Source organism: Micrococcaceae bacterium Sec5.1 (genome assembly GCA_039636795.1).
Taxonomy (GTDB): domain Bacteria; phylum Actinomycetota; class Actinomycetes; order Actinomycetales; family Micrococcaceae; genus Arthrobacter.
In genome coordinates, this window is record CP143430.1 from 4829654 (window position 1) to 4886572 (window position 56919).

At 62.2% G+C, this 56919-nt stretch carries 55 protein-coding genes and 2 riboswitches (2 of these 57 only partly in view); of the genes, 30 read left to right on the forward strand and 25 right to left on the reverse strand.

Translation table 11 applies throughout. From position 1 onward, the window contains the following. A protein-coding gene (locus VUN82_22090) for a prephenate dehydratase (protein XAS71740.1) crosses the window boundary here: on the forward strand, positions 1-845 show its 3' portion. 13 nt of this gene lie to the left of the window's left edge; 845 of the gene's 858 nt are visible here — the last part of the coding sequence; the start codon falls outside the window, past its left edge; it ends in the stop codon at positions 843-845. A 3-nt stretch (positions 846-848) separates the two neighbouring features. Here the strand turns inward: VUN82_22090 and VUN82_22095 are convergent, their stop codons facing one another. From VUN82_22095 to arsB, 4 genes are read right to left on the reverse strand one after another with little or no spacing between them, the layout of a single operon-like run. Continuing rightward, on the reverse strand, positions 849-2231 hold the full coding sequence (locus VUN82_22095; GenBank protein ID XAS74767.1) for an FAD-dependent oxidoreductase: 1383 nt from the start codon (positions 2229-2231) through the stop codon (positions 849-851). A 45-nt stretch (positions 2232-2276) separates the two neighbouring features. Continuing rightward, positions 2277-3266 (reverse strand): thioredoxin-disulfide reductase, encoded by a 990-nt coding sequence (gene trxB, locus VUN82_22100; protein XAS71741.1) that lies wholly within the window; start codon positions 3264-3266, stop codon positions 2277-2279. Between the two features lie 28 nt (positions 3267-3294). Next, entirely contained in the window at positions 3295-3717 is a 423-nt protein-coding gene (locus VUN82_22105; protein ID XAS71742.1) for an arsenate reductase ArsC, read from the reverse strand. Next, positions 3707-4762 carry an ACR3 family arsenite efflux transporter gene (arsB, locus tag VUN82_22110; GenBank protein XAS71743.1) on the reverse strand — a complete coding sequence of 352 codons (1056 nt, stop codon included), beginning with the start codon at positions 4760-4762 and terminating at the stop codon, positions 3707-3709. The genes VUN82_22105 and arsB overlap by 11 nt, the downstream gene beginning before the upstream one ends. A 181-nt stretch (positions 4763-4943) precedes the next feature. Here arsB and VUN82_22115 point away from each other — a divergent pair, with 181 nt between their 5' ends. From VUN82_22115 to VUN82_22125, 3 genes are all read left to right on the forward strand, one after another. Continuing rightward, complete coding sequence (locus VUN82_22115) at positions 4944-5336, forward strand: metalloregulator ArsR/SmtB family transcription factor (GenBank protein ID XAS71744.1); 393 nt, start codon at positions 4944-4946, stop codon at positions 5334-5336. A 77-nt stretch (positions 5337-5413) separates the two neighbouring features. Continuing rightward, a complete protein-coding gene (locus VUN82_22120) occupies positions 5414-5896 on the forward strand; it encodes an N-acetyltransferase family protein (protein ID XAS74768.1) in 483 nt (160 codons plus the stop codon). A 46-nt stretch (positions 5897-5942) separates the two neighbouring features. Next, the gene (locus VUN82_22125; protein XAS71745.1) at positions 5943-8201 is read left to right on the forward strand and encodes a PEP/pyruvate-binding domain-containing protein; all 2259 of its coding nucleotides are present in this window, start codon (positions 5943-5945) and stop codon (positions 8199-8201) included. 20 nt (positions 8202-8221) lie between these two features. On the opposite strand, the gene VUN82_22130 is transcribed toward VUN82_22125, so the two are convergent. Further along, entirely contained in the window at positions 8222-10393 is a 2172-nt protein-coding gene (locus VUN82_22130; protein XAS71746.1) for an MMPL family transporter, read from the reverse strand. A 164-nt stretch (positions 10394-10557) separates the two neighbouring features. Between VUN82_22130 and VUN82_22135 the strand changes: the two genes are divergently transcribed. The 6 genes from VUN82_22135 (at position 10558) to VUN82_22160 (ending at position 15750) form a co-directional block, all read left to right on the forward strand. Then, entirely contained in the window at positions 10558-11067 is a 510-nt protein-coding gene (locus tag VUN82_22135) for a MarR family transcriptional regulator (protein ID XAS71747.1), read from the forward strand. A gap of 44 nt (positions 11068-11111) precedes the next feature. Continuing rightward, positions 11112-11927 carry a methyltransferase domain-containing protein gene (locus tag VUN82_22140; protein ID XAS71748.1) on the forward strand — a complete coding sequence of 272 codons (816 nt, stop codon included), beginning with the start codon at positions 11112-11114 and terminating at the stop codon, positions 11925-11927. A 117-nt stretch (positions 11928-12044) separates the two neighbouring features. Further along, positions 12045-12404 (forward strand): YciI family protein, encoded by a 360-nt coding sequence (locus VUN82_22145; GenBank protein XAS71749.1) that lies wholly within the window; start codon positions 12045-12047, stop codon positions 12402-12404. A 1-nt stretch (position 12405) separates the two neighbouring features. After that, positions 12406-13650 (forward strand): DUF6596 domain-containing protein, encoded by a 1245-nt coding sequence (locus VUN82_22150; protein XAS71750.1) that lies wholly within the window; start codon positions 12406-12408, stop codon positions 13648-13650. Between the two features lie 191 nt (positions 13651-13841). Continuing rightward, positions 13842-14696, forward strand: a complete 855-nt coding sequence (locus tag VUN82_22155; GenBank protein XAS71751.1) for a hypothetical protein — start codon at positions 13842-13844, stop codon at positions 14694-14696. A 70-nt stretch (positions 14697-14766) separates the two neighbouring features. Continuing rightward, on the forward strand, positions 14767-15750 hold the full coding sequence (locus VUN82_22160) for an aldo/keto reductase (GenBank protein XAS71752.1): 984 nt from the start codon (positions 14767-14769) through the stop codon (positions 15748-15750). A gap of 40 nt (positions 15751-15790) precedes the next feature. On the opposite strand, the gene VUN82_22165 is transcribed toward VUN82_22160, so the two are convergent. Beyond that, positions 15791-16864, reverse strand: a complete 1074-nt coding sequence (locus VUN82_22165) for a DNA polymerase IV (GenBank protein ID XAS71753.1) — start codon at positions 16862-16864, stop codon at positions 15791-15793. A 186-nt stretch (positions 16865-17050) separates the two neighbouring features. On the opposite strand from VUN82_22165, the gene VUN82_22170 reads away from it, so the two are divergent. Further along, positions 17051-17566, forward strand: a complete 516-nt coding sequence (locus tag VUN82_22170) for a hypothetical protein (GenBank protein ID XAS71754.1) — start codon at positions 17051-17053, stop codon at positions 17564-17566. A gap of 94 nt (positions 17567-17660) precedes the next feature. Then, on the forward strand, positions 17661-18287 hold the full coding sequence (locus VUN82_22175; GenBank protein XAS71755.1) for a LysE family transporter: 627 nt from the start codon (positions 17661-17663) through the stop codon (positions 18285-18287). A gap of 17 nt (positions 18288-18304) precedes the next feature. On the opposite strand, the gene VUN82_22180 is transcribed toward VUN82_22175, so the two are convergent. Next, positions 18305-19339 (reverse strand): LacI family DNA-binding transcriptional regulator, encoded by a 1035-nt coding sequence (locus tag VUN82_22180; protein ID XAS71756.1) that lies wholly within the window; start codon positions 19337-19339, stop codon positions 18305-18307. Positions 19340-19529: 190 nt separating this feature from the next. On the opposite strand from VUN82_22180, the gene VUN82_22185 reads away from it, so the two are divergent. Genes VUN82_22185 through VUN82_22195 form a run of 3 tightly spaced genes read left to right on the forward strand, consistent with a single transcriptional unit; the run spans position 19530 to position 22962 of the window. Continuing rightward, on the forward strand, positions 19530-20537 hold the full coding sequence (locus VUN82_22185; protein XAS74769.1) for a nucleoside hydrolase: 1008 nt from the start codon (positions 19530-19532) through the stop codon (positions 20535-20537). Then, entirely contained in the window at positions 20537-21994 is a 1458-nt protein-coding gene (locus VUN82_22190; protein ID XAS71757.1) for an MFS transporter, read from the forward strand. The genes VUN82_22185 and VUN82_22190 overlap by 1 nt, the downstream gene beginning before the upstream one ends. Further along, positions 21991-22962 carry a ribokinase gene (locus VUN82_22195; GenBank protein ID XAS71758.1) on the forward strand — a complete coding sequence of 324 codons (972 nt, stop codon included), beginning with the start codon at positions 21991-21993 and terminating at the stop codon, positions 22960-22962. Before VUN82_22190 ends, VUN82_22195 begins: the two co-directional genes overlap by 4 nt. Before the next feature lie 82 nt (positions 22963-23044). On the opposite strand, the gene VUN82_22200 is transcribed toward VUN82_22195, so the two are convergent. After that, positions 23045-23365: a hypothetical protein gene (locus VUN82_22200; GenBank protein ID XAS71759.1), complete on the reverse strand. Its 321-nt coding sequence runs from the start codon at positions 23363-23365 to the stop codon at positions 23045-23047. A gap of 100 nt (positions 23366-23465) precedes the next feature. Between VUN82_22200 and VUN82_22205 the strand changes: the two genes are divergently transcribed. The 3 genes from VUN82_22205 to pabB all read left to right on the forward strand — a co-directional run bounded on the left by VUN82_22205 (position 23466) and on the right by pabB (position 26805). Continuing rightward, positions 23466-24104, forward strand: a complete 639-nt coding sequence (locus VUN82_22205; protein XAS71760.1) for a TetR/AcrR family transcriptional regulator — start codon at positions 23466-23468, stop codon at positions 24102-24104. 77 nt (positions 24105-24181) lie between these two features. Continuing rightward, positions 24182-24775, forward strand: coding sequence for a low molecular weight protein-tyrosine-phosphatase (locus VUN82_22210; GenBank protein ID XAS71761.1), 594 nt, complete (start codon positions 24182-24184; stop codon positions 24773-24775). Then, entirely contained in the window at positions 24772-26805 is a 2034-nt protein-coding gene (gene pabB / locus VUN82_22215) for an aminodeoxychorismate synthase component I (protein XAS71762.1), read from the forward strand. The genes VUN82_22210 and pabB overlap by 4 nt, the downstream gene beginning before the upstream one ends. Before the next feature lie 5 nt (positions 26806-26810). Here pabB and cls read toward each other — a convergent pair whose 3' ends face one another. After that, positions 26811-28283, reverse strand: a complete 1473-nt coding sequence (gene cls / locus VUN82_22220) for a cardiolipin synthase (GenBank protein ID XAS71763.1) — start codon at positions 28281-28283, stop codon at positions 26811-26813. Between the two features lie 83 nt (positions 28284-28366). Between cls and VUN82_22225 the strand changes: the two genes are divergently transcribed. Together VUN82_22225 and VUN82_22230 are read left to right on the forward strand one after the other, a co-directional pair. Continuing rightward, positions 28367-29308, forward strand: a complete 942-nt coding sequence (locus VUN82_22225; GenBank protein ID XAS71764.1) for an aminodeoxychorismate lyase — start codon at positions 28367-28369, stop codon at positions 29306-29308. 251 nt (positions 29309-29559) lie between these two features. Continuing rightward, complete coding sequence (locus tag VUN82_22230) at positions 29560-31014, forward strand: amino acid permease (GenBank protein ID XAS71765.1); 1455 nt, start codon at positions 29560-29562, stop codon at positions 31012-31014. A gap of 117 nt (positions 31015-31131) precedes the next feature. On the opposite strand, the gene VUN82_22235 is transcribed toward VUN82_22230, so the two are convergent. The 4 genes from VUN82_22235 to VUN82_22250 form a co-directional block, all read right to left on the reverse strand. After that, positions 31132-31620 (reverse strand): carboxymuconolactone decarboxylase family protein, encoded by a 489-nt coding sequence (locus VUN82_22235; protein XAS71766.1) that lies wholly within the window; start codon positions 31618-31620, stop codon positions 31132-31134. A 198-nt stretch (positions 31621-31818) separates the two neighbouring features. After that, positions 31819-32871, reverse strand: coding sequence for a cysteine synthase family protein (locus VUN82_22240; GenBank protein XAS71767.1), 1053 nt, complete (start codon positions 32869-32871; stop codon positions 31819-31821). Further along, complete coding sequence (locus tag VUN82_22245) at positions 32868-34496, reverse strand: aromatic amino acid ammonia-lyase (GenBank protein ID XAS71768.1); 1629 nt, start codon at positions 34494-34496, stop codon at positions 32868-32870. Before VUN82_22245 ends, VUN82_22240 begins: the two co-directional genes overlap by 4 nt. A 2-nt stretch (positions 34497-34498) precedes the next feature. Further along, positions 34499-35827, reverse strand: a complete 1329-nt coding sequence (locus tag VUN82_22250) for an NtaA/DmoA family FMN-dependent monooxygenase (GenBank protein XAS71769.1) — start codon at positions 35825-35827, stop codon at positions 34499-34501. Between the two features lie 166 nt (positions 35828-35993). Next, a riboswitch (SAM riboswitch) is annotated at positions 35994-36105 on the forward strand. A gap of 14 nt (positions 36106-36119) precedes the next feature. Here VUN82_22250 and VUN82_22255 point away from each other — a divergent pair. Genes VUN82_22255 through VUN82_22270 form a run of 4 tightly spaced genes read left to right on the forward strand, consistent with a single transcriptional unit; the run spans position 36120 to position 38609 of the window. Further along, a complete protein-coding gene (locus VUN82_22255; protein XAS71770.1) occupies positions 36120-36386 on the forward strand; it encodes a DUF1737 domain-containing protein in 267 nt (88 codons plus the stop codon). Then, positions 36383-36793 (forward strand): rhodanese-like domain-containing protein, encoded by a 411-nt coding sequence (locus VUN82_22260; GenBank protein ID XAS71771.1) that lies wholly within the window; start codon positions 36383-36385, stop codon positions 36791-36793. Before VUN82_22255 ends, VUN82_22260 begins: the two co-directional genes overlap by 4 nt. Continuing rightward, on the forward strand, positions 36794-38002 hold the full coding sequence (locus VUN82_22265; GenBank protein ID XAS71772.1) for an O-succinylhomoserine sulfhydrylase: 1209 nt from the start codon (positions 36794-36796) through the stop codon (positions 38000-38002). It abuts the gene before it with no gap. 10 nt (positions 38003-38012) lie between these two features. Then, the gene (locus VUN82_22270) at positions 38013-38609 is read left to right on the forward strand and encodes a hypothetical protein (protein XAS71773.1); all 597 of its coding nucleotides are present in this window, start codon (positions 38013-38015) and stop codon (positions 38607-38609) included. Here VUN82_22270 and VUN82_22275 read toward each other — a convergent pair. From VUN82_22275 to VUN82_22295, 5 genes are all read right to left on the reverse strand, one after another. Then, the gene (locus tag VUN82_22275) at positions 38606-39805 is read right to left on the reverse strand and encodes a glutamate--cysteine ligase (GenBank protein XAS74770.1); all 1200 of its coding nucleotides are present in this window, start codon (positions 39803-39805) and stop codon (positions 38606-38608) included. The genes VUN82_22270 and VUN82_22275 overlap by 4 nt on opposite strands. 126 nt (positions 39806-39931) lie before the next feature. Continuing rightward, the gene (locus tag VUN82_22280) at positions 39932-41455 is read right to left on the reverse strand and encodes a UDP-N-acetylglucosamine 1-carboxyvinyltransferase (GenBank protein XAS71774.1); all 1524 of its coding nucleotides are present in this window, start codon (positions 41453-41455) and stop codon (positions 39932-39934) included. 105 nt (positions 41456-41560) lie between these two features. Then, a complete protein-coding gene (locus tag VUN82_22285) occupies positions 41561-42355 on the reverse strand; it encodes an energy-coupling factor transporter transmembrane component T (protein ID XAS71775.1) in 795 nt (264 codons plus the stop codon). Continuing rightward, positions 42352-43965, reverse strand: a complete 1614-nt coding sequence (locus VUN82_22290) for an ABC transporter ATP-binding protein (protein XAS71776.1) — start codon at positions 43963-43965, stop codon at positions 42352-42354. The genes VUN82_22285 and VUN82_22290 overlap by 4 nt, the downstream gene beginning before the upstream one ends. Continuing rightward, entirely contained in the window at positions 43965-44585 is a 621-nt protein-coding gene (locus VUN82_22295) for an ECF transporter S component (protein ID XAS71777.1), read from the reverse strand. Before VUN82_22295 ends, VUN82_22290 begins: the two co-directional genes overlap by 1 nt. 77 nt (positions 44586-44662) lie before the next feature. Further along, positions 44663-44799: riboswitch (TPP riboswitch) on the reverse strand. A gap of 131 nt (positions 44800-44930) precedes the next feature. Here VUN82_22295 and VUN82_22300 point away from each other — a divergent pair. After that, positions 44931-45608, forward strand: a complete 678-nt coding sequence (locus tag VUN82_22300) for an NUDIX hydrolase (GenBank protein XAS71778.1) — start codon at positions 44931-44933, stop codon at positions 45606-45608. Positions 45609-45644: 36 nt separating this feature from the next. Continuing rightward, complete coding sequence (locus tag VUN82_22305) at positions 45645-45905, forward strand: DUF4235 domain-containing protein (GenBank protein XAS71779.1); 261 nt, start codon at positions 45645-45647, stop codon at positions 45903-45905. Positions 45906-45987: 82 nt separating this feature from the next. On the opposite strand, the gene mnhG is transcribed toward VUN82_22305, so the two are convergent. From mnhG to VUN82_22335, 6 genes are read right to left on the reverse strand one after another with little or no spacing between them, the layout of a single operon-like run. Beyond that, positions 45988-46377 carry a monovalent cation/H(+) antiporter subunit G gene (gene mnhG, locus VUN82_22310; GenBank protein XAS71780.1) on the reverse strand — a complete coding sequence of 130 codons (390 nt, stop codon included), beginning with the start codon at positions 46375-46377 and terminating at the stop codon, positions 45988-45990. Next, complete coding sequence (locus tag VUN82_22315) at positions 46367-46645, reverse strand: monovalent cation/H+ antiporter complex subunit F (GenBank protein XAS71781.1); 279 nt, start codon at positions 46643-46645, stop codon at positions 46367-46369. Before VUN82_22315 ends, mnhG begins: the two co-directional genes overlap by 11 nt. Beyond that, positions 46642-47208 (reverse strand): Na+/H+ antiporter subunit E, encoded by a 567-nt coding sequence (locus VUN82_22320; GenBank protein ID XAS71782.1) that lies wholly within the window; start codon positions 47206-47208, stop codon positions 46642-46644. The genes VUN82_22315 and VUN82_22320 overlap by 4 nt, the downstream gene beginning before the upstream one ends. After that, positions 47205-48773 (reverse strand): Na+/H+ antiporter subunit D, encoded by a 1569-nt coding sequence (locus VUN82_22325; GenBank protein ID XAS71783.1) that lies wholly within the window; start codon positions 48771-48773, stop codon positions 47205-47207. The genes VUN82_22320 and VUN82_22325 overlap by 4 nt, the downstream gene beginning before the upstream one ends. Beyond that, positions 48770-49270: a Na(+)/H(+) antiporter subunit C gene (locus VUN82_22330; protein ID XAS71784.1), complete on the reverse strand. Its 501-nt coding sequence runs from the start codon at positions 49268-49270 to the stop codon at positions 48770-48772. The genes VUN82_22325 and VUN82_22330 overlap by 4 nt, the downstream gene beginning before the upstream one ends. Then, complete coding sequence (locus VUN82_22335) at positions 49267-52269, reverse strand: Na+/H+ antiporter subunit A (GenBank protein XAS71785.1); 3003 nt, start codon at positions 52267-52269, stop codon at positions 49267-49269. The genes VUN82_22330 and VUN82_22335 overlap by 4 nt, the downstream gene beginning before the upstream one ends. A 203-nt stretch (positions 52270-52472) precedes the next feature. On the opposite strand from VUN82_22335, the gene VUN82_22340 reads away from it, so the two are divergent. The 3 genes from VUN82_22340 to VUN82_22350 all read left to right on the forward strand — a co-directional run bounded on the left by VUN82_22340 (position 52473) and on the right by VUN82_22350 (position 55628). Continuing rightward, a complete protein-coding gene (locus VUN82_22340; GenBank protein ID XAS71786.1) occupies positions 52473-53876 on the forward strand; it encodes an MFS transporter in 1404 nt (467 codons plus the stop codon). 63 nt (positions 53877-53939) lie between these two features. After that, entirely contained in the window at positions 53940-54422 is a 483-nt protein-coding gene (locus VUN82_22345; protein XAS71787.1) for a cation:proton antiporter regulatory subunit, read from the forward strand. A 6-nt stretch (positions 54423-54428) separates the two neighbouring features. After that, a complete protein-coding gene (locus VUN82_22350) occupies positions 54429-55628 on the forward strand; it encodes a cation:proton antiporter (GenBank protein ID XAS71788.1) in 1200 nt (399 codons plus the stop codon). An 88-nt stretch (positions 55629-55716) separates the two neighbouring features. Here VUN82_22350 and dcd read toward each other — a convergent pair whose 3' ends face one another. Next, positions 55717-56292: a dCTP deaminase gene (gene dcd / locus VUN82_22355; protein XAS74771.1), complete on the reverse strand. Its 576-nt coding sequence runs from the start codon at positions 56290-56292 to the stop codon at positions 55717-55719. A gap of 134 nt (positions 56293-56426) precedes the next feature. On the opposite strand from dcd, the gene VUN82_22360 reads away from it, so the two are divergent. Next, positions 56427-56919 carry the 5' end (the start) of a CAP domain-containing protein gene (locus VUN82_22360; protein ID XAS71789.1) on the forward strand. 1478 nt of this gene lie beyond the right edge of the window, so only the first 493 of its 1971 coding nucleotides appear in the window; the start codon lies at positions 56427-56429; its stop codon lies off the right edge, out of view.

A 56919-nucleotide genomic window follows, 5' to 3' on the forward strand; every position in this document is an offset into this window, starting at 1 on the left:
TTGCGTATCAAGGTGAACCGGGAGCCAACTCGGATCTCGCGTGCAAGGAAATGTTCCCCGAACTCGAAAGCGTGCCGTGCGCCAGCTTTGAGGACGCGTTTGAACTGGTTTCCACGGGCGAAGTCGAGCTGGCAATGATCCCGATTGAGAATTCCATCGCCGGACGTGTGGCTGACATCCACGTGCTGCTCCCGCAGTCCAAGCTGCAAATCGTGGGCGAGTACTTCCTGCCGATCCGATTCGACCTCTTGGGCATTCCAGGCAGCACGATTGAAGGCGCAACAGAGGTTCACAGCCATATCCATGCTTTGGGTCAGTGCCGCAAGATCATCCGTGAAGCCGGCCTCAAGCCAGTCATCGCCGGAGACACTGCCGGATCAGCCAGGGAAGTGCGCGACTGGAACGATCCCCGCAAGCTTTCCCTCGCTCCTCCACTGGCCGCAGGCTTGTACGGTCTGGATGTTCTGGCCTCCGGCGTCGAGGATGACCCCACCAACACCACCCGCTTTGTGGTTCTGGCGAGGGAACGCGAAATCCCCACCAAGGAGGAGCTCCCCGGTCCCGCGATCACAAGCTTCGTGTTCCGTGTGCGCAACGTCCCCTCAGCGCTCTACAAAGCGCTGGGTGGTTTTGCGACCAACGGCCTGAACATGACCCGGCTTGAGAGCTACATGGTGGGCAACGAGTTCGCGGCCACCATGTTCATCTCTGACGTCGAAGGCCACCCTGCGGATGCACGTCTCCGCCGGGCGCTGGAGGAGCTGGAATTCTTCACCACGGAGGTGCGGATTCTGGGCGTCTATGCCGCCGATGGTTATCGCGAACGGAACACCGTCAACGCCTAGCTGCTAATTCCCGGAGCGGCCGTGCGCGAGTCCAGTCGGGAAGCCGAGGAAAGCTGGTTCGGGTGCTGCGCAGCAGCCCGACTGCACTTCTATGGTTACAGCCGTGGCGGCCGTGGCGGGAACATCGCAGCTGGTCCCGGCGTCGGTTGAGCAGACTCCAGTTTCGGGCAATTCCAGATGCACCGTGTCCGCCGCTTGGTGGTCACCAGCCAGTGCAGCGGCGACTGAACGGACCTGCTCATAGCCCGTGGCCAGCAGGAAGGTCGGGGCACGGCCATAAGACTTCATTCCCACGATGTAGAAGTCTTTCTCTGGATGTGCCAGCACCTTGGCACCGTGTGGAGGGACAGTGCCGCAGGAGTGGAATTCGGGGTCAATCAGTGGGCCGAGCTCGGTGGGTGCCTCAACGGCAGGATCGAGGTTGAGACGGAGTTCGCGCAGGATCTCCAGATCCGGGCGGAAGCCGGTGCACGGAACGATGACATCGACATCCAGCGTGCGTCCGTCAACAGATTCAACGCTCACACCGGAATCGAGCGTTTTCAGGCCAGCTATGCCGAAACGTGTGTGCAGTTCTATGCTTCCGGCCTCGACGAGCCGACGAAGCCTGGCGCCGAGCTGACCCCGGGCGGGCAATCCGTCCGCGGCTCCGCCACCGTAGACCTTATCTGCAGATCCGCCTCGCACGGCCCACAAGATCCGGGTATTGGGTTCGTCCTTGGAGAGGTCGGCCAAATTGATCAGGGTGTTCGCAGCCGAGTGTCCAGCGCCCACCACGAGGACACGGCGGCCGGCAAAGCTGCTCCGGTCCCGCCCTGTGACGTCAGGAAGGGGCGTGGATATGCGGTCCGCCGCAGTCTCTTCGCCAATGGCGGGCAGGCCTGAGGTGCCCAGTGGATTGCGGATTGACCATGTTCCTGAGGCGTCGATGACGGCAGCGACAACATGATCACGGGTTTCGCCGCCTTCGTGCTCCACCCTGACCAGGAAAGGAGTGCTGTCCCGGTCACGGACGTGGGTCTTGTCCAGCCCTAGGCGGGTAACTGCGATAACGCGGGCGCCAGTCTGCAACCGGGACGCCATGACGGGCATAGCTGCCAGCGGGGTGAGGTAGTTGTCGATGAGTTCCCGGCCATAAGGCAGTGCCGTGGGGCGGGGAGATTCCCAGCCTGATTGTTCCAAGAGGCGGACGGCGGCGGCATCGATGTTGAACCGCCAGGGTGAAAAGAGCCGGATGTGGCGCCATTGTTCGATGGCGGCACCTGCAGCGGGTCCAGATTCGAAGATGACTGGTTCGAGGCCACGTTCGAGCAAGTGCGCTGCTGCGGCCAAACCGACCGGGCCGGCACCGATCACCGCGACCGGAAGCTTCTTCGCTGGCTCCATGGTGTCCTCTTTCATCGTTGAAAATGCTCAGGCGCTTAAGGATCCTCAGGCGTGGGTGGGTTCTTCCACGAGTGCCGTAGCTATGCTGTCTGCGTCCTCAAGTGCCGCCAGAAATCGTTCGGCATCCAGCGCTGCAGCACACCCCGTTCCGGCGGCGGTGATCGCCTGGCGGTACCGGTGATCCACGGCATCTCCGCATGCGAAGACCCCGGAGAGATTGGTGCAGGTGGTGGGCGAATCGACTTTGATGTAACCCTCAGCGTCGAGGTCCACCTGCCCGGCAACAAGCTCGGTGCGGGGCAAATGACCGATGGCAACGAAGATCCCTGTGGCAGCCTGTTCCCGGGTTTCTCCAGTGCGGGTATCAGTGAGAGTCACTCCGGTGACTTTGGTGTCGCCGTGGATCTTGGTGACGGCGGAGTTCCAGGCGAAGCTGATCTTGGGATTGTCCTTGGCGCGCTGGGCCATGATGCGCGAAGCACGGAGCTCACCCTTGCGGACCACGACAGTGACGGACTTGCCGAAACGTGTCAGGAACGTGGCTTCTTCCATGGCAGAGTCTCCACCGCCGACCACGATGATGTCCTGTTCTCGGAAGAAGAAGCCGTCGCAGGTGGCGCACCAAGAGACGCCGTGCCCGCTGAGCTTTTTCTCTTCCGGCAGTCCAAGTTCCTTATAGGCAGAGCCGGTAGCAAGGATGACGGCGGGCGCTTCGTGCGTCTCGCCCGCACCGGTGACCACGCGCTTAAGGTGAGCTTTCAGATCAACTTCCGTGACGTCGTCGAACACGATGCGGGCGCCGAACTTCTCGGCCTGCTCCTGGAGTCCGTCCATCAACTCCGGGCCCTGGATACCGCCCGGGAAGCCGGGGAAGTTTTCCACCTCGGTGGTATTCATCAAAGCGCCACCCGCCGTGACCGAACCGGCCAGGACGAGCGGTTTGAGCCCTGCCCGGGCGGCATAGATGGCCGCGGTGTAGCCGGCAGGGCCCGAGCCGATGATAATCAGTTGTTCAGCGCTGACGTCATTACTCACGAGAATCTCTCCTATACGGGAAGCCGGATCACTTGGACGCAGGGATGAGGGAGTCGATCAGGCCCTCGATGCGCGTCTTTATTTCATCCCTAATAGGCCGGACCGCGTCAACACCCTGGCCAGCGGGGTCTTCCAGGACCCAGTCTTCATACCGCTTGCCGGGGAAGTACGGGCATTCATCACCGCAGCCCATGGTGATGACGACGTCGGATTCCTTGACGGCTTTGGTGGTGAGTACCTTGGGGATTTCGGCGGACATGTCGATGCCCAGTTCGGCCATGGCCTCGACGGCGGCCGGGTTGACCTTGTCGGCTGGCTGGGAACCGGCGGAACGGACCTCGATCTCCCCCTTGGCGAGGGTGGTCAGGAACGCGGCGGCCATCTGGGATCGGCCGGCATTGTGGACGCAGACGAACAGGACGGAGGGCTTCTTGTTGGTTTCAGTGGTCATGCTTCTCCTCCAAGGGTGGGGCAGCGATCATTGCGGGAGTGAAATAGCGCTTGCGTGCCCAGAGGGCTACATAGACAAGTGCAACAAGTACGGGTACTTCAATCAAGGGCCCAACGACGCCGGCAAGCGCCTGGCCGGACGCGACGCCGAAGGTACCAATGGCCACGGCGATGGCCAATTCAAAGTTGTTGCCAGCCGCAGTGAAGGCGAGTGTGACGGTTTTGGCGTAACCGAGGTTCAGCCATTTGCCCAACGCGATCCCGGCCCCGAATACCACGAGGAAGTAAACCAGCAGTGGCAGCGCGATCCGGAGGACATCCAACGGTCGCGTCATGATATTTCCACCCTGCAAGGCGAAAAGCAGCGTGATGGTGAACAACAACCCGTACAGCGCCCAGGGCCCGATCCTTGGAAGCAAGTGGGCCTCATACCAGTCGCGGCCCTTCGCCAGTTCGCCCAGCCTTCGGGTGAGGAAGCCGGCTAGCAGTGGAATGCCCAGGAAGACCAGTACTGATGCCGTGATGGCCCAGAAGGAGAAGTCCGCGCTGGTGGTGGGCAGGCCCAGGAGGGCTGGCAGCCACTGGAGGTAGAACCAGCCAAGGCCTCCGAATGCGATCACTTGGAATACCGAATTAATAAATACCAGCACGGCAGCTGATTCTCGATCTCCGCAAGCGAGGTCGTTCCAGATCATCACCATGGCGATACAGCGGGCCAAGCCGACGATGATGAGTCCTGTGCGGTATTCGGGCAGGTCAGGAAGGAAAATCCACGCCAACCCGAACATGAACGCTGGAGCTAAAAACCAGTTGATCACCAAGGAGGTAACCATCAGCCGACGATCCGTCAGCGCTTTGCCCGCTTGGTCGTATCGCACTTTCGCCAGGACCGGATACATCATGACCAATAACCCGACGGCAATTGGCAAGGACACCTCGCCAACTTTCACGGCTTCCAGCCACGAATTGAGGCCCGGGACGAGACCTCCCAAAATCAGGCCCAGCGCCATGGCGGCGATGATCCATACCGGCAGCAAACGGTCCACTGCCGAAAGCCGTCCTACGACGGCGGCACCGCCTTCAGGCTTACGGGCTGTGGTCTGCTCGGCGTGCTCACTAGGCTCCTGGAATTCTGCCCGGCAACAGCCAAGGCATTAGATTGATGAAGTTCGATATAAGTATCAGCATCTATATCGATGATTGTCAATCTATGTGCATAATGGATGTATGGACTCCCCGCAAACCCTTCAACGGCTACACGCGGACGAGCTCCCAGCTGTGGATGGGCCGGCAAGTGCTGGCGATGAAGCTTGCTGCGAGCCTTCAGCCCAGCCGTCCCTCGATGCCTATGAGGCCCAGGTCCGCGCCTCCGTGTTTAAGGCACTGGCCGATCCCAACCGGCTCCGCCTGTTGTCCATCGTCAAAAGCGCGGACGGCGGCGAAGCGTGCGTCTGCGATCTCACCGAGCCCCTGGACCTCGGCCAGCCGACGGTCTCACACCACCTGAAGATCCTGGTGGATGCCGGTCTCCTGCACCGCGAAAAGCGGGGCACATGGGCGTACTACTCCTTGGTCCCGGGTGCCATTGAGCGGACTTCCGGCCTGCTGGAGACCCTGTGAGAAGCGAGACAACAGGGACAAGGGAGACGACACCCAACACCCCGTCAATGCGCAACAGCGAGGTCCGGATCCGCAAAATGACCCCGCCCGATTGGCCGGTGGTCCGGGAGATCTTCGCTGAAGGCATCGAGTCCGGGAACGCCACGTTCGAGCCCGCTGCTCCTGAGTGGGAGCAATTCGACGCTACAAGGCTCAAGAATCACCGACTGGTCGCGGAAGCAGAAGGCCAGATCCTCGGTTGGGCAGCCGTATCCGCCATCTCCTCGCGTGCAGCGTATGCGGGCGTCGTGGAGCATTCCATTTACGTGGCCGGGGAAGCCCGTGGTTTGGGTGTAGGCAAGACCCTTCTCCGCGCGCTGATCACCTCCACTGAAGAAGCAGGAATCTGGACGATCCAGGCCAGCGTATTTCCCGAGAATGAAGCGAGCATCCGGCTGCATGTCGCGGAGGGCTTTACAGTTGTCGGCCGACGGAATCGGATCGCCCGGATGCCTCTTGGCCCACTCGCGGGGCAATGGCGCGACACCATAATGATCGAAAGACGCTCCGCGACTATCTAAAACCGCCACTGTCTGAAACCGGAAGTGTCTGCGAAGAGGGAGAGCCATGGCTATAAGCGAGTTTCCGCAGCTTGGCTCTGCGAGCGCAGACCGGGCGGTGTTGGGCAGCAAAGCAGCCACTCTTTCAGAGCTCACGGCAGAGGGTTTCGAGGTGCCAGCGGGGTTCGTCGTCACGTCGGAGGTGGTCGGGCAACTCGGCAACAACCTCGCGGGCGCTCTGAAAGTTGCTGCCGGCAGGATAGGTCCGGGACCGTACGCTGTCAGGTCCTCTTCCGCCGCCGAGGACCTCGCCGGCGCTTCCTATGCTGGTCTCTACGAAACCTTCCTGAACGTTGAGCGGGATGACCTTGAGCAGGCTGTCAGGCAATGCTTGGCTTCGGCTGCGGAGAATAGAGTTGCAGCGTATGAGACTGCTCTCGGAGCAGCGGCCCGCGGCGATGCGGCAAGCCCTTCCATGGCGGTACTCGTTCAACAGATGGTCCAGCCCCATGCCGCCGGCGTTGCCTTTACTGCCAACCCACTGACCGGCGACCTCGACGAAACCATTGTCACTGCCGTCGCGGGTCTTGGGGAGTCGCTCGTGTCCGGTGAAGCAGTCGGAGAGCAATGGACAGTCCGCGCCAGCGACGCCACGTGCAACAGGGACGGCACCATCCTCACCTCGGACCAAGCACGGCAAGTAGCGGCGCTGGCCCGTCGGATCCACGAACGAGCGGGAGTGCCGCAAGACATCGAGTGGGCGCTGGACCACGACGGTGCCCTATTCCTTCTTCAGGCCCGCCCGATGACGGCGCTTCCCACGCCAGCAGCTTGGACGGCTCCGGGCGAAGGCCTGTGGGCACGGAACTTCAGGCTCGGTGAATGGCTTCCAGATCCCATGACGCCGCTGTTCGAGGACTGGCTTCTGCCCCGGATCGAGGCCGGGTATCTCGACGGCATGGAGGACGATATTCAGGTGCGGGTGCCGTTTCGTTACGGCTCCGTCAACGGCTGGTACTACAACGCCCCGCCGATTCCGTCCCCAAGGATTGTGGCGCCTTTGATAGTTCGAAGCCGTGGTCGCCTGCCATGGTTCCTTTTCAACGTCCTTCTCCGGGTCTCCCGCAATCCGGCTGCGGCGCACCGCGCTGTTCTCCATGGGCTGGAACTTAAATGGCGACACCAACTGCTGCCCGACTATCGGGAACTCGTGCGCAGTGCCGAGCAGGAAGTGGACACCGCATCCCCGGCAAGGCTCATCGAGCTTGTGAACGCCATCGCCCAGCAGGCGGGAATCTACCTCTGGTCACTGGCCGTGGTCGGCGGATCTGCTTGGAAAATCGAAGCGGCCCTGGCCAGGTTCTGGCAAAAGCACCTAGCCGCTCCCTTGAGCGACAAACCCGCAGGGCTGCTCGGCCATCAGGCACTCCTCCGCGGCCTCACCGGCAGCAGCGGCCTTAGCGGCAGCACTGCGACACCATCGGAATCGGCCGTCTACTCCCTCGACTGGTACCACCCGACCTACGGCGAGGCCGGCATCCGTAGCCAAGAAGCGGATTCAACCACCGCAGGCAAGGATGCGCTTGACGCACAACGAAAGGCAGCCGAAGCCGCGGCCAGGGCAGTGCTGCTTGATAGTCCCAGGGCCCTCACCCGCTTTGATTCCCTCCTAACGATGGCCCAGTACTACGCCGCCATACGGGAAGAACAGTCCCTTTACCTCACCCTGGGATGGCCGGTCCTGCGCCGTTGCGCCAAACGGCTGGGAGAAAACCTCGCTGCCGCAGGAGCCATCGAAGACCCGCAGGACATCCATTTCCTCCACCTGAGTGAGGTGATGAACGCCTCGGCGGACCAAAGGGAGCTCGTAGGAAACCGCCGTGCAACGTGGCAGATGCAACGGCGTCTGGACGCACCACTCATCATTGGCGAACCCGGCAGGTTTGGAGCTGATCCCGTGGCGAGCGCAGTTGAGGCAGCCAGGACAACCCACGAGGTTCCCGCAGGTGCAATTGTCGGCCACCCAGCCAGCACTGGACGCGCCACGGGCAGAGTGCGGGTGATGTCAGGCCTGGAGGAATTCGACAGCTTCCTCGACAGCGAGATACTCGTAGCGCGATCCACCGCACCAGCCTGGACGCCCCTTTTCGCTCGGGCCGCCGCGGTGGTCACCGATGGCGGAACCCTCGCCGCCCACGCGTCGCTGGTTGCCCGGGAGTACGGCATACCGGCGGTCGTGGGAACCGGCAACGCAACCCGGCTGCTCAAGACGGGCCAACGAGTGACCGTTGATGGAGGCGCGGGCTACGTCGTCGCGGCCGAATAAGGAACTGGCCGAATGACGAACTACCGCCCCACCGCCGTCCGTTCCTCCTCACGGGGCCGAGTCCCCGCATGAGGCTGGCGGCCAAGCTTTCCTGGCCACCAAATCCGGTGTCCGATGTCGTACGCGAGTGCGGGCACCAACAGTGAGCGGACCAGAATCGTATCCAGCAGCACCCCGAAGGCAACGATGAACGCCAACTGCACGAGGAACATGATGGGAATGACTCCGAGGGCGGCAAAGGTAGCGGCCAACACAACTCCCGCGGACGTAATTACTCCACCTGTAACGCCCAAGCCCCGCAGGATTCCAGGTCGTGTCCCGTGCTTCAGCGATTCCTCGCGCACCCTGCTCATCAGGAAGATGTTGTAGTCCACACCTAATGCCACGAGGAACACGAATCCGAAGAGGGGAACTGTGGCATCGGCACCTGAGAAACCGAAGACCCTGTTGAAGACCCACGCTGAAACACCCATGGCTGCCGCATAGGACAGGACCACGGACAACACCAGCAGCACGGGCGCCACAACGGAGCGCAGCAGGAGCATCAGGATGAAGAGGATGACCACCAGGACGATGGGTATGATGACCATCAAGTCACGCTGCGCGGTGGTGTTGGTATCCAGTGCAGTGGCAGTGACCCCGCCGACCAAGGCATCGGCGTCGACCTCTTTGACGACCATCCGCAAGGACTTCACTGTTTCTTCGGCTTGAATCGAGTCGGCGGCAGAGTCGAGCGTCGCATTGATCAGCACCTTGCCCTCATGAACGGCAGGATCGGCGGGAGTTCCCGGAGCGCCGGTGATGGGCACATTTCCGTCGGCCAGGAGATAGGCGTCTCCCACGCCGTCGGCAGCTTTGACCTTGTCCAGCACTTCCTGCGCGGCATCTTTGGAAGCGACCACGACGGCGGGGCTGCCGCTGCCGGCGTCGAAATGCCGCGCCAGCGCGTCCTGGCCGTCCACGGCGTCGGAGGCCGTGAGGATGACGTCCGTTTGAGGGACGCCGTTGGCCTTCAATTGCAGGACGCCAGCCGAGGCCACCAAGAGCAGCAGGACCGAAGCCACCCATACAGTCCGTGGCCGCCGGGAAACCAGGGAAGCAGTTGCGCGCCACAGACCCTTTTGCCCTTCAAGTCCAATAACCAGCTCAGGTTCGCGTTCGTCGTCGGGCAGGAGCTTGGGACGGAAAGGCCAGAAGGCGGCGCGGCCCAGAAGGGCCATGAGCGCCGGGAGGAGAGTAAGCGCGGCGAAGAGCGAGCAAAGGATTCCGGCAGCTGCCACAGGGCCCAGCGCCTTGTTGGAGTTCAGGTCGGAGAAGAGCAGGCAAAGCAGGGCGATGATGACGGTCGCGCCCGACGCGAGGATCGGCTCGAAGGAGGCCTTCCACGCCGCGACCACGGCCCTCGTACGGTTGGTGGTGTGGGTCAGGGCCTCGCGGAATCGGGCCACATACAGCAGCGCATAGTCGGTGGCCGCACCAATCACCAGGATGGAGAGGATGCCTTGGCTCTGGCCGTTCAGCTGGATCCAGCCCAGTTTGGCCATTGCAAACACCAGGAGAATCGCTGCGCAAAGCGCAAAAACCGATGTTAGGAGGACCGCCAGAGGCAGCACGAGTGAGCGGTACACGAGCAGCAGAATGATAAACACGGCGCCGAGCGCGACGAGCAGGAGGATTCCGTCGATGCCGCCGAACGCGTTTACCAGATCAGCGGTCAGGCCCGCGGGACCCGTGACAAAGGCCCGCGTTCCCTCCGGGGCACCCGGCTGAACGACCTCTCGGAGCTCCTGGATCTTGTCGCGCAGCTCATCCGAAGACGCTATTGGCACAATGAACTGGACCGCTTTGCCGTCCTCCGAGGGAAGAGGCCCGACGACGGCGTCCCCCAGTTTGAGCGCCTGAATGTCAGCTTTCAGTTGGGCTGCTTCGCCAAGCTGGGCCGCGGTGAAGGCCGTCCCGTTCTCAACGATGACCACCGCAGGGATCTCTTTGGAGTCCCGGAACTTCGCCTGCCAGTTGCCTGCTTCCGTCGCTTCGGCGCCTGCTGGGAGGAACGACGCCTGGTCATTGGAAGAGACCTCGTCCAACCGCCCGAACGTTGGGCCGCCAACGCCGGCAATACCAAGCCAGATGATGACAAGCACCACCGGCACGAGCCATCGAAGCCAGAACGGTACCTTCTGCGGGTTCATGAGTCCTTCTTCCGAGACGTGACGAAGTCTTTATTCCACCACAGAATATCTCTATCATGGAACTATTCCAAGAGTGAACCATCTACTGATGTCGGGTTCCTGTTGGGCTGGGAGTAATATCCGACAGGGCACTAATCACGGTCGAACGCAGGTGGGAGGGCAAGATGGCTGAACTTTCAGGCCCGCACCCCGGTGGCGAACGCCCGGAAACAGCGGCGCCCCAGGACTTGGTGCGGCTCCTTCAGGACTTCACCCTCGAAGCCAACCACTATGTCGACGCAGCAGGCGGCCGGAACGATATGCACCGGACGGATCTCAATGCCCTTGCCGTGATCATGCGCCATTCTGCCGCAGGTCGGGTCGTCACGCCTGGCGTCCTGCGCAACGAACTACGCCTGAGTTCGCCCGCCACTACCGCGTTGGTGGACCGGCTTCACGCGTCGGGACACGTAGTGCGCGAACGTGTCGGCACGGACCGGCGCCAGATCCAGCTGGTTATGACTCCAAAGGCCTACAAGGATGGAAGTGCCATGTTCATGCCGCTGGCCATCCGTATGGGCCAAGCCATGGGCGCGTACAACGCTGACGAACTGGACGTTGTCCGACGCTTCATGACAGACATGATCGAGGCCACCATAGCGGCCCGCACGGGAACCGCGGAGAACGGCAACTAACCGCATTCCGCCGAAATCCCCTGGCGAAGTTGTAGCGTTTCCCTATGAACGCGCAGCAGCCTGAAGATGTTTACACCCACGGGCACCACGAGTCGGTTGTCCGGGCCCATGCCTCGCGGACGGCCGAGAATTCGGCCGCGTTTGTCATTCCGCATCTCACCCCGGGGACGTCGGTCCTCGACGTCGGGTGCGGACCAGGCAGCATCACGTGCGATTTCGCGGGGCTGGTTGCACCCGCGCAGGTCATCGGCTTGGATCGCTCGGCGGACATCGTCGCCCAGGCAACGGAACTGGCAAAGGACCGCGGCGTAGACAACGTGGAGTTCCGAACCGGCAACATCTACGATCTCGAGTTTGAGGACGAGACCTTCGACCTCGTCCACGCCCATCAAGTCCTCCAGCACCTCACCGATCCCGTCGCCGCGCTGCGTGAGATGCGCCGCGTGGCAAAACCGGGCGCGATCGTGGCCGTCCGCGACGCCGATTTCCACGGCATGAGCTGGTACCCGGAAGTCCCCGAGCTCGATGACTGGATGGAGCTCTACCAGAAGATCGCACGGCGAAACGGTGCCGAACCGGATGCCGGCCGTCGATTGGTCTCGTGGGCACAGCAGGCAGGCTTTGCCCAGGTGGCGCCCAGCAGCAGCAACTGGCTCTACGCCACAGCCCAACAACGGGCATGGCAGTCCCGCGTGTGGAGCGAACGTGTCCTCCACTCCGCTTTTGCCGAGCAAGCCCTCGAATACGGGTTCGCCAATGAGGCCGACCTCGCCCGGATCGCTGCGGGCTGGCACCGCTGGGGAGCCACGGACGATGGCTACTTCCTCATTCCCAACGGCGAGGTGATCGCGCGGGCCTAGGTTGGGCGTGAAGGAACTTTCCCAAAAAACTTTGCGAACCATGTAGAAAAGCGCCCCGCAGTTCCGACCCATGAGTGAAAGCACCCAAACAGGGTGCCACTTCATAAGGAGTTTGAGATGAAATACATGATCATGATGTTCGGGTCCGCCGAGGGCATGATGGAAACCGCCGATCCGGAGTGGGTCAAGGAAATGATCGGGTTCATGATCCAGATCGACAAGGACCTCCGCGATTCCGGTGAACTCGTCTTTAACGCAGGGCTGGCTGATGGCAGCACCGCGAAGCTCGTCAAGCAGACCCCGGACGGCGTCATCACCACGGACGGCCCATACGCCGAGTCGAAGGAGTCGCTGATCGGGTACTGGGTGGTGGATGTGGCCAGCGAGGAACGCGCTGTGGAAATCTGCTCGAGCATCGTCAAGTACTCGCAAGTGGTTGAGCTCCGCCCTATCCCGGACGGTCCCCCGGAGGTCTAGTTTGGCCGTTGCACCACGCGAGGTTCCCCCACGCGACATTGAGGACCTGCTGCGCACCTTGGCGCCGCAGGTCCTCTCCGTGCTTGCACGCAACCACGGACAGTTCGACGCCTGCGAGGATGCAGTGCAAGAAGCCCTCATTGAGGCCGCCCTGCAATGGCCATCCGGGCTGCCAACAAATCCGAAGGGATGGCTGCTGGCTGTCGCATCGCGCCGGCTGGTTGATGTGTGGCGCAGTGAAAGCGCGCGCCGCGCCCGGGAGGAACGCGTCGCCGCAATGGAGGTCAATTTCCAGGACGGCGCGGCGTCTGAAGCCGACGACACCCTGACCCTGATGTTCCTGTGTTGCCACCCCTCGATCAGCGCACCATCGCAACTCGCCTTGACGCTACGGGCCGTAGGAGGACTCACGACGGCGGAAATCGCCTCTGCTTTCCTCGTCCCCGAGGCGACCATGGGCCAGCGCATCAGCCGTGCGAAACAAGGGATCCAGAAGGCAGGCGCCCGGTTCGACATGCCGCCGGAGTCCGAGCGGAAGGCGAGGCTCGGCGTCGTTCTTCACGTCCTGTACCTGATCTTCAACGAAGGCTACGCCGCAAGCTCGGGCGACTCGCTGCAACGCGAAGACCTCACCACCGAAGCGATCCGGTTGGCACGCCTGCTGGTGAGCGCCGCGCCGGCAGAGCTCGAGGCCACCGGTTTGCTCGCTCTGATGCTGCTGACGGACTCCCGTCGTGCCGCGCGCACCCTGGCTGACGGGATGCCCGTGCCGCTGTCCGAACAGGACCGGACTCTATGGAACCGCGGGCAGATAGAGGAAGGCATCGCACTCCTGTCTTCCGTGCTTGGACGTGGCGCGGCTGGGCCGTACCAACTCCAGGCCGCGATCGCTGCTGTGCATGCGGAGGCGCCGTCTGATGCCGAGACGGACTGGCCGCAGATTCTCGCCTTGTACACAGTCCTTGAAGCCGTAGCGCCCAGTCCCGTGGTGACGCTGAATCGTGCTGTAGCCGTGGCCATGGTGAATGGGCCAGCCGCTGGGCTTGAGCTGCTGGCCCGGCTGGATTCGGCAATTGGTCGGTCGCATCGCCTGGATGCGGTACGAGGCCATCTGTATGAAATGGCAGGCTCGTATGGGGAAGCGCGTGCCGCCTACCTCGCCGCCGCCAAGAAAACGGGCAGCCTGCAGGAGCGACGGTACTTGATGGGGAAAGTGGCGCGAATGGACTCGTCAGGGGGTTCCTGACCCTCTTTGGTCCAATAGGTAACCTATACCAACCGATAGGGGTTTCATTCGATCCCGGACGCTTCCAAAGAGGGTCACGACGCAACTCCCGCGCCATAATGTCGGCGCCTCGTCTTAGGTTTGCCTCGAATAGACAACCAAAGATGTCCCCAGACAAAGACATCTACGAACCAATACCGAAGGAGCGATCATTGTCTTCCCTCGAGTCTCAAATCCTCTGGGCAATCGCCACGATCTTGGTCGCCTTGTCCGCGACGGCTGGACTGCTCGGATTTACGGTGCTATTCGTCCGGAACGTCTTCCTCCGTGCCGCATCCACGAGCGATCCCTGGCGGTTCTACCCAAGGTTGAAGTTGCGATGGGCAAAACGTACAGCAGGATGCTTGCCAAGAATCGTTCGTGATCAGCGGGAGCTGATCCTGGATCTGAAGGCAAACACGTCTACAGCCGCGGGACTATGCGCTTGGGGATTTGGGACTCTTGCCTTTTTCGTCCCAGCGCTCATGCTCTTTCGGAAACTCGAACTGCTTCAGACCTGGATCGGTTTCAGCTATTGTGTTGGGTTTGCTGTTGGTTTTGGGGCTCTTTGTACTCTTATTGCTTTTCTTGCACCACAACGGTCTCCGAAACGGCGCCTCTTGCAAGCCGGGCTGCGCCTGGCCAGCCAAGCTCGCGTTTACGCCCCTCATTCATCAGCCCAAGACAGGAGGAACATCTCATCATCAGGACGTGTTTTCCTCGAATCAGCCCGACATGTGGGGATTACGGAGGACAACCGCGCCATTCGGATGATATCCGACCGCTTTTCGGGCCGGAGACGCCGAAACTACAAGAAGATCAATGAGCAGGTTGTAGAGGGTGTCGAGAGAATTATTCGGCAGGTCTATGAAGGAGAGTTCGAGCATATATCCAGTTCGAAGGCGGCCGCTTTCCTCTCAACAGATTTTCGGCGCAAGATGGCAGCTGTGTCCTCTCTTCCCTTGGTAGTCGTGACCGTTGGCGCCGTGGTGGGCTGGATCTTGAGCAACCTCCGGTTGCACCCTTAGCTCCCCGGCCGGTCGCCCCACGACTATAGAACCAGCCCCGCATCTGCATCGGGGCCATATAGTCGAACCCATGGAACAGCGCATACTTGGTAAGACCGGCCGGTCAGTGTCCACCGTCGGACTAGGCACGTGGCAACTCGGAGCGGACTGGGGCGACGTCACCGAGGAAGACGCACTTGCCGTCCTGGAGGCCTCGGTTGACGGCGGCGTCACTTTCTTCGACACAGCCGATGTCTACGGCGATGGCCGAAGTGAGCAGCTGATCGGACGCTTCCTCCGCGCCAATCCCGGGCTGGACCTAATGGTTGCCACCAAGATGGGCCGGCGCGTGGACCAAGTGCCCGAAAACTACACCCTCGCCAACTTCCGCGCGTGGACTGACCGTTCGCGGCTGAATCTGCAGCAGGACACCCTGGACCTCGTCCAATTGCACTGCCCGCCCACCGCTGTCTACACGCGGGATGAGGTGTACGACGCACTGGACACCCTCGTCAGCGAAGGTGTTATCCGCAACTACGGCGTCAGTGTCGAGCGGACTGAAGAGGCCCTTGAAGCCATCAACCGCGGGAATACGGCGTCCGTTCAGATCATCCTGAACGCGTTCCGGCTCAAGCCGCTCGATGAAGTCCTCCCGGCAGCAAAGCAGGCCGGAGTCGGCATCATCGCCAGAGTGCCGCTGGCCTCCGGTCTGCTGTCCGGAAAGTACACCCCGGAAACTGAGTTCGCGGAGAACGACCACCGCAACTACAACCGCGACGGATCCTCGTTCGACGTCGGCGAGACCTTCTCGGGCGTCGATTTCGCCACCGGTGTCAAGGCCGCCCAAGAGTTCAGCGCATTAGTGCCCGACGGCGTCAGCACCGCCCAGGCGGCCCTCGCCTGGGCGATCGCCCAGGACGGTGTCAGCACGGTCATTCCCGGTGCCCGTTCGTCGGTACAGGCACATGCAAACGCTGAGGCCGGATCGATGCAGTCCGTAGGTTCAGGGCTCACAGCTGGGGTCCAGGACATCTATGACCGTTACTTCCGCGAAGCGATCCACCCGCGCTGGTAGCCGGCCTACCGCCGTCGTGCCTTGCCCAAGCGCTGTGCTGTCACCATCCGCTGCGGGTGGGGGTGTGTCCTTTTCGGGCGTCGTCGGGCATCGACATTTCGGCGCGTAGTCCCAGGAGCCGGATGGGACGATCGGGCTCGATCCGCGCAGTGACGTCCAATGCCTGTGCGAGGACTTCGTCGCGGTCGAAAGTCTCTGGAATCTTCCTTGCGTAGGTCTTGGTGAAGAACGGGGCGTACCGAACCTTGAGGGTCAGCCCCACCACCGGCCGCCCCTCGGCCGCCACGTCTTCGAGGACTCGCGCCGTCAGTTCCTTGATGGCGTCGCTGATCTGGGAGGGTTCCGTGAGGTCCTTCTGAAAAGTGGTCTCGCGGCCATGTGCCCGGGCAACCCAGGGGGTGTCATCCACTTCATTGGCGCCTTCGCCTCGTCCGAGCTGCGCATACCAAGGGCCCATCTTGGGGCCGAACTCCGGGACCAAGTCCTGGGGATCGGACGCGGCCAGTTCGGCGACTGTGGTGATGTGGTGTTTCGCCAGGCGCTGCGACACTTTGGGCCCTACACCCCACAGCTCCTTGGTGGGTTTGCTGCCCATGACGTCGAGCCAGTTCTCCTTGGTCAGCCGAAAGATGCCCGCTGGTTTGCCAAAATCTGTCGCATTCTTTGCACGGACCAACGTGTCGCCGATGCCCACGCTGCAGTGCAACCGGGTTTGCTCCAGGACGGCAGCTTGGATCTGCCGGGCATATGCTTCCGGATCCTCGGTCTCGATGCCAACAAACGCCTCATCCCAACCGAGCACCTGAACCTTGGCGCCCGGCTGTGCGCGCAGAGTGGCCATCACTACGTCCGAGGCCGCCAGGTAAGCCTCCTGGTCTACGGGCAGAATGATGGCATGCGGTACTTTGCGTGCTGCGATCCGCAGTGGCATTCCAGAACCTACGCCGAACGCCCTGGCTTCGTACGAGGCCGTGGACACCACAGCACGTTCCGTGGGGTCTCCCCGGCCACCCACAATGATGGGTTTGCCTGCGAGCTCGGGGCGCCGGAGGACCTCGACAGCCGCAATGAACTGGTCGAGGTCAACGTGCAGTACCCACGGGATTCCGCTCACGGCACCAGTTTGCCCTAAGGCGTGGCCTCCTGACCCTCTTTGGGCTCACGGTGCCCGGAAATCAACCCATTTAGGCTTCGATCTGAAGTCTGGGCGGCCGAACAAGATCAGGACCCAACGCCGGGATTGTCCACATAGGCCAAGAGCATTATTTTCTGCCTGCTAGTCAGGCCATAGCGTCAAATCATGATTATTCAAGCTGGCTTCGACATCCAGGTACTCGCGCGTCCATACATAGTTCCCAACGAGAAACCGCTCAGCAGGCTTGTTGTCATCGGCCTCGATTCCGACATGTGTTTCACCAGCATTGGCATCGCCAGTTATCAGTTTCATGGTTCTTTGGAGCCGCTCTTCGACGACATCTTCGAGGTTCTTACGACGGAAGGGACCAAGTACTTTGCCATCGCCTACGGCGGTTGTTGGCAAGAATTCGATTTTGAAAGCGCTGAGCCTTCGCCTGCTGAGATAGGGAAGCTTCGGAGACTTGCAATAGCACGTGGGCTACTCATGATCGGGAACTACGGCATCGATGAGTCGCGGGATACCGTCGAGCTTCACTCCTACTTTGACCAACACGGAAGGGATCTGCCTGAAACCATGCTCCACTGGCGCCATTCGAGCCTGTCCAAGTATCCCGAATGCCACTGGTGGCAGGATTTCGTGAAGAGGTACGGACACCTATTGAACCCAAACGCCAACTGAGTCAACGCCCTGGGGTCATTTGCGATGTCCCGAGCGCCAGACCATGTCAGGACCCAACGCGTCCCGGGCACCCATCTCATCCGCATAAGCTGAGATGGTGCAGTTTTCTCTTTGGCTGGCCCTGGTTGGCGCCGGCACCCTGATCAGTTTCACTCCCGGCGCCGGTGCCATTTTCACCATGAGCAACTCGCTCAATTCCGGATTCCGGCGCTCCATTTGGGGAATCCTCGGACAACAGCTGGCCTTGGTCATCCATATCGTGATCGTCGCTTTGGGCGTCGGCGTACTCGTCTCAAATTCGCCGGTGATCTTCAACATCGTCCGCTACGCAGGCGCCGCGTATCTGGTGTACCTCGGGATCCGGCAGTTCCTGCGCAAGCCGGACCTGGACGAGGAAAAGGTGGACAGCCGCAAGAACGAGTCCGGCCTTTCCATGTTCCAACGCGGCATCTGGGTGAACCTGCTGAATCCCAAGGCAATCGTGTTCTTCCTTGCTTTCATGCCTCAGTTCATCAGGCCGGACCAACCCCTGCTTCAGCAATATGCCGTGCTGACGGCCACGGTTCTGGCTATCGACATCATCGTCATGTGGTTCTTCTTCGCTTTGGCCGCGCGTTCATTCCAGCGCTTCACCCACGACGAGCGCGGCCAGAAGGTACTTAACCGTGTGTTCGGCTGCCTGTTTGTCCTCGTGGGCATCCTGCTAGCGACCATCCACTAACCGAGCCAAAAACCGCGCTAACCCAGCGACGTAGAACCCCGCACCACCAGCGAGCTCTCCAGCGTCACATGCGGTTCCTCCAAAGCGAGCCCTTCCATGAGCCCGCGGAGTTGCTCCCCCGCCCTTCGTCCAAGCGGGGTCGCCGGCAGGTGCACGCTCGTGAGGCTGGGATTGCTGGTGGCCGAGTACGGGAGATCGTCGAAGCCCGCAACGGCCAGTTCGGCAGGAATCAGGACGCCCGCCACCCGCGCTTCCTGCAGCACGCCATACGCATGGGTGTCGGTACCGCAGACGACGGCGGTCACCCCCTCACGTTGCCAGGTGGGCCAAGCGTCGGCGAACGCGGCGGCGGCAGCACCGACGTCGATCGCGGTACTGATGACATGCCCATCGGCAACCAAGAGCCCGCACGCTGCGGCCTCCTCAAGGAAGGCTTCCCTGCGCAGGTGGAAAGTGGTGGTGCCGGTAATGCCGTCCACGTAGGCGGCCTGGGTATGTCCGGACGCTGCAAGGTGCCGGGCCAACTCACGCGCGCCTTGGGCGACGTCGAGGTTTACGGACGGCGCGTAGGACTCAAGTCCCGGCGCATCAAGGAGCACAAGCGGTCCAGCTGCGGACAGGTCCTGAAGAAACTCAGCACTGGGAGCGCCCACGAGCAATCCGGCCGGACGGAGTGCCAACAATTTGCGGACATCCTCCGCCTGCGGCGACTCCCCGGCGTCGGTCACCGAGAGCAGCAGTTGGTAAGCCGGGCCCAGTGATTCCCGGACGCCTGCGATGACGTTGGCGAAGAACGGGTTGGACACGTCCGGCGTCACGAGGATGACGATGGAGCTGACTCCGCGAGCCAGCGAACTCCCAATGCCGTCAACCACATAGCCAAGTTCGGCGATCGCTGATCGGACGCGTGAAATGTTGTCCTCGGATACTCGTCCTTGCGTCTTACCGTTGGCCACCAATGAGACGGTGGCAGTGGAAACCCCGGCCCGGGCAGCCACCATCGCAGCCGTCACACGGGGCGAGCGGGCGTTCCGCCGATCCAAGGTATCCATGCATCGATCGTAGCGTTGTTGCAACGCGAACAAGGGGCTCAAGGCATCAAGCGTTTAACTCGGTTCACGTTAAGCGTTTGACGTACCACCTGAAGCAGTGTCAGAATTCCCCTGAATGCTTACCGCCCTGCTTTGGGTAAGAACCTGGCAGGCCCCAAAGACGTGGAGACGAAACGTGGACCCCAACCCCATGACAACACGCAAGAAGATCATTCTTGACTGCGACCCCGGCCATGACGACGCTGTGGCATTGCTGCTGGCCCACGGCAATCCGGACATCGAGCTGCTCGCAGTGACAACGGTGGTGGGCAACCAGACCCTCGAAAAAGTCACGCGCAACGCCCTCTCGGTAGCCACCATCGCTGGCATCACCGGCGTTCCGTTCGCCGCAGGTTGTGACCGGCCCTTGGTCCGCACCATCAAAACTGCCCCCACCATCCACGGCGATTCCGGCATGGATGGTCCGGAACAGCCCGAGCCCACCATCGAACTGGACCCGCGCCACGCCGTCGACCTCATCATTGAAACCGTCATGGCACACGAGCCGGGCACCATCACTCTGGTGCCTACCGCGGGCCTGACCAACATCGCCATGGCTGCCCGCAAGGAGCCGCGCATCGTGGAGCGCGTGAAGGAAGTTGTCCTCATGGGTGGCGGCTACCACGTGGGCAACTGGAGCGCCGTGGCAGAGTTCAACATCATCATCGATCCCGAGGCCGCCCACATCGTCTTCAATGAAAAGTGGCCCGTGGTGATGGTCGGCCTTGACCTCACGCACCAGGCACTGGCCACGGACGAGGTAGTGAACAGGATCGCGTCAATCGGCACCAAGCCGGCCAAATTCGTGCTGGAACTGATGGAGTTCTTCAAGAAGACCTACAAGGATGCCCAGGGCTTCGATTTCCCGCCGGTCCACGACCCCTGTGCCGTCGCCTACGTCATCGACCCCACCGTGATGACCACACGCAAGGTGCCCGTGGACATCGAACTGCAGGGCAAGCTCACCCTCGGCATGACCGTGGCGGACTTCCGGGCACCCGCCCCGGAGGACTGCCACACATCCGTGGCCATGGATCTGGATCACCAGAAGTTCTGGGATCTTGTCACCGATGCGATCGAACGGATCGGCGAACCAACGTACGACGCCGGCGCCACGGCCAGCGCCGCGGTTGACGGCGCAGCAGGAGACGCAAAGTAATGTCAATCCTGGTACCCGAAACCAAGTCCACCGGGCGTAACGTCACTGCACTCACTGTCGCCCTTCTGGCAGCCTGTGTTGCCTTCCAGCTCAACGCCTCTATGCTCAGCCCGGCCTTGGTCACCATGGGCAATGAGCTCCAGACCAATCAAGCCACCATCGGCCTGTCCCAGACCTGGTTCTTCACGGCCGCAGCCCTGTTCTCCCTCTTCCTCCCCCGCCTCAGCGACATCGTGGGCCGCAAGAAGATCCTTGTGGGCATGATGCTCCTCATGGCAGCTGGTTCGGTCATCGCGGCACTCGCACCGGATGTCACCTGGCTCTTCGTAGGCCGCATCATCCAGGGCGTCAGCGGTCCGACCGTCCCGCTCTGCCTCATCATGCTCCGCTCGGCAGTGAGCAATCCGCGCAAATACGGCACCCTCATGGGCCTCATCACGGCCGTCAACGGTGGCGTGGCTGGTGTCGACTCGTTCGTGGGCGGCTACTTCGCCGAGAACTTCGGATTCCGCAGCATTTTCTGGCTCATGCTTGGCCTGGCCTTGGTGGCGACGGTCCTGATCGCCGTCCTCGCGGGAGAGAGCAAACCTGCTGCCGGAACCGCCATGGACTGGCTGGGCGTGTTCTTCATCGTGATCGCGGTGGGCGCCCTCCTGACGGCCTTGAACGAAGGCTCCAAATTGGCCACGGCCTTCGACGCGGAGACGTTAACGTTGGCCATTGGCCTGATCCTGGTTGCCGCCGTCGCGTTCTTCGCGTTCTGGACTGTGGAGAAGCGTGCCAAGCAGCCCATGGTGGAAACAGTTCACCTTCGCCACCGCTCCACGTGGGCACCGCTTTTGACCACCACTCTGACTATGACCGGTATCTTCGCGGTCATCAATGGGATCGTCCCGGCGTTCGTTCAGGCGGCCGAGCCCGGCTTCGGCGTGGGCCCTACCGAGATGTCGCTCATGATCCTCACACCGTACGCACTGCTGGGTTGGCTCTTCGGCCCGATCAGCGGCAGGCTCGCCCCGGTTCTCGGCTACACGAAGGTCCTTCGCATCGGCCTGCTGGGCAGCCTCGCGGCTCTGGCCATCATCGCGTTCTTCGGCCTGAACAACCTGCCGATGATGATCGTGGGCACGGCCTTGCTGGGCATCATGTACGCCGGTACCGTCAACATCATGCTGAACGGACTGGGCGTGGTCCTCTCGCCCCAAGGCAACCCGGGCTTCCTCCCCGGAATGAACGCGGGCGCCTTCAACCTCGGCGCCGGCCTGAGCTTCCTGGTCCTGCCTGCGGTCCTCGTCGCGACGTCGGCACTTGGTGACGCCAAGGCGTCGTACCTCACCGTTGTGGTGGTGGGTCTCGCCATCACGCTTGCCGCCTTCGCCGCTTCACTGTTGATCCCGAAACCTCTAGATGCAGAGGTTGCAGAGGCAGAAGCGGCCGAATTGGAGTCAAGTAAATGAGCGCCGACACCAGCACGCCCACGGCGGGGATCGTCGTTGTCGGCTCCCTGAACGCTGATCTGACCATCTACTGCGACCGCCTTCCCAAGCCCGGCGAGACGGTCCACGGCAACGGTTTTGCCGTGAACCCCGGTGGCAAGAGCGCCAATCAGGCGGTGGCGGCCAGCAAGCTCGGCGGCCAGGTCAGCCTGGTGGGTGCAGTGGGCGATGATGCCAACGGCAGCATGCTCCTGGGCTCCACCGCCAACGCCGGGGTGGACGTCACCCGCGTCCGACGCTCGGACGCGGCAACGGGCGTCGCGGTCATCTCGGTGGATGCCAGCGGCGAGAACAGCATCATCATCTCGGCCGGGGCAAATGGGACGCTGACCCCGGCAGACGTGCGCGCGGCAGCGGACGCCATCAACAATGCTGCGGTGGTCTGCCTCTGCCTTGAAGTCGCGATCGATACTGTGATCACCGCTGCACAAGCAGGGCACGACGCCGGAGCTACCGTCATCTTGAACCTCTCGCCTTACGCGGAGGTACCGGAGGTTCTGGCCGGGTTGAGCGACGTGCTGCTGGTCAATGCGCACGAGGCCTCACTGTTCCTTGGCCGCGAAGCCGACATTCCTGACGCCGACGCGGAGGCCGAAGCATGGGAAGCTGTTCGCAGCCAGTTTGCCGACAGGGGTTTGCAGCGCGTGCTGGTAACGCTGGGCGCTCACGGCTCTGTTGTGCTGGATTCGTTGGCCCGGGGTACCCAGGACCAGATCACACGCATTGCCCCTACCCGCGTTTCGGCCGTCGACACCACCGGTGCGGGTGACGCATTCACGGGAGCTGTCGCTGCACGCCTGGCTGCTGGCGATTCCCTCGCGGACGCGGCCTCCTTCGCCTCGGTAGCCGCAGCGTTGGCCGCCACGAAGAAGGGCACCCAGGCCGCTTACCCGACCATTGCCCAGGTAGAGCAGCTGCGGGGCGTTTAGTCCCAGCGCTCCCACCCAACTGACTGGCAGTTGTGGTTGTTCCCAGCGCTGAGAACAACCACAAATGCCAGTCAGTTGGTCTTTAAGCAGACTTGCGGGCGGCGCGCTCCACTGCCCTGCGCGTCAGGGCGCCGTGGCCGGCAAACAGCTTGGGGACCACGAAATAGACGGCAGCCGGGACCACCAGGGCTGTCAGCAAGAGTGCTCGAAGAATCGGGTGCCACGGCTCCATGATCGGCCCGAGCAACAGCATGCCGATGGAAACCAAGGGGAAGATCGCCATCCAGGTGATGAGGGCCCGCATGTGGACGGACGGCGCTTGCGAGAGTCCTGGTGCCCGGACAGGGGCAGCGGTGGCAGCGCCCTCACCAGGGTGAATTTCGTCAGTAGCTTGAGCGTTCATGGCATTCTCCAACCAGATAGTTGCAATTGACTTGGTCTCACAATAACCACACTCGCCAACAATTACAACTACTTAGTTGGGAAATGGTAATCTGGTCCTTATGGCATGGGACACAGAGCGCACCAAGTCACTGCTGCTCGAGGCAGCGACCTCGGAGTTTTGCACCCGAGGACTTGCCGGGGCGCGGATCGATCGAATCGCCGCAGAGGCCGGCGTCAACAAAGAACGCATCTACCAGTACTTCGGCAACAAGAACGGCCTTTTTGACGCGGTTATCGTCGCTGCGCTCAGCTCCCTCATGGATGAAGTACCCATCCAAGGCGAGGGCCCAGCGGCCATGGCGGACTACGCCGGCCGCCTGTTCGATCATCATCAAGAGGACGCCACCGCGCCACGCCTCCTCTTCTGGGAAGGCCTGGAACGGGGCACGGAAGTTGTGGGCCTGCCCAAACGAATGGCCAACTGCGCCTCCAAGGTCAACAGCACCATTGCAGCCCTCCCCGGAATCTCAAGGGAAGACGCCGGCGATCTCCTCATCACCATCGTGAGTCTTTGCGATACGGCCCCTGTGCTGCCCGCACTCGATGGACTCATGGCCGGGAACGACCCCGGCCGCCTCGAAAGGCGACGCGCCGCCGTCGTACGCACCGTCTATCTGGCCGCCTCCGCGCTGGTTGCCGAAGCAGCGTCGGACGGGTCAGCAACCACAGAAACGGTGCCCACCCCCTACACCCTGTGACAGCTTTGACAGGAAAAGTGACTCCGTTGTGAAGTGGCCCCTAGCCAAGAAGGGGTGCCATCAACCATGCTTGCTGCATGTACTCAACGACGAGCCCATACCGCATCATCACGGTCTGCACCGGAAACATCTGCCGCTCGCCCATGGCAGCGCTCATGCTTACCGAAGCCTTCGAAGCGGAAGGGCTCGGCAAGCTGATAGTGGTCGACTCAGCGGGCACCACCGGGTACGAGGTGGGGCACCCAATCGATCCCAGGGCAGCCCGCAAACTGGCCGCCCACCACATCGCTTCGGAGGACCACGTCGCACGCCACTGGAGGCGCGAGTGGTTCGCTGAGCGGGATCTCATCCTGGCATTGGACGTGGATCATTTCGGCTGGCTTCAGGAGGGCGCCCCAGATCGCGAATCCTTGGCCAAAGTCCGGATGCTGCGCAGCTTCGATCCCGTGATGGTTGGGCGCAGCTCCCTGGATCAGGGCATCGAGGATCCCTGGTACGGCGGTCATACTGACTTCGACAACACCTGGACCCTTATCAAAGCCGCTATTCCAGGCATCGTGCGCTACGTGAGCGCCGCAATTACAGAACAGGCAACAGGAGACTCCGGACGTAGCGCCGGCGATGCCCGAAACGAAGCCAGCGAGCACCAGCAGGTAACCTCTATGTCATGACCCCTGCACCCGTGATCATCGCCGTGGACGGGCGGTCCGGCGCGGGCAAGACGACGCTGGCCGTTGAACTGGCGGCCCGCCTTCGGGAGCACCACAAGGTTTCCCTTTTCCATCTGGAAGACATCTATCCCGGATGGAACGGCCTTGCCACAGGCATCGAAAGATACGTCGCGACGGTCCTGACGCCTTTGAGCCAAGGGGAAGCGGCAGAGTGGGTCAGCTGGGATTGGGAACGGCATTACGACGGCGCGCTGCACGTAACGTTGCCAGCCGAAATCGTGATTGTGGAGGGCGTTGGCGCCGCAGCGAATGCGGCACGCCCCATGCTGGACGCCATCGTGTGGGTCGAGTCCCCCGGTGACGATCGCCGTCGTCGGGCTTTGGCTCGTGACGGAAATACCTACGAACCTTATTGGGACAGCTGGGCTGCCCAAGAGGATATTTGGCTGGAAGCTGACGAGGTAATCGGCGCAGCAGACATCCGGGTCCAGAACCTCGCGGATGGCAACGCCCCGGACGACGTCCTGCAGGCAATGCGGTACTTGCCGTCGTTGTCAGCGATCCTCTCGCCGGAACTCAGCGCGCGTCGAGGACTGCAGCTCCGGTCCGAAAAGATCAGCGCCGTTCCTGACGCCGAGGCGCTCTTTCAGAACCTCTACGGTTCCTCGACCAATGCCGTCTGGCTGGATTCCTCCAACGCTTCCGCAGTTTCAGGGACGTCCCAGGCTGCTGCCCGCAGCCGCTTCAGCATCTTGGCTGACGACGGCGGCACGTTCGGCCAGTCCGTCCAACACCGTGCGGGAATCACCCAAGTAACCGCCGGAACAGCCACCGTGGAAACCTCCGGACCGTTCTTCCGATGGCTCGATTCCGTCTGGGGACGGCGCGCCGTGCGGGCACCCCGCGGCTACGATGGCCAGTTCACGCTCGGCTGGTTGGGCTACCTGGGCTACGAGCTCAAACGGGAAACCGGGGGCAATGACGTCCAACCCGACACTCCCGACGCCGCCCTGCTCTTCGCTGGGCGGGCCGTGGTGCTGGATCATCGCGAGCACACTGTGTGGCTGCTCGCCCTGGAAGCGCCCGACGCCGATGAGTGGTTGCGCCAGGCTCGAACCGCTGTCGGGGCTGCTTCAGCCGCCCCGGCTTCCGCCGTCGAGCCTGTTTCCGAGGCGGCTCCGGAATTCACGTGCCGTGACAGCGCAACGGACTATAAGCGCAAAATCGCCGACGCCCAGCATGAAATCAGCGAAGGCAACTCGTACGAGGTCTGCCTGACCACCATGTTGGAAGCCCCTGCCGGCGGGCTGGACCCATGGCAGAGCTACAGGGCGTTGCGACGCCGCAATCCGGCACCATTTGCCAGTTACCTTCGGTTCGGCGAGCTGGTTGTTGCCAGCACCTCGCCCGAGCGCTTCCTGCGGATTCTCTCCGACGGCGGCATGCGGGCCGAGCCGATCAAGGGCACGCGTGGGCGTTCCGCCGATCCCAGGGAGGACGCCGAATTGCGCCGCGATCTGGAGACGTCGCTGAAGGACCGCGCGGAAAACATCATGATCGTGGACTTGCTCCGCAACGACCTGAGTCACTTCGCCATTCCGGGCTCGGTGACGGTCAGCCGGCTGTGCGCGATCGAAAGCTATGCCACAGTGCATCAGATGGTGAGCACGGTGGACGCGCACCTACGCCCTGGCGCTCCGCGTGCAGAGGCACTGGCTGCAGCCTTCCCGGCTGGGTCAATGACCGGGGCGCCGAAGATCAGCACCATGGATATCCTTGACCAGCTCGAGGCGGGTCCCCGCGGTATCTATTCGGGAGCAATAGGCTACTTCTCGCTGAATGCTGCCACGGACCTCGCCGTCGTGATACGCACCCTGGTGGTCAATCCGGACGACGACGGTGGGCGAACACTCAGCCTTGGCGTCGGCGGGGCAATTACTGCAGATTCCGTGGCAGATGACGAGTACGAAGAGATCCGGACCAAGGCGTTTGGCGTGTTGTCGACGCTGGGGGCTGACTTCCCAGGCTGAGCAGCCTATTGGAGCGTCGCCGTCAATCTCGCGACGTTATCCACATACTTGGCCAACGGGGGTCTATCCATCCAGTCATCCAACGTAAGCTCACGGGATACCTCTCGATACGTGGACTCCACGGCCCGCATGAGGTTCACGGTTTCGGCGCCCAGGAGCATCACCGAAACCTCCATGTTCAGGGAGAAGGAGCGCATGTCCATATTGCTGGAGCCGAGAACCGCAACTTCGTCGTCGATGGTGAAGTGCTTGGCGTGGAGTACGTATGGAGCGCGGTACAGGTAGATGCGGACACCTGCTCCGAGGAGAGCCTCGTAATAGGACCGCTGGGCGTGGTGGACGAGGAATTGGTCGCCCTTTTCGGAGACAAAGAGCTCCACATCCACCCCGCGCTGAGCCGCAGTGGTGATCGCATAGAGCAGGGAGTCATCAGGCACGAAGTATGGGCTGCAAATGGAGATCCTGTGCTGCGCCGAGTAGATCAGCGTATTGAACAGGCGAAGGTTGTTTTCCGTGGCGAACCCCGGACCGCTCGGGACCACCTGGGCCGTGACACGTCCCGGGGACGGTTGGGAGGGAAGACGAAGCTGGCTTTCGAGTGACTCGTCGGTCTCGCTGAGCCAGTCCGTGGCGAAAACTACATTCAGGGTGGCCACAATCGGGCCCTCAAGCCGGGCCATGAGCTCCACCCATTGGCGGCCGGCGCGGCGATGCTTGGGGTTGTTGTAGGACGGTTCAATCAGGTTCTGCGAGCCCGTGAACGCCAATGTCCCGTCGATGACCAGGATCTTCCGGTGGTTCCTGAGATCCGGGCGCCGCCATTGGCCGTGGATCGGAAGCAGGGGCAACATTCGCTTCCACTGGATCTGGCCTGCCTTGAGCCGGCGGACCAGCCGACGGTAGCCCTTGATGCGCAGCGTTCCGATGTGGTCGAAGAGCAACCTGACGGTGACACCGCGCTCCGCGGCCTTCTCCAGTTCGGTGAGCAACTCGTCCGTCATGAAGTCGCTGCTCATGATGTAGAACTCCGCGTTGATATAGTCCGTAGCTCCCCGCACGGCCTCGGCCATGGCTTTGATGGACTCCTCATAACCAGGAATAAGCTCCACCTTGTTGCCGTCAACCATGGGCAGCGAGCCAAGGCGGTGGTTCAGCTCACCTGCGGACTTCACCCACTCCGGGCCGGAATAGGTACTCACGGGGTCGGACAGGTCAGAGGTCACCGAGCGAACGCGGTGATTAACTTGTTCCTGCTGCTGACGCCGCCGCTTGGACAAGCGGAAATTTCCAAAAAGCAGGAAGAGCACGAATCCGACGGTCGGGACCAGGAAAACAGCCAGAAGCCAGGCCATGGCCGTAGTGGGGCGACGGTTACCGGGGATGATGCCCAGCAGAACGATGCGCATGATGACTTCCGCAATGGCCCAAGCACCCAGAAGCCACGTCCACTCCAGGCCAATCGGAAAAGGAAAAAGCACTCCACAACCCCCACGGTCCAAGAACTAACGGTAACCACAGCCTATCCGCCCGGCCCTTTGGAGGGCCGCACTAAGCTTGGAGCATGACTTCTCCTGCCCCTACGGTCCTCGTTTTCCTGGACCCAGCCTTCGAAAACGGCCGCATTGCCGATTCCAGCCAGCCCCAGCTCATGGCCACTGACCTCGGCGCTACCCGTGGCGATGGCGTGTTCGAGTCGCTGCTCGCCGTCCAGGGACGCGCACGCAAAGTGCAGGCACATCTGAACCGTCTGGGCAGTTCTGCGGCGGCTTTGGACTTGGCGATCCCGGAGCAGGATGCCTGGCGACGGGCAATTGACACGGCGATTACAGAGTTCCGCGGTAATTACCCGGCACCCACGCCCGAAGAGGACGAAGTCGTGGTCAAGCTGATCGTGACCCGTGGAATTGAAGGCGCGGCGAGCCCCACATGCTGGGTACAGGCTTCACCCTCACCCGCAGGCAGCCGCCGACAGCGCGAGACGGGTATCGACGTCGTACTTCTGGATCGCGGCTTTGACACCGAAGCCGGCGAGCGCGCGCCGTGGCTCCTGCTGGGAGCAAAGACACTGTCCTACGCCGTGAACATGGCGGCGCTGCGCTACGCGCACAAGCAGGGTGCCGATGACGCCATCTTCACCTCCACGGATGGTCGTGTCCTCGAGGGGCCGACGTCCACCGTGCTGCTTGCCCACCTGGACACAGTCGACGACGGCGACGGTTCCGTCAGGACGGTTCGCCGGCTCATCACGCCGCAGCACGATAGTGGAATCCTTCCGGGCACATCGCAGGGCGCACTGTTCGCCGCCGCGAAGGCTGCAGGGTGGGAACTCGGCTATGGTCCGCTGGTGCCGCAGGACCTGTTCGATGCCGACGCCGTTTGGCTCATATCGAGCATCCGCTTGATCGCGCCGGTGAATCACATTAACGGCCAGGAGATCGGCACGCCCGCTGTCCGCAAGCAGCTCACAGAAGAACTGAATGAGTTGTTTGCCGGAATCGAGTAATTCCGGCCGGCCAGACTGAGGCCTACTCTGCTCCGCTTGGAACTTAGCAGATCACAAGTAGAGTAATTGCTCGCATGACTCATTGATAAGGAATTCTTTGCCTCAGCATTGAGCTTCACAGAGGTTCAATCGCGTTCCTTATCCTCCTTGAAATGGGTGTCCGTCGTGTGATGAATCTTGTTCTCGTGTTAGTTGGATCACGTCCGCCTGACACCACTTCAGACTTTGCTGGCTAACTTCCCGGAGGGAATATGGGACACAGCTCCCCCACAACAGCCGAGGCATCGGCACCCGAGGCCCAGTCGGAGACTGGCGCCTCACAGACAGGACTTCGCCGGTCCATGGAGGCCCGGCACCTGGTGATGATTGCCATGGGCGGCGTCATCGGCTCAGGCCTGTTCGTCAGTTCGGGCTACACCATTGCCACCGCGGGCCCCTTGGGCGCCGTTCTCGCGTTCCTCATCGGAGCCGTGGTGGTCTACCTGGTGATGGCATGCCTCGGGGAACTCGCCGTTGCGTTCCCCGTTTCAGGTGCCTTCCACATCTACGCCGCCCGGACCATCGGACCCGCCACCGGCTTCGCCACAGCCTGGCTCTACTGGCTTTGCTGGGCGGTGGCGCTGGGTTCGGAATTCACTGCGGCCGGCCTGCTCATGCAACGCTGGTTCCCTGGCGTCGACGTCTGGATCTGGTGCTTCGTATTCGCCACGGTCCTGTTCACGCTGAACGCCATTTCATCGCGCGTCTTTGGTGAATCTGAGTTCTGGTTCGCGCTCATCAAGGTTGCCGCCGTCGTCGGCCTGATTATCCTGGGCGGCGCCGCTCTGATGGGCTTCCACCCGCTCGCCGCAGGCGAATACCCCTCGCTCACCAGCAACTTCAGCACGCCCGAGGGGCTTTTCCCCAACGGCTTCACGGGCGTGTTCGTCACCTGCCTGGCAGTGTTCTACGCCTTCTCGGGCTCCGAACTGATCGGTGTGGCCGCCGGCGAAACATCCAATCCCGGCGCCAACATCCCCAAGGCCATGCGGACCACGGTCATCCGTCTCATGATCTTCTTTGTCGGGGCCATTACCGTCATCGCAGCGACCATCCCCTACGAGAAGGTCAGCGTGGACGAAAGCCCGTTCGTCACCGTCTTCTCGATGCTCGGCATTCCGTTCGCCGCGGACATCATGAACTTCGTGATCATCACTGCGCTGCTGTCGGCGGGAAACTGCGGACTCTATTCCTGCGCCCGCATGCTCTTCTCGCTGGCCGACGAAGGACACGCACCCAAGGCGTTCAGGAAGCTGACCAAGCGTGGGATCCCAATGATTGCCCTGTGCGTCAGCATGCTCGGCGGCTTGGCCTCGCTGATCAGCAGCATCGTTGCGCCGGCAACCGTGTATCTGGTGCTTGTCTCGATCGCCGGCTTCGCCACCGTGGGCGTGTGGATGTCCATTGTTGCCTCGCACTTTGTGTACAGGCGCACGTTTATCAAGAACGGCGGCGACCTCAGCACGCTCCCGTACAAAGCGCCGCTCTTCCCGCTGGTCCCGATCCTGGCGTTCGCGCTGTGCGTAGTTTCCTTGATCGGCATCGCGTTCGATCCCAACCAGGTGGCGGCACTGCTCTTCGGCGTTCCGTTCGTAGGCGCCTGCTACGCGTTCTTCTACTTCAAGTACGGACGACGCCGGTCACTCAAGAAGGCTGTCAGCGTCTAGCAGCCGTGGCCTGCTGACCGTCTTTCGGTGCAAATCAGCCCCTGGACAACCATTTCGGGTTGCCCAGGGGCTGATGTTGTTTGAAAGGAGGTCAGGACGCCACACGGCCTGCCAACGTCAGGGCTTCGGCTTGACCACACGCACCGGGTGCTCGCTCAGGATCGACAGCCGGTTGAAGGCATTGATCCCAATGGCTGCCATGCACAGGACACTGATTTGCTCGTCGTTATAGTGTTCCCGGGCCCGCTCGAAGAGTTCCGGGCTCGGCCGTGACGTGCTCATCCGGGTGATCTGCTCAGTGATTTCCATGGCCACCCGCTCAGCCGGTTCAAACAGCGTCACTTCCTTGTAGACAGCCACCAAGGACAGACGCTGTTCCGTTTCGCCGTACCCCAACGCCCTGCGATGGTGCAGGTCCAGGCAGAATGCGCAGCCGTTGATCTGCGACGCAAGGTAGTTCAGAAGTTCGATGGTCCGGCGTGGGACACCTGTCCGGTCGGCTTCCCCAATCACCTGCTGGGCATAGTGGCTCAGTGTTGCGTAAAGCTCGGGCTGTTGCTTATCCAGATAGCCGGCGAGACGTGCTTTTGTTTCCTGTTCAGGCATGCTTGGAGCCTAGCGCAACTGGCTCGGAGTGCCTTCGCTGCCCAAAAGCCGGGGGAAGTGAAAGAGGAACCGTCGGAAAGCCGGTGGATGTGAAAGAGCAACCGCCCAAAAGCCGGTGGATGTGAAAGAACAACCGCCCAAAAGCCGGTGGATGTGAAAGAACAACCGCCCAAAAGCCGGTGGATGTGAGAGAGGGTGCTATTCGGTGGCGTCGCGGGCCAGGTGGATTCCGTTCTCTGCCAGCCACACCGGGTTGAAGGCCTTGCTCAGGTAGTTGGTTCCGGCGTCGGGCGCTATGGCCACCACCACCGAACCGTGGGGTGCGGCCCGGGCTACCCGCAGGGCAGCGGCCACAGCGAGCCCGGACGATGGACCCAGCGCAAGCCCTTCTTCGTCGAGGAGCCGATGCACCGTGGAGTAGACCTCGTCGTTGGGGATACGCAGGAAGCGGTCAACAATGGAGCGGTCAAAGGCCTTGGGCCATTCAGCCTGGGGCCAGGAGTTACCCACACCATCCACCAGGATCTCCCCGGGATGTCCACCGCTGTAGGCGGAGCCGTAGGGGTCGGCGCCCACCACTTCAAGGTGCCCGCCCGGCCGCAAAGCTGCAACTTTCTCTTTCAGGAACCGGCCATTGCCGCTGATCGTCCCGCCGGTTCCGATGCCGGCCACAAAATGCGTAACCAACCCGTGGGTCTGCTCCCAGATTTCCGGTCCTGTCGTTTCATAATGTGCGGCTGGATTGGCAGGGTTATCGAACTGCATGGGCCGCCAGGCACCAGGGGTCCCGGCCGTGATGCGCGCTGCCACCGCACGGGCGTTCTCCGGCGATTCGGAGGGCGCGCTCCAGTCCGTCAGGACCACGCGCGCCCCGTAGCTGTGGAGCGCGGCGAGCTTCTCCTGGGAGATGGTGTCGCCGGTAACCACCACCACGGGATGCCCCGTCAACCGCCCAATGAGCGCCAGTCCGATCCCGGTATTGCCGGAGGTGCTTTCCACAATGGTTGCGCCCGGCTGTAACTCTCCGGAGCGCTCGGCCGCCCGGACCATGCTCAGCGCAGTACGGTCCTTGATGGATCCGCCAGGGTTCTCCGACTCAAGCTTGATGTGGATGGTGCTGCCCAATCCACGGCCCAGCGCCTCCAATTTCACCAGCGGAGTGTTGCCCACTTTGTCCAGAACGGAGGCATCCAGCCCATCAGGCAAACCCGCCGCCAAGTGGGCGCCATGTTTGCGGATCGCGGTACTCACGTGGTTCCCTCCCCTTCAGCCGTAGCCGGCAATTCCTGCGCCACCACATCGCGCAACTCACGTCGCGCACGCTCCACCAGGTCCGGAGCCGACGGCCGGTCCGCCAGCACATCAGCCAGCCGAGCCACAACGGCGCCCGTCCCCTTTCCGAGCGGTTGCGAGGCTCCCGCTTCGAGCAGCAAATACGACGCCGTCAGTGCCTCAATGGCAAGCAATTTCTCCAAAGCCTCTACGGACTTTTCGAGTTGCTGCAACGCCAGCGGCGCCAAGGTGGAGTGGTCCTCGACGTCGGCCGAGAGGGTGGGTGCCCCGAGCGTCGCCGGCGCTGCCAGGAACTTCAGTTCGGACAGCAGTCCCGCTGCTGAGTACCAGAGCAGCCCGGGCAACTCCTCCTGCACAAGGCCTGCGGCCGGTCCGGACTCAGAAACCGCATCCTCCAGATGCCTGGCGGCAGCTTCCAGATGCCTCGCCCGAATCACCCGCTGTGGCGGATACAGCTTGGCGATGCGCCGCTCGCTGGAAATACCCACATGCGCCAAGGCAAGCCGCAGGCCCTCGAAGGAAAGAGCCAGCTGCATCGGTTGGAAGTTCCCTCCGGACACCATTTGCCCCGTTTCGATATCAACCAACGGATTGTCGCCGCGTCCGTTCAGCTCCACGTTCAACGCAGCGCCGAGCTGTGAAACCAAGGATCGAAAAGCGCCATGCGTTTGGGGCGCAGCACGGAATGACAATGCATCCTGCACCGAGACTTCGGGACGAACGTCCTCCAACCACCCGCCGCGCAACAGGTAACGTACCGCGGCCGCCGAGTCCTTCTGCCCGTCCACCGCCTTGCCCGCTTGGATAGCCGTCGAAAACGGGCTGAGGTTCCCGCCGCCGTCGTATCTTGCAATGGTTTCCAAGGACAGCGAAAGCGCGACGTCGGCGAGTTCCGCCAGCTGCTGCAGGCGCACCAAGGCGAGGGTGCCTGCCCCCACCGAGTAGGCGTTTGCGCTGACCAGGGCCAGGGCCTCACCGGGCGCGAGCCGCAGCGGCTGTAGACCGGCGTCGGCGAGCGCTTTCGCCCCGGGCACCAAGGTGCCGTTCGCATCGATCGCTTCACCTTCACCGATGGCGACGGCGGCGACGGCGGCGAGTTGGGTGAGGTCCGACGAGCCGACTGAACCTTCTCGCGGTATGGCGGGAAAAACTCCACGGTTGAGCATTTCGGCATAGAACCTGGCCGTCTCCGGACGCACACCGGAGCCGCCACGGCTGAAACCGACGAGGCGGGTGAGAATCACTGCGCGGGAGGAGGGCCTGTCCAGATAGTCGCCCACACCACTGTTGTGGTACCTGACTACTTGGATTTGATAGGCAAGGACCGACTTCTCCTCCACAACCGTGTCGCGTCCGGACCCAAGGAGGGTGTTGAGGCCGTAGATTCTCTGCCCGGACGTTGAAGCGCGCTCCAGCACTTCACGTGAGCGGCCCATCAAAGACAACGCATCGTGGTTGAGTTTCACGTGAAACCCCGGATCCAGGGCAGCCTGCGCCACGCTTTCAGGGTCCACCGGCGATGTGCCGATCAGCAGGGCCCTGAGCTCGGAAGTCCTGGGCTCGGGGATTGGTTCGGAAGACATGGTCAGAAGTCCAGAAGATTCTGGCGGAAGCCGCCGTCGCCGTAACTCTTCCTCAACAGGCCGCGGCGGCGCAGTTCGGGAGTCAGCTTGTCCAAGACGCCGTGCACGGTTACGGGGTCCACGAACCCCGAGAAGAGGAAGCCGTCCCCACCCACCGCCTCGCCGGTCTCCTCAAGGTAGTCCGCGATTTCACCAACCGTGCCGATGATCGAATCGCCGGCACCACCGCTGCGTGCCTGAAGGATCTGGCGCAGGGTAGACCCCGGAGGCGCTGCCTTGGCGAAGTGCTCCAACGTGCCCTGGTTGCTGTTGGTGCTCAATTCAGGCAACGGCGCATCGAGGTCGAACTGCTTGAAGTCGATCACGGACAGGTAGGAGATCGAGTTGAGCTGGCTGTCGATATCACGCTGGGTAAGCTCCCGGCGCTGCGCCCGCAACTCCTCAGCCTCGGCTGATGAGCCAACCACGGTGGGCTTCAGCACGAAAAGTACCTTGACGTCGTCGGGGTTCCTGCCAGCCTTGGCAGCCTCGGCACGGATGGAATCCCGGTAGGCCTTCATGCCGTCAGCGCCACGCGCCAAGGCGATCGCGACGTCGGCGTGCCCACCCGCGAACGCTTTGCCCCGAGGAGAAGCACCCGCCTGCACCAGCACAGGCTCCTCCGGCAGAGGCGCGGTGTTCAGCGGACCGCGGACCTTGAAGAAGTCGCCCTGGTGGTTAATAGGGTGCACTTTGGTGTGGTCGGCGAATCTGCCGGCCTCAACGTCCTCGAGCACCGCGTCAGGTTCCCAGCTCCGCCAAAGCCTCCGTACGACGTCGACGAATTCCTCCGCTTTCTCGTACCGAAGGTCGTGTTCAATCTGCTGATCCAGCCCGTAATTCTGTGCCGCCAGGTCACTGCCGGACGTGACGACGTTCCAGCCGAGCTGCCCCTCGGAGAAGTGCTGCAGCGTGGCCAGCAGCCGGGCGGCTGTAAAGGGCGGATAGAACGATGCGCTGACGGTCGGCACAATCCCTAGGTGCTTGGTGGCGGACAGAAGATACGGAACCAGGGCCAAGGGGTCATGCTTGGGCGCAAAGGAAGCGTGTGCCAGCGAGACCTCGGCGGTGCCGCCATAAGTATCAGGAACAGTAAGGGAATCCTCGATGATGAAAAGGTCAAGGCCGGATTGCTCGAACGCACGCACGGCGTCTTGATACAGGGCAGGTTTCTTCCAGTCGTAGCCCAGGCTGTAGCCGGGAGTTCCCCACCCCTGGACACCGAAACCGTGCCCCACGAACCATCCAAAATGCAGCATGGGCTTGAGTGTAGGGCTGCCTTGTCCGTTCACCGCGACCTGATTTCTTGCGAAGTTACAGGGGGTCGTACTGCGTCAATTATGCTCCCGGGGCGTCACATTTGGGCTGCTACTCCAGCACCGGCCGGTTACGCAACATGACGACCGCGTAACCGCTTGCAAGTGCGGGCCGCCGCCGCGGGATGTTACGTTTTTCTTGAGTAATGAGCACCAGCGCCAAGCCCTGACTTGCTGGTCGGCAACCCTCTCTCCGGCGGGGTGCCTCAGGTGACTACTCGGCGTATCGACACTTCGAACTGCAAGCGTGACTGAGGAGCACCAGCCAATGCCTGAACCCACTGAAGAAAAACTCTCCTACCGCCTGATTACAGGTCCGGATACACGCGAATTCTGCGAGCGAATCACCACGGCCCTCGCTGACGGCTACGTGCTCCACGGCAGCCCGGCAGCCACGTTCAATGGCACGGATGTCATCGTGGCGCAGGCCGTCGTACTGCCCGTGGCCATCGCCAACGCAGACGCCGCCGTCGCGAATGCAGTTGACCAGTTGGAGAACGACGACGACGAAGAAGCATTCGAGGGACACGCATGAGTTACGCAGGTGACCTGACCCCGCAGGACGCGTGGGCCAAGCTTGAAGACGGCGCCATCCTGGTAGACGTCCGCACCGAGGCCGAGTGGGCACACATCGGCATTCCGGACACCAAAGCCACAGAGAATGATCCCCTGTTCATTCAGTGGAACCTCGCCGGCGGCATTCCCAACTCCCGCTTCCTCGAGGACCTGCAGCAGCAGGCACCCGAGGGCGAGGGCGTGGAACTCGTTTTCATTTGCCGCTCAGGCCAGCGCTCCATCTCTGCTGCCATCGCCGCGACGCAGGCCGGATTCACCGCCTACAACGTCCTCGAGGGCTTCGAAGGTGACCCGGACCGGTATGGCGAACGCACCATCAACGGCTGGAAGAACCGTGGCCTGCCGACCAACCTGGGGAACGACTAAGTGACTTTCAATCCCGATGCCGCCAGCTGGAGCCCTGACACCCAGGCAGTACGCGGTGGCCTTGACCGTACCAACTTCCAGGAGACGTCCGAACCCGTTTTCCTGAACTCCGGCTTCGTCTACGAATCCGCTGCCGCCGCCGAACGCGCCTTCACTGGCGAGGACGAACGCTTCGTTTACTCCCGCTACGGCAACCCGTCCGTGGCCACGTTCCAGGAGCGGTTGCGGTTGCTCGAAGGAACCGAGGCTTGCTTTGCGACGGCGTCCGGCATGTCCGCGGTGTTCACCGCCTTGGGTGCCCTGTTGGCTGCCGGTGATCGCGTGGTTGCCGCCCGCTCCCTGTTCGGCTCGTGCTTCGTGATCCTCAATGAGATCCTGCCGCGCTGGGGCGTAGAGACCGTGTTTGTCGATGGTCCCGACCTCGATCAGTGGCGTGCTGCCCTCTCCGAACCCACCACCGCTGTGTTCTTCGAGTCGCCGTCCAACCCGATGCAGGAAATCGTGGACATCGCCGCCGTCAGCGAGCTCGCGCATGCAGCGGGAGCGACCGTCGTCGTCGACAACGTCTTTGCCACTCCCCTGCTGCAGCGTTGCGGTGACTTGGGCGCAGACGTCATTGTTTACTCCGGCACCAAGCACATCGATGGCCAGGGGCGCGTCCTCGGCGGCGCGATCATGGGCACCAAGGAATTCATCGATGGCCCGGTCAAGCAGTTGATGCGGCACACCGGGCCGTCGCTCTCCGCGTTCAACGCGTGGGTATTGACCAAGGGCCTGGAGACCATGGGGCTGCGCGTGAACCACAGCTCGGCCTCCGCTTTGAAAATCGCGGAATGGCTCGAGCAGCAACCTGCCATTAGCTGGGTCAAGTACCCCTTGTTGAAATCGCACCCGCAGTACGAACTGGCGGCGAAGCAGATGAAGGCCGGCGGTACTGTGCTGACGTTCGAGCTGCTGCCCTCTTCCGGGCGGTCCGCCAAAGACGCCGCGTTCGCGTTGCTGGACGGTCTGCGCGTCATCGACATCTCCAACAACCTGGGCGACTCCAAGTCCCTCATCACGCATCCGGCCACCACCACCCACCGGGCCATGGGGCCTGAAGGTCGCGTGGCCATTGGGTTGAGCGACGGCGTGGTCCGTTTGTCCGTGGGCCTGGAAGATGTAGACGATCTCATTCTGGATCTGGAGAAGGCCCTCAAACAGGTCTAACCTGTCTCGCATGAGCGGGAATCATCCCTATCGCCGTGCCGGAGCGGTCATCGTTGCCGGCACGGCGATCTGGTTTGCAGGTATTTCGCCGGTGTCGCGCGTCTACATCACCCCCGACGCCGCCGAACGTCTTCGTATGCTTGAGGCGGGCCAGCGTGGCTGGGTTATTGGGCAGCACCTCGCAGCGGCTGGAACCGTCGCGGTGCCTGTGGGATTCGCAGCCTTTGCCGGTCGTCTTCCGGGCGGACGGGCGAAGCGGTGGGCTGTTGCAGCCGCGGCCGCTTTGCTGGCAGGGGCCCCGCTCTTTGTGTCGAGTTTGTCCCGCCGGGCCTCGGACCTGGAACGCTTTGCCTACGGCCGGGGATCCAATGCGCCATTCCTCGCCTACTCCGGGCTCCACGTTCTTGCCTTGGCGGCGCTGGGCGGAAGCCTCCTGGCGTCGCCCGCCAAACGATGGATCGGGGTCACGGCCGCAGCCAGCGCGCCCATCTACGGCGCCATCCTTGTGGCCAAGAAGGACATCCCACCATTCGTGTTCTACCTGGTCGAGGGCTTGGCTGGGGCGTACCTGATGACATGGGAAGAGGCTGACTCCGTAGAAGCCTAGGGCCGGCGGACCCTGGTCAGGATGGGCGCCGGATCCTTGTGCGAGTCTGCGGTAGCGCCACGAAGCGTCACCTTCACGGCATGTCCAACCACCGCCCCCAGCGCCTCATTGCTGGGCGGACTCCCCGGCGGATTTTGTGCCTCACGTTGCCGGTTGTTGAAACGCTCTGCTGCTTCGCGTTGCTCCCGGGCTCCGTTCCCGCGCTCAAGGATGTCCGAAATTCCGGCCTTCACGAGTTCCAGTTCACCTTGGTCGTCCAGGACTGGGCTCAGATAATCCACCAAGGCCCAGACCACATCCGCTGCCGGTTGGGGACGGAAGTCGCCAAAGTCCAGGAGGTCTCCGCGAAGTCCCGAATTGCTCGCTTGCCAACTCGCCATCCGGAGCAAGGCCGTCGGGACTGAGGCGGGCTCAACGCCGTCGAGCATTTCCAGGGAAGCGGTCTCAACCAATGCCCTCACAAGCACTGCTATCAAAGCTGCGTCTTCCGAGCGGAGGCACACGTCAGCCACCCTCACTTCCACCGTGGGATGATTGCGGGAGATGCGGGCGTCGAAGTAGATCATGCCCTCGTCAAGGAGCACCCCCGTGTCCAGGAGGCGCTGGACCATGCGCCGGTAGGCAGTCAACGAGCCAAAAACGGCAGAAGGCCCGGACGTCGGCCACCGGTTCCAGGCCTGGATCCGGTAGCTCTCGAAACCCGTGGGCAGCCCACGCCAGTATGGGGAATTGGCGCTGATGGCCGTTAAAACAGCAAGTTTGTCGCGAATGTGATCGAGGACCACCACGCCCTCTTCAGGCGACTCCACGGCAGTGTGCACATGGAAGCCGCACGTCAGTTGCTCGTGGGCCGTCAACCCGAAGCGTTCAAGCATCACGGCAAAGCGCGGATCTGGAGTCGTATGGGTGTTCTTAGCCAGGGGTGACGTGGCAAGCGCGGCCACCCGGGCGTTGTGTTTCCTGGCACCGTCATTGGCCATCGCACGTCCGCGCCGGATCTGCTGGAGGAGCTCACTGTAGCCATGGCACGGGCGGGTCTGGGTTTCGATTTGTTCCAGCTTCAGTTCGTGGCTCAGCCCCATCCCTGTTTCAGGCGCGGGTTCCGTGCCTGCCAGCAGCGCATCCGCGAGGGCCAAGGGCTCGCCCGTCACAGGATCGACGATGAGTAGCTCTTCCTCCACCCCGAAAGTCCGCATGGCACCATTCTGCTTCATGCGGCCCGGGAAATTCTGCTGGATCATCGCTCCATTGCCGACGTGGCGTCCCGGGAATCCGGGCTCCTCCCCACGTGGGGAGCAGGATGATCCAGCAGAAAAGCGTGCCTAGTCCTGGAAGTACTCCACTTTGGCGCCAATGGTGTTCAGGCGCTCGGCCAGATCCTCGTAACCACGTTCGATCACGTAGATGTTGCGAAGCTCCGAGGTTCCACGGGCAGCCAACATCGCCAGGAGCAGGCAGGCTGCCGGACGCAGGGCTGGTGGGCAACCGATCTCCGCGGCCCGCCACTTGGTGGGACCGTTGACGTAGATCCGGTGCGGGTCCAGGAGTTGCACCTGGGCGCCCAGCTTGTTGAGCTCCGTCAGGTAGATGGCGCGGTTCTCGTAGACCCAGTCGTGGATCATGGTCTGGCCCTCGGCGTTGCCCGCAATCACGGCGAAGAAGGGCAGGTTGTCGATGTTGAGCCCAGGGAACGGCATGGGGTGGATCTTGTCCTGTGGCGCGTGGAGCTCGGAGGGCTTGGTGGTGACATCCACCAAACGCGTCCTGCCGTTGCGGGCCATGTATTCGCCTGAGATTTCCAGCTTCTGGCCCATCTGCTCCAGGGTGGCCAGCTCGATTTCCATGAATTCGATAGGCACCCGGCGGATGGTGACCTCGGAGTTGGTCACGATGCCCGCAGTGATCAGGCTCATGGCCTCGATGGGATCCTCTGAAGGGAAGTACTCGATCTCCACATCTATGGATGATCGGCCCGTGATCTTCAATGTAGTTGTGCCGACGCCCTCGATGGTGACGCCCAGGCCCTGCAAGTAGAAGCAAAGATCCTGGACCATGTAATTGGGGCTCGCGTTGCGTATCACGGTGGTGCCCTCACGGTGTGCAGCAGCCATGATCGCGTTCTCGGTGACGGTGTCGCCACGTTCGGAGAGAACGAAGGAACGGTCGTGCCCATCGGCAGGGGGTGCCACTACGGAGTAGAAGCCCGACTTCGCGCCAACCGTGAGCCCGAACTGGCGCAATGCCTGCATGTGGGGCTCGACGGTGCGCGTGCCGAGGTCGCAGCCACCGGCATAGGGAAGAAGGTACTCGGCGGTCTCGTCCAAGAGGGGCCCGAGCAGCATGATGACGCTGCGTGTACGGCGAGCCGCCTCCACGTCCATCGACTCAAGGTCAAGGACTTCAGGCCTGCGGATACGGAGGTCGCTGCCGTTGAGCCAGGTGCATTCGACGCCGATGGACGTCAGCACCTCAACGATCCTGTTGACCTCCTCAATGCGGGCCAAGCGACGCAGCGTGGTGGTGCCCCGGTTGATCAGGCTGGCACACAACAGGGCCACGCCGGCATTCTTGCTGCTGTTGACATCCACTTCACCGGATAGCGTGTGACCGCCTTCCACCCGGAGGTGCGTCATCTGCGGTTTGCCGACCTTGACGATGGAGCGGCCGAAGATGGCCTCCAACCGTTCAATCATTCGGAGGCTGAGATTCTGTTTGCCCTGCTCCATTCGGGCGATAGCGCTCTGGCTGGTTCCCAGCTCAGAAGCCAACTGCCCCTGCGTCCAGCCCTTTTCGCTTCGCGCGTTGCGGAGCAGGAGGCCTACATGTTCGGCGGTAGGTTGCGTCATACTCAAAAAAATATCACAAATGAGTTAGAAGCGGACAACAAATCGCTGATTCAGCGGCAAACATCACATGCTACCCGCATAGTGCGATATCTGTAGTTGGAAGCGCTAACGCCAGACAAAACTCCACGTTCCAGCGCCGACAGCCGTCAATACTGCAGCAGCAGCGATGACGAGGCCGCCCAGGAGCACCCAGACGTCCAAGAGGGAGTACGTGGATTCACGGGCCCACGTTCGCTGCCCGCCGCCGAAACCACGTGCCTCCATGGTGATGGCCAGCCTGGAGGCCCGCCGCACCGCCTGGACCAGCAGCCCAAAGCTCTGTCCAAGCGTTGCCTTCAGCCGTTGTAGCGGGCTGCCCTGCGAACCCACACCCCGGGCGCGCCGGGCCATGCCGATGGTCTGCCATTCCTCAGCCATCAACCCCACCAGGCGCATCGCGGCCAGCGATCCAAGGACAAAGCGGTGTGGCAGCCTTGCCTTCTGCGCCAGAGCATCAGCCAGATCGGTAGGATCCGTGCAGGTCATCAGCAGGATCGCTGGCAGCGCTATCGCCAAACCGCGCAGCATGAATCCCAGCCCCAGCCGAAGGGAACCTTCGCTGATGGACCAGAGTCCGACGTCGAGCAGTACAGCCCCGCTGTCGGCCGCCACGATTGCGGTGCTCCAGCCGCCAATCGCTGCAGCGATGATAAGTGGCCAGGCGCGCTGCCATAAAAGCCGCAGTGTGAGGCCAGCCAGCGGGAACAGCGCCAGCTCGGCGATGAGGGCAGTCGAAGCGGATACCCAGTCGATCGACAATGCGAGCACCAGCGAAATGAGGAAGACGGACACGAACTTGACCAAAGGATTGGCCCGCGTGAGGAGGGCGTGGTTGCCGCGCAGGTTCAGGGCGTCCCTCATGCGGCACCAGCTTCCTGGTGGGCTGCCTCGTTGTGTTGGTCGGGGACGCGCGGGTCCGGGACGTGCGACGCCGCCGGATCCAGCCGCATCTCTGTACCGCCAAGGACCGCACTGAATTCTTCGTCATGCGTCACGGAGACAACAGCAGTTCCGGCGTCGAGCAGTTCCGACAGGAACGACGCCAGTTCGGCCCAGGTGTTGGCATCCTGTCCGAATGTGGGCTCGTCCAGCACCAGCACCTTGGGATGGGCCGCAAGGACCGTGGCCACGGACAACCTGCGCTTCTCGCCGCCAGACAAAGTGTAAGGATTCGCGTCCACCAAATGCGTCAGCCGCAAACGCTCCACCAATTCATCCACGCGTTCTTCACCATGTCCCAGATGCTTTGGTCCGAACATCAGCTCGTCCAGGACCTTGCCTGTGACGAACTGGTGCTCCGGTTCCTGGAACACGGTGCCGATGCGCGAAATCAGCTGGTCCGCCTTCCACTTGAAGGGGTCGATTCCAGCTCCTTCGGAAAGCTCGACGGCGGCACTTACTTTGCCGTCCACGGGCGCCAGAAGGCCGGCCAATGTGAGCGCAAAAGTGGACTTGCCGGCGCCGTTAGGGCCCGTGATGGTGAGCGCCCTTCCAGCCCTGACTTGTGCACTGATACCCGATTGCACGGGGACGGGCGGGATTGTTTTGAAGCGGCGATGGCGGGACTTCTCACGGGAAACAGCCAGGTCCTGTGCCACGAGGAGAAGTTGGGCGGTGGATTCATGGCCACCCATTTCCTGAGTTGTGATCCTGCGGGCGCGAGTAGCCGGAACGTACCCCGGCACCCACACTCCCGCGGCCATCAGCATGGTGTGGGCTTCAGTTAGCACCTGATCCGGGGGGCCGTCCAGGAGCACACCGCCCCCGGCCGCGGGTGGCTGGAGGACCACGATCCTGTCCACCAGGTCCTTCCACACGGACACACGGTGCTCCACAACAACCAAGGTGGCACCGGTCTTGTCCAGGCAGCGCTGCACGGCGTCTCGAACCTCAAGCACGCCCAGCGGATCGAGGTTGGCCGTGGGTTCGTCAAGCAGGATCAGCCCGGGCCGCATTGCCAGGATGCCAGCCAACGCAAGGCGCTGCTTCTGCCCGCCGGAGAGTGCCGCCGTCGGGTGATCCAGTGCCAAACCGCCGCCTGCAGCGGTGCGCAACCCAACGTCGTCGAGCGCTTCATGGACGCGGGCCCAAATTTCATCCCGGGGAACGGCAAGGTTTTCGGCGCCAAATGCGACGTCGTCACCCACCCGTGAGAGCACCACCTGGGTCTCCGGATCCTGCTGCATCAGACCTGCGCGGCCGCGCTGTTCGCGGGGAGCGACGCCGTCGATGAACAGCGAGCCGGTCTCATCCGAATCGTCTTCCTCGTCACCCAGTACACCGGCGAGGGCATGGAGCAGTGTGGACTTCCCTGCGCCTGATGGACCAAGCAGGAGCACACGTTCGCCGGGCTCGATCCGGAGATCGAGGTCCTGGATGGCGGGTGTGGAACGCCCGGCATGCCGCCATCCCCACCCTTGGGCGGTGATGGCGGCAGGCCGGACCTGGCCGCTGCTTTGCGTGGCAGGCATTAGTTGAAGACGGGCTCCGAAGCAGCCTTGCGCGACGCGAAGGAGCTGAGGACGCCCGTCTTGGCCAGCCCGCGGGTGGCAACCCAGGACAGCGCGCCGGCGATGATCGCACCCGAAAGCGTGCAGAAGGCGATGTAGGCCAGCTTGTCGATCGCTTCGTAGGCGATGTTCCAGCCCCAAGGCAGGAAGGAATCGTTCAGACCGCAGAAGAGGCCCGCGCCAGCACCTGCGAGGAGTGCAGCGGACAGGTCGAACTTCTTGTACCTGAACGCAGCGAAGACGAGTTCTGCGCCCAGTCCCTGGAGGATGCCGGAGATGAGGACGGTGGTGCCGTACTGGGAACCCATGATGAGTTCGCCGGTGGCGGCGATGGCTTCGCAGAACAAGGCTGCGCCCGGCTTGCGGATGATGAGCATGCCCAGGACGGCCGGGATCATCCAGCCACCGGCGATCAAACCGGTGAGCGGCGGATACGTGGCGTTCATGGGGATGGATACGATTGCGGCGCCCTGGGACCAGGCCCAGAAGATCACGCCTCCGGCGATGGCAATCAAAGCTGCCACCACGATGTCTACAACACGCCAGTTATAACTGGTTTTCTTCACGCTTGCCGTGGTCATTTTTCTGCCTCCTGAGGTACAGGAGGGGAAAGTGCTCCCCGGAACTCCCGGCCGGCCTGCGCCGCCCGGATCCGGACACTCTGAGAAGCTCGACTCCCTTGCGCCGGTACTAACCGGATCAGGTTCGAGGGTCTGCGGCTGTCCGCACTCTCAGCGCCCTCGCGGCTCCTGCATCTCTGCAAGGTCCGACGGCGGCGCTCCCCTGTCGTTATTAATCTGCCCTTATGGGCGTGGTTCAGTTTACACCTGTGGGTGTTCGTGCGCGCTGGGGGCTGGTCACAAAACGGCTCGCAACCAGACCTGAGAGAATGATCCAGCAGAATCGACGCGGCAAAGGGGCATTTCATGACGGACCTTCCCACTACGGACATCCCGGTTCCCCAACCGCGCCTTGCTGCGAGCGTCATCCTGCTCCGCGACGCCCCGGGCGGGCTCGAAGCGTTCGTCCAGCACAGGGTTGCCACCATGGACTTCGCCGCCGGCATGGTGGTCTTTCCGGGAGGCCGGGTTGATGCCGCGGACCAGGACGGATGGGATTACCCGGCTGACTTGCTGGAACGGCATGCTGCAGACTGGCGCCTGACCTCCATCGCCGTCGATACCGAACAGGCCCCGGCAAAATCAGGCATGGTGCTCACCGCTGCCCTGCGGGAGGTGTGGGAAGAGGCCGGACTTCCCCTTGATGCCTCAGACCTTCGCCCTTGGGCCAACTGGGTCACGCCGACCGACATGCCCAAGCGTTTCGACACATACTTCTATGTTGCCAAGCCTGCTCCGGAAGCAGCACCCCAGCACCAAACCACAGAAGCATGGCAATCACTCTGGATGCCTGTGGACGGGATCCTGACGGCTGAAGCCTCCGGTACATTGCAGCTGATGCCACCCACGTATTACCTGCTCAAGGAAGTTGCCGGCCTCGGAACAGTGGATGCCGTCTGGGAAGCCGATCACGACGTTGTTCCTGTCCTTGCACCACGCGGTTCCATGGCAGCTTTCCTCAAAGAACGGGAAAACCGCCGCTAGTCCCAACCCACCTGGAAGTGAGGCTAGGCTGGGGGCATGAACCTCTTTTTCAAGCTGCTGGGTGCCGGAGTAAGCCTGGCAGCCGGATTCGTCGGCACCAAGTTGGTCAACAAGGGCTGGGAAAAGGCCACGGGCAACAAACCGCCCACGGGCCACGACGATATGGAAACGAGCCTCCGCTCAGCGTTGTCCTTCGCGCTGATTTCGGCCTTCGTCAGTACGCTCATCCAGGTTTTCGCGAGCCGCGGCACCCAGCGTGCCATCGCCCGCTTCGCCAAGACGCAGGACATCGTCTAGGCGGCGCATAGTCGTTCCAACGCGGGGTCAGTTAAGGTCGCTCACCGTCGTCGGGAGGGTGCTTAAGTGACCCCGCGTTGTTCTAAGTGTCCGGGGTGGAACCGTCGGCGGCTGCCCTTTGGACAACCGCTTCAAGCTCATCCTTGGTGAGCAGTTCGCGGTGCCCATGCTTGGTCCGGTAAGCGGAGCGGCCCACCATATGTGCGGAGACCGGCGCAGTCAGCAGCTGGAAAATCCAGGCCACCACCAGAACCGGCCAAACCCACCATGTGCGCATTTGCAGACCCATGGCCGCCAGCATGAGGAACAGACCCAGAACTTGCGGCTTGGTTGCCGCGTGCATGCGGCTCAGGAGATCGGGAAACCGCAAAAGGCCAATAGCGGCTCCGAGCGACATCAGTGCACCCACCACAAGAAACACGGCCGTCACTGCATCAATCACGGCATCCACTCCGGTCGCTTCAGGATTCATTGCTGTGATCCCTCCGATCCGCTACGAATCGGGCAAATGTTACCGAGCCTACGAAGCCGATCACCGCGAGAGCCACGAGCAACACCAAGTTATTCAGGTGCCGGTTCATCGCCATGTCGATGGCAAGCGCTGCGCCAAGAATGGCCAGCAGGACGTCCGATGCCAAGACTCGGTCCAACAAGGACGGGCCGATGGCGATGCGGATGATCGCGCCCACCGCAGCCAAACTCAGGATCACCGCCGTTACCAGCAGAACAAGTTCTTTCACAGGGTTGCCCCTTCCATGCCCGCACCCGGTTCAGCCTGGAGTGCGTGGAGTTCCTCGCGCGTTCCCATGATCCGGATCAGCGCGGCCTCGATGTTCTGGACTTCCTGGCGGATCTTAGTGATATCAGCATCCTCATAAATGTTGAGCGCGTGCAGGTAAAGCGTGGACGTCGAGCGGTCCACTTCCACCACCAGCGAGCCCGGAATCAGCGAGATAACGTGCCCGGTTGCCGTGACTATGAGGTCAGAATGGCTGCGCAACGGAACAGCGACGACGGCGCTGCGCACCTTTGGACCCTTCACTACGGCCAGGTAGAGGACCAGGAAGCTCGCTGCCGCCACTCTGCCCAGGAACATCAGGGCGAAGGACATGGCGCGCAGCACGTTGAACCTGCCCCCGAGCTCCACCGGCGGAAGGTAGAAGAACTTGGCCACGAGCACGGCGATGAGCGCACCGAACAGCAGGTTTCCCGGACTGAAGTCCCTCCACAGGGCACCCCAGACGATGACCAGCCATACCAGCAGGGGCAGTTCAGTGCGGAAGGAGATCGGTTTACGGCTCATTTGGCAGCCCCTGTCTGACCCACTGCTGGTACCTCCGCGGAGTCCCCCAGGACTGAATGGATGTAGGCAGTGCGGTCCAACATGATTTCCGCCGAGCCGTCGGCGAGGTGAAAGAGTGGGCCAGCAAAGACCGTGAGCGCAACACCGAAGGCCACAAGGCCAGCCGTGGAGCCCACCATTGTCCGGGGCAGTACCCCAACATTGCCTGGAGTCTGAAGCACGGGGTCCGGGTACTCGGCGTCCTCGGGCTTGCGCCAAAATGCCCTGTTCCAAACACGGGCAATTGCCAACAGCGTCAGGAGGCTGGTGAGGACGCCGCCCACCACCAAAACGATGGCAAGCGGCGTACCCAGTTGCACGCCCGCTTGGAGAAGCCCGAGCTTGCCAAGGAAACCCGAGAATGGCGGGATGCCCGCAAGATTCATCGCAGGGACGAAGAACAGCAAGGCAAGGAGTGGCGAGAGTTTGGCCAGGCCACCCAAGCGGTCAATGGACGACGATCCGCCCCTGCGCTCAATCAGGCCAGTGACCAGGAACAGGCTGGTCTGCACTGTGATGTGGTGCGCCACGTAGAACACGGCAGCGCCAAGCCCCGCGACGGACGACATTGCCAAGCCGAACACCATGTAGCCGATGTGGCTGACCAGGGTGAAGGACAAGAGACGTTTGATATCGCTCTGTGCCAAGGCACCCAGGATGCCCACCACCATGGTTAGCAGCGCCACCACCATTAAGGGCACGTTGAGGGTGTCCCCGGGAAAGAGGAGTGTCTCGGTGCGGACCATGGCGTAAACACCCACCTTGGTCAGCAAGCCAGCAAAGACGGCTGTGACGGGAGCCGGGGCTGTCGGATAGGAGTCGGGAAGCCAGAAGGACAGAGGGAACACGGCCGCCTTGATCCCAAACGCCACCAGCAGCATCACGTGCAGGAGATTCTGGGTTCCTTGATCCAGTTCGGCCAGCTTGATGGCGAGGTCCGCCATAGTGATGGTCCCTGTAGCTCCGTAAATCATGGCGATAGCGATGAGGAACAAGACGGACGAAACCACGGAGACCACCACGTAGGTGACGCCGGCACGGATGCGCGGCCCCGTCCCGCCAAGGGTCATCAGCACATAGCTGGCCGTCAACAGGATTTCGAAGCCCACGTACAGGTTGAAAAGGTCACCTGTGAGGAAGGCGTTGGATACGCCCGCCACCAGGATCAGATAAGTGGGGTGGAAGATCGAGACCGGCGCTTCCTTGTCGCCATCAGCCATGCCCTGGCCGGTGGCGTAGATCAGGACCGCGAGGCTGACAACGGTGGAAACCACGAGCATGAGTGAGGAGAACTGATCCACCACCAACACCACGCCCCATGGCGGCAGCCATCCACCGAGCGTGACGGAAGTGGTGCCTCCCTCCCACACGGACGCAAGAAGCAGGCATTCGAGCAGGAGCGTCGCGCTGAGGATCACGATGCTGACTACCCGCTGCCCAGCCGTATGCCGGATCAGCACGAATGCGAGGGCCGCCCCGAGGATCGGAAGGAGGACGGCCAGTGGCGACAGGTTGGCGAGGTTCACGGGCTGCCTCCTTCCTTGGTCCTTACAGTGTTGGGCTTTTCGGTCGCGTCCGGCTGGGCGCGGTCTTCGGGGCTGGCCGGAGTGATCGCGAACTCCGATGTTTCCAGCGGGACGATGGCGTCGTCTTCCTTGTCGAAGCTGGGAGTCCGGGCTACGCGGCGGTCTTCGATGTCATCCTGGATCTCGTCTTGCCGTGCCAAGGCCCAAGTCCGGTAGATGATGCCGAGCATGAAGGCAGTGACGGCGAATGAAATGACGATCGATGTGAGGATGAGCGCCTGTGGCAGGGGGTCGTTGTACTCACTGGAGCCTGTTTCCTTGTTGAACAAAGGAGCGAGTCCGGCGTACCCTCCCGTACTGAGGATCAGCAGGTTGGTGGCGTTGGCAAGCAGCATCAAGCCAAGCAGGACGCGAGTCAGGCTTCGCTCCAAAATCAGGTAGATACCGCAGGCATACAGGACGCCCATGACGATCAGGAGGGTCAGGTTGATGCTCATGGGTTGCCCTTCCCGGAGGCGGCCGTTTCGGCGGACTCAGTCTCGGCGGCTCGGGTCTTTACGGCCCTTGGCACCTTCCCTTCAAAATGTTCGTCGATCTCAGCGCCCAGGCTGCGTAGAACATCGAGCGCCAGTCCCACCACCACGATGTAGACACCGATGTCGAAGATCGTGGACGTTACGAACTTGACGTCTCCGAATACGGGCAGCCAAAACTCGATGATCGCGCTCTGGAACACCTGGCCGCCGAGGAGGAGCGGCACGAAACCGGACGCTGCCGCCGTCGCTAGTCCCGTACCCAACAGCGTGCCTGCACTCACTGTCGCCGCTTCACTCAACTCGAAGCGTCCTCCGGCGAGGTAGCGGATGGTGAGTGCGAGGCCTGCGGTCAGACCGCCTGCGAAGCCGCCGCCGGGCAAGTTGTGACCCGCAAGGAGTAGATAGATGGAAAAAACGATCATCGAGTGGAAGATCAGCCGGGTGACCACTTCGAAGATAATGGACCTCCGCTCAGGAGCCAGCGTCCGGCCTGCTACCAGCCACGCATCGCGGGTAACGTCCGTGAACTTCCTCGCCACGGCCAGCCGGGCACCGTCGCGGGAGTCGCGGTCGACGCCGGTGCGCCGCCCCACGCTGCCTTCCGGTACTGCCTCTGAGGTTTTGATGCGATCGCCCCGGCTGCGCACGAAGATCAGGCTGGCAACGCCAGTGGCGGCCACGGCCAGGACCGATATTTCGCCGAAGGTGTCCCACGCGCGGATGTCCACGAGGGTCACGTTGACCACGTTCAGGCCACCGCCGCCTTCGTAGGCCAGGCGTGGGAATTCAAGGGAGACAGGCGTGGCCACCCGGGCACCCATGGCGTAGATGGCAACGAAGATCATGGTGATGCCGAACGCAGCACCTACGATCACGCGGATCACCCGGAGGCGGCCACCGGTTCTGTCCCGTAGTTCGGCGGGCAGGCTGCGCATGGCCAAAACGAAGGCCACCAGCACGATGGTCTCCACCAGCATCTGGGTCAGTGCAAGGTCAGGCGCTCCTTGCAAGGCAAACATGAGCGCGATGCCGTAACCGGTGACAGACACCATGAGCACCGCCAGGAAGCGCTTGTTGGCGCGGACAGCAGCCAGCGCGCCCACCACGATGCCCACTCCCGCGATCAACTGCAACGGAGAGTTTGGATCGATGAAATAGATGCCGTCAGGCAACGGTTTGTTGGTCAGGAGCAGAGCTGCGAGGGGCACTGCGAAGGCAACCGTGAGGATGACCGTCAGATAGAAATACAGTGAACCACGCTGGGTGCGGCCCGTGACCCACACTGCGACGTCATCCAAAGCGCCAATCGTATGCTGGTAGGCGCGGTCGCCGTCCACCCAATCGGGAACCAGGCCTTGCACGCGTGAAACGACGTTGCGGCCGTAGAACATTGCGGCACCGGCAACAAAAGTGATCGCGGTCAGTCCCAAAGCGGGAGTGAGCCCATGCCACAAAGCCAAGTGCCCGGCGTCGACGGCTTCCTCCCCATCTGCGAACAGTGCTGCGTAAGGCTGGATCCAACTATCCACCGGCGCGGGCCACAGCCCGTAAACAATGGTGAGGAAACTCAGAAGGGCAGGCGCAGCCAGGAAGGCGGGCTTGATGGCTTTGAAGGGCGTGTGCTCTATACCGGGCTTCGTGGCAAAGGCACCCCACATGAAGCGTGCGCTGTACGCGAAGGTAAGGATTGAACCGATCACGAGCCCGATCAGAATCCAGATGCCCCAGACAGGTGCGTCATGGCCCATGCCATAGTGCACGAAGGCTTCAAACACGGACTCTTTGGCCACGAAACCGGCCAGCGGCGGCACCCCGGCCATGGAGGCGGCCGCGATTGCGGCCACTACCCCGAGTGCTCGTGAGGATCGGAAGACGCCGGAGAGCTTGCGGATATCGCGTGTCCCCGACTGGTGGTCGATGACGCCGACCACCAGGAACAGTGCCGCTTTGAACAAGCCATGGGCCAGCAGAAGCCCAAGCCCGGCAAGGGCGGCGTCAGGTCTGCCCAGGCCCACCACCATGGTCAGGAAGCCGAGCTGGCTCACCGTTCCATAGGCCAGGATGAGCTTGATATCTGTCTGTCGGAGGGCCCTGTATCCGCCAACCAACATGGTGGCCAAGCCGAGGCCGAGGACCATTGGCAGCCACAATTGCGATTCCGCGAAACCTGGCGCCAGCCGCGCGACGATGTAAATACCGGCCTTCACCATGGCCGCGGCATGCAGGTAGGCGCTCACGGGAGTTGGAGCCGCCATGGCACCCGGAAGCCAGAAGTGGAAAGGGACCAGGGCCGATTTGGTCACTGCACCCACCAGGATGAGAACGACGGCGGCCCCCACCATCCCACTTGTGGTGCCGTTAACGAGCGTCCCGGCTTGGTCCAGGATGGAGGAGATCCGGTAGGTTCCTGCCGCTTGGCCAAGGATGACGAGACCCACGAGCATCGCCAGCCCGCCGGCTGTTGTAACCATCAGTGCCTGAAGGGCAGAACGCCGCGCGGCCAGGCGCGTCCGGGCATAGCCGATGAGCAAGTATGACAGGACGGTGGTGAGCTCCCAGAAGATGAACATCATCAGGAGGTCGTCGGACGTCACCAAGCCGAACATGGCACCAGCAAAAGCCAGGAGCTGGGCGCCGAACCCACCGAGCCCAGGATCCTTGTTCTTGAAATATCGGGCGCAATAGACCAGGACCAGGGAACCAACGCCGAGGATGAGCAGTGACATAACCCAGGCGAGCGCGTCCATCCTGAACGCAAAGTCAAGCTTCAGGTTCGGGATCCAGGGGAATACTTCTTCTATGCCGCGACCGGAATATAAGGGGCCGTGCTGGAGGACCAGCCAAACGAAGGCCACGGCAGGAACCGCTGCCAGGACATAGAAGGCGTTCCGACCAAGTTTGCTGAAGATCAAGGGCGCCACAGTTGCCGCTACAAAGGTGGTGGCGAGAACTGTGATCACTGTTTTCTCCGCAAAGTCAGAAACGAATTGTCAAAAGTTGGAGCAGGCGGTCATACGTTGGGTTCAGTTGGACCAGTTTATCAAGGGGCCCGGACAGTTTTTGGCCGGAGCCGACGGGGCCTGCGAATGAATTCCCCGTGCGTTATTCACATAGCGGTCTGTCATCTGCCCGCCACTGTCCGAGGCCCGATAGCATTCAGGCTATGAACGCGGCCGCAGTTCCCGAAGCCTCCCACCCAGCATCCGAGCTTGCCTCCGGACCTGCTTCCTCCAAGAAGGGCCAAATCCTTGCCTGGGCGTCCTGGGACTGGGGCTCGGCTGCCTTTAACGCGATCATGACCACATTCGTCTTCACGGTGTACCTGACCTCGTCTGCCTTCGGTGGAGAGGACGCCGCGTCTGCCGCACTTGGTGCTGCGTTGGCCGTCGCGGGCCTGGCCATCGCACTGCTGGCCCCGGTGACGGGCCAACGTTCGGATGCCGGAGGCCGGCGCAAGCTCTGGCTCGGAGTCAACACGGCTGCCACAGCCGTCCTCACGGCTCTGTGCTTCTTTGTGTTCCCGCAGCCGGGATTCCTTCTTCTTGGTGTCTGCCTGATCGCGCTTGCCAATATCTTCTTTGAGTTCGCCGGCGTGAACTACAACGCCATGCTGGCCCAAATCTCCACACCCAAAAACATCGGCAAGGTCAGCGGTTTTGGCTGGGGCATGGGATACCTCGGTGGGATCGTGGCCCTGTTGCTGGTCCTGCAACTCTTCGTGCAGCCATCTTTCGAATGGTTCGGTGCTTCCACTGAAGAATCACTGAACATCCGGCTTGTGGCCATTTTCTCGGCTCTGTGGTTCTTCATCTTCGCCCTGCCCGTGCTGTTCGCCGTTCCGGAAGTTTCCGTGAAGAAGGACACCGCTTCCCTGGGCTTCATCGCGTCGTACAAGCTGCTGCTCCGGCGGATCGTGGCCATTTATCGCACCAGTCCCCACACCATTTACTTCCTGCTGTCCAGCGCGATCTTCCGCGACGGCCTTGCTGCCGTCTTCACGTTCGGCGGGGTGATCGCTGCCGGGACCTTTGGTTTCGAACTCAAGGAAGTGATCTTCTTCGCGATTTTCGGCAACGTCGTCGCAGCCGTTGGCGCAATCATCGGCGGCTTCCTGGACGACAAGATCGGACCAAAGGCAGTCATCGTGATTTCCTTGGTGGGTCTGCTGATCGCGGGCACCTTCATCCTGGTGCTTGGCAACGGAAACTACGTGTTCTTTGGAAACAGCTGGCCTGCCGCCAATACTTTCTGGATCTTCGGCTTGCTGCTGTGCCTTTTTGTTGGCCCAGCCCAGTCTTCGTCAAGGGCCTATCTGGCCAGGCTCGCCCCCGACGGCGAGTCGGGAGAACTCTTCGGGCTCTACGCCACCACGGGCCGGGCTGTCAGCTTCCTTGCCCCCACCCTCTTCACCCTGTGCATCACAATTGCCGCTCCAATTGTTGAAGAAGGTGGCGCTCAGCGATGGGGCATCCTCGGCATCATGGTTGTCCTGCTCGCCGGCCTTCTGGTGATCCTGCCGGTGAAGCCGCCCACCAAGGTGGAAATAGCCGTGGTACCAGAACGTTAACTACATAAGACCGGCTGAATACGAACGCCGTACCAGACGGTACAACAGAGTTAGGGTGGAGATATGAACGTGGATGAGACTGAACTCCCGGGCCTTGGGATCCGTAAGGATTTCGTCACGGCCTCGGGCCGTCGCATCGGTGTCGTTGAGCTTCGCGAAGGCGAGACAGAGCTCTTCGTGTCCACTTGGGATGACCCGGACACGTGTCAGGCTTCCATTCCCCTCACAGCCGATGAAGCCGCCACCCTGGGCAATCTCCTGGGCGGGCAGCACATCGCCATGCGTCTGGCAGAAGCCCACCGCGAGATACCTGGCATCGTGACCCGCCAGTTCTCCATCACCCCTGATTCCCCATTCGTGAACCAGCCCATGGGCAAAGCCCAGATCCGTACCCGCAGTGGCGTTTCGATCGTTGCGATTATGCGTGAAGGCGAGGTCGTCCCGTCGCCCGCACCCGACGTCGTACTTCACACTGGTGATTTGCTCGTTGCGGTTGGCACCCAGGAAGGCCTCGACTCGGCGGCCGATATCCTCCGCAACGGCTGACCCGCCATGGATCCGCTCGCACTAGCCCTCGTTGAACTGGGGGCCGTCGTCTTCTGCCTCGGTCTCCTGGCTCGACTAGCGGGCCGTATCGGCATGTCTCCCATTCCGCTTTACCTTGTGGGTGGCTTGGCCTTCGGTGCAGGCGGCTTCGTCAAATTGGATGGCATGCATGAGTTTTCGCATCTGTCGGGCGAAATCGGGGTCATCCTGCTGCTGTTGATGCTCGGATTGGAATACACCGCCTCTGAACTCGTCACCGGGCTCAGACGTTCATGGCAGGCCGGTGTCCTGGACTTCGTCCTGAATTTCCTCCCCGGCGCCGGAATAGCGGTTCTTCTGGGGTGGGGTCTTGTGGGCGCCATCGTGATGGGTGGCGTTACTTACATCTCGTCCTCAGGAATCGCCGCGAAGGTCATCACTGACCTCGGCCGGATCGGTAACCGCGAAACTCCCGTAGTGCTTTCCATCCTCGTTTTCGAGGACCTCGCCATGGCCATTTACCTGCCCATTCTGACTGCCATCCTGGCCGGTGTCGGGTTCCTGGGTGGACTGCAGACGGTGGGCATCGCGTTGGCTGTCGTCACGGTAGTCCTGATGATCGCGCTCAAGCATGGGCACCGCGTCTCCCAAGCCGTTCACAGCGAGAACTCCGAAGTGTTTCTGCTGAACGTGCTCGGGCTGGCCCTCCTGGTAGCCGGTATCGCCTCTGCCCTCCAGGTCTCAGCCGCAGTGGGTGCATTCATGTTGGGCATCGCCATCTCCGGCGCCACAGCCCACAATGCGACCCGCATCCTTGAGCCCCTCAGGGACTTGTTTGCCGCGATCTTCTTCGTTGCCTTCGGCCTGAACACGGACCCCACGTCCATCCCACCGGTCCTGGGCTGGGCACTGCTGCTCGCCCTGCTGACAACTGCCACCAAAATGTTCACAGGGTTCTGGGCAGCCAAACGTGCGGGCATCGCAATGCCCGGCCGCTTCCGTGCGGGAGCGGCCCTGATTGCGCGTGGTGAATTCTCGATCGTCATTGCTGGTCTGGCGGTGGCTTCGGGAGCCGTGCCGGACGAAGTCGCCGCCTTGGCTACGGCTTATGTCCTCATCATGGCCATCACAGGTCCGCTGGCCGCTCGCTTCGTGGAGCCTGTGGTCAAGGCACTCCGCAGGAGCCCCCGTACACCGCCGCGGGCGGCCGAGCGCGCCACGGCCTGACGGGTCAGCGCCTGACGGGTCCGCGGGACGGTTAGCGACTGAGGCTCTGGGCCTGACGATTCGCGCCTGAGGCCCAGCCCATTTCCGGCTAGATGGCGGTCCGGTGGAAATTCTGGTGGCTGCGGCTGGCGGTGGGTCCGCGCTGGCCCTGGTACCGGTTACCGTACTCACCCGAACCGTAGGGGTGTTCCGCTGAGGATGTCAGGCGGAAGAAGCACAATTGGCCGATCTTCATGCCCGGCCACAACTTGATAGGCAGCGTCGCCACGTTGGAAAGCTCCAGCGTGACATGCCCTGAGAAGCCGGGATCGATGAAGCCCGCGGTGGAGTGCGTCAACAAACCAAGCCGGCCGAGGGACGACTTACCCTCGAGGCGGGCAGCGATGTCGTCGGGCAGGCTCACTGTCTCGTACGTTGAGCCCAGTACGAATTCACCCGGGTGCAGGATGAAAGGCTCATTGCCTTCCACCTCCACCAGCCGGGTCAGCTCGGGCTGCTCCTCGGCGGGATCGATGTGGGCGTATTTGTGGTTATCGAAGAGTCGGAAAAACCGGTCAATCCGCACGTCCACGGAAGACGGCTGAACCATCGCGGGATCGTACGGTTCAAGGACAATCCGTTGGGAGTCTATTTCGGCACGAATATCGCGGTCAGAGATCAGCACAGCATCAAAAATACCCCATGCCTTGTCCGGGCCATGCATTGTCCGGGCCGCCCCATGGGACTATAGTTCCCGGACATGTAAAGCCGCGCCCGTACTTGGGGGCAACGAGCATTCGCGGGGTAATTGTGGGGAAATTGTCAGCGCCTGCGGCTATCGTGCTGGCTGGCGCGCTGGCCATATTGGTAGCCGCGTCCAGCCAAATCTTGCCAGCGACAGACGCCGTACCGGGCGGCGGCACTACTTCTTCGGGTGTTGTTCCTTCCGGCCTCACGGTCCCTGAAACCAGTACGACGCCGGACGCCGCACCTTTGGGGGCGACCCCCGCGCCCAGCGAAGGAGGCGGCGTCGACTCTTCGCCAGGGCCGGGTTCGGGGACCAGCCCCGGTTCCGAAAACGGTGCGCCGACTAGACCGATCGCGATAGATCCGACTGTTGAGACGCCCCCTCCGGTGCCGAACATCGGGCCCTCATGGGGCCCGGATAATCCTTCGTTGGACGGCACGAATCCAGAGGCCAACGAGCCACCCGCCCCAAGTCCTCCCGCCGCATCTGCACCGTCATCGGCTTCCCCCACCTCCGTTCCAAGGCCAACAGCGCCTGCCACAGGACCTGGCCCGTCGGAGTCAC

Excerpts from the sequence above, each read along its gene's own strand:
- VUN82_22095 (XAS74767.1), bottom strand. The coding sequence starts at position 2,231 with ATGGAGCCAGCGAAGAAGCTTCCGGTCGCGGTGATCGGTGCCGGCCCG.
- VUN82_22105 (XAS71742.1), bottom strand. The coding sequence starts at position 3,717 with ATGACCACTGAAACCAACAAGAAGCCCTCCGTCCTGTTCGTCTGCGTC.
- VUN82_22115 (XAS71744.1), top strand. The coding sequence starts at position 4,944 with ATGGACTCCCCGCAAACCCTTCAACGGCTACACGCGGACGAGCTCCCA.
- VUN82_22120 (XAS74768.1), top strand. The coding sequence starts at position 5,414 with ATGACCCCGCCCGATTGGCCGGTGGTCCGGGAGATCTTCGCTGAAGGC.
- VUN82_22125 (XAS71745.1), top strand. The coding sequence starts at position 5,943 with ATGGCTATAAGCGAGTTTCCGCAGCTTGGCTCTGCGAGCGCAGACCGG.
- VUN82_22130 (XAS71746.1), bottom strand. The coding sequence starts at position 10,393 with ATGAACCCGCAGAAGGTACCGTTCTGGCTTCGATGGCTCGTGCCGGTG.
- VUN82_22135 (XAS71747.1), top strand. The coding sequence starts at position 10,558 with ATGGCTGAACTTTCAGGCCCGCACCCCGGTGGCGAACGCCCGGAAACA.
- VUN82_22140 (XAS71748.1), top strand. The coding sequence starts at position 11,112 with ATGAACGCGCAGCAGCCTGAAGATGTTTACACCCACGGGCACCACGAG.
- VUN82_22145 (XAS71749.1), top strand. The coding sequence starts at position 12,045 with ATGAAATACATGATCATGATGTTCGGGTCCGCCGAGGGCATGATGGAA.
- VUN82_22160 (XAS71752.1), top strand. The coding sequence starts at position 14,767 with ATGGAACAGCGCATACTTGGTAAGACCGGCCGGTCAGTGTCCACCGTC.
- VUN82_22170 (XAS71754.1), top strand. The coding sequence starts at position 17,051 with ATGATTATTCAAGCTGGCTTCGACATCCAGGTACTCGCGCGTCCATAC.
- VUN82_22175 (XAS71755.1), top strand. The coding sequence starts at position 17,661 with ATGGTGCAGTTTTCTCTTTGGCTGGCCCTGGTTGGCGCCGGCACCCTG.
- VUN82_22180 (XAS71756.1), bottom strand. The coding sequence starts at position 19,339 with ATGGATACCTTGGATCGGCGGAACGCCCGCTCGCCCCGTGTGACGGCT.
- VUN82_22185 (XAS74769.1), top strand. The coding sequence starts at position 19,530 with ATGACAACACGCAAGAAGATCATTCTTGACTGCGACCCCGGCCATGAC.
- VUN82_22190 (XAS71757.1), top strand. The coding sequence starts at position 20,537 with ATGTCAATCCTGGTACCCGAAACCAAGTCCACCGGGCGTAACGTCACT.
- VUN82_22195 (XAS71758.1), top strand. The coding sequence starts at position 21,991 with ATGAGCGCCGACACCAGCACGCCCACGGCGGGGATCGTCGTTGTCGGC.
- VUN82_22200 (XAS71759.1), bottom strand. The coding sequence starts at position 23,365 with ATGAACGCTCAAGCTACTGACGAAATTCACCCTGGTGAGGGCGCTGCC.
- VUN82_22205 (XAS71760.1), top strand. The coding sequence starts at position 23,466 with ATGGCATGGGACACAGAGCGCACCAAGTCACTGCTGCTCGAGGCAGCG.
- VUN82_22210 (XAS71761.1), top strand. The coding sequence starts at position 24,182 with ATGTACTCAACGACGAGCCCATACCGCATCATCACGGTCTGCACCGGA.
- pabB (XAS71762.1), top strand. The coding sequence starts at position 24,772 with ATGACCCCTGCACCCGTGATCATCGCCGTGGACGGGCGGTCCGGCGCG.
- VUN82_22225 (XAS71764.1), top strand. The coding sequence starts at position 28,367 with ATGACTTCTCCTGCCCCTACGGTCCTCGTTTTCCTGGACCCAGCCTTC.
- VUN82_22230 (XAS71765.1), top strand. The coding sequence starts at position 29,560 with ATGGGACACAGCTCCCCCACAACAGCCGAGGCATCGGCACCCGAGGCC.
- VUN82_22235 (XAS71766.1), bottom strand. The coding sequence starts at position 31,620 with ATGCCTGAACAGGAAACAAAAGCACGTCTCGCCGGCTATCTGGATAAG.
- VUN82_22245 (XAS71768.1), bottom strand. The coding sequence starts at position 34,496 with ATGTCTTCCGAACCAATCCCCGAGCCCAGGACTTCCGAGCTCAGGGCC.
- VUN82_22255 (XAS71770.1), top strand. The coding sequence starts at position 36,120 with ATGCCTGAACCCACTGAAGAAAAACTCTCCTACCGCCTGATTACAGGT.
- VUN82_22260 (XAS71771.1), top strand. The coding sequence starts at position 36,383 with ATGAGTTACGCAGGTGACCTGACCCCGCAGGACGCGTGGGCCAAGCTT.
- VUN82_22270 (XAS71773.1), top strand. The coding sequence starts at position 38,013 with ATGAGCGGGAATCATCCCTATCGCCGTGCCGGAGCGGTCATCGTTGCC.
- VUN82_22275 (XAS74770.1), bottom strand. The coding sequence starts at position 39,805 with ATGCGGACTTTCGGGGTGGAGGAAGAGCTACTCATCGTCGATCCTGTG.
- VUN82_22280 (XAS71774.1), bottom strand. The coding sequence starts at position 41,455 with ATGACGCAACCTACCGCCGAACATGTAGGCCTCCTGCTCCGCAACGCG.
- VUN82_22285 (XAS71775.1), bottom strand. The coding sequence starts at position 42,355 with ATGAGGGACGCCCTGAACCTGCGCGGCAACCACGCCCTCCTCACGCGG.
- VUN82_22290 (XAS71776.1), bottom strand. The coding sequence starts at position 43,965 with ATGCCTGCCACGCAAAGCAGCGGCCAGGTCCGGCCTGCCGCCATCACC.
- VUN82_22295 (XAS71777.1), bottom strand. The coding sequence starts at position 44,585 with ATGACCACGGCAAGCGTGAAGAAAACCAGTTATAACTGGCGTGTTGTA.
- VUN82_22300 (XAS71778.1), top strand. The coding sequence starts at position 44,931 with ATGACGGACCTTCCCACTACGGACATCCCGGTTCCCCAACCGCGCCTT.
- VUN82_22305 (XAS71779.1), top strand. The coding sequence starts at position 45,645 with ATGAACCTCTTTTTCAAGCTGCTGGGTGCCGGAGTAAGCCTGGCAGCC.
- mnhG (XAS71780.1), bottom strand. The coding sequence starts at position 46,377 with ATGAATCCTGAAGCGACCGGAGTGGATGCCGTGATTGATGCAGTGACG.
- VUN82_22320 (XAS71782.1), bottom strand. The coding sequence starts at position 47,208 with ATGAGCCGTAAACCGATCTCCTTCCGCACTGAACTGCCCCTGCTGGTA.
- VUN82_22330 (XAS71784.1), bottom strand. The coding sequence starts at position 49,270 with ATGAGCATCAACCTGACCCTCCTGATCGTCATGGGCGTCCTGTATGCC.
- VUN82_22340 (XAS71786.1), top strand. The coding sequence starts at position 52,473 with ATGAACGCGGCCGCAGTTCCCGAAGCCTCCCACCCAGCATCCGAGCTT.
- VUN82_22345 (XAS71787.1), top strand. The coding sequence starts at position 53,940 with ATGAACGTGGATGAGACTGAACTCCCGGGCCTTGGGATCCGTAAGGAT.
- VUN82_22350 (XAS71788.1), top strand. The coding sequence starts at position 54,429 with ATGGATCCGCTCGCACTAGCCCTCGTTGAACTGGGGGCCGTCGTCTTC.